At 42.7% G+C, this 57671-nt stretch carries 49 protein-coding genes, 4 tRNA genes, 3 rRNA genes and 7 pseudogenes (2 of these 63 cut by a window edge); 26 read left to right on the top strand and 37 right to left on the bottom strand.

Going from position 1 to position 57671, the window contains the following annotated elements; all coding sequences use genetic code 11:
* Both CLIN57ABFB40_RS18865 and CLIN57ABFB40_RS18860 read right to left on the bottom strand, forming a co-directional pair.
* Positions 1–898, bottom strand: partial view of a M20 family metallopeptidase gene (locus CLIN57ABFB40_RS18865; protein ID WP_175631570.1) — the 5' portion only. Its footprint begins 86 nt before the window's first position; only the first 898 of its 984 coding nucleotides appear in the window; it begins with the start codon at positions 896–898; its stop codon lies beyond the left edge, outside the window.
* A 70-nt stretch (positions 899–968) separates the two neighbouring features.
* On the bottom strand, positions 969–1877 hold the full coding sequence (locus CLIN57ABFB40_RS18860) for an LD-carboxypeptidase (RefSeq protein WP_175631465.1): 909 nt from the start codon (positions 1875–1877) through the stop codon (positions 969–971).
* 180 nt (positions 1878–2057) lie between these two features.
* On the opposite strand from CLIN57ABFB40_RS18860, the gene CLIN57ABFB40_RS18855 reads away from it, so the two are divergent.
* Complete coding sequence (locus tag CLIN57ABFB40_RS18855) at positions 2058–3014, top strand: phosphate acyltransferase (RefSeq protein ID WP_175631464.1); 957 nt, start codon at positions 2058–2060, stop codon at positions 3012–3014.
* 38 nt (positions 3015–3052) lie between these two features.
* Positions 3053–4114 (top strand): butyrate kinase, encoded by a 1062-nt coding sequence (gene buk / locus CLIN57ABFB40_RS18850; RefSeq protein WP_175631463.1) that lies wholly within the window; start codon positions 3053–3055, stop codon positions 4112–4114.
* A 175-nt stretch (positions 4115–4289) separates the two neighbouring features.
* Here buk and CLIN57ABFB40_RS18845 read toward each other — a convergent pair.
* The 4 genes and pseudogenes from CLIN57ABFB40_RS18845 to pnp all read right to left on the bottom strand — a co-directional run.
* A pseudogene (locus CLIN57ABFB40_RS18845) lies at positions 4290–4655 on the bottom strand (STN domain-containing protein); the annotation flags it as partial.
* A gap of 219 nt (positions 4656–4874) precedes the next feature.
* Complete coding sequence (locus tag CLIN57ABFB40_RS18840) at positions 4875–5180, bottom strand: hypothetical protein (RefSeq protein ID WP_175631462.1); 306 nt, start codon at positions 5178–5180, stop codon at positions 4875–4877.
* Positions 5155–5277, bottom strand: a pseudogene (locus CLIN57ABFB40_RS20620) (RNA polymerase sigma-70 factor); the annotation flags it as partial. The pseudogene CLIN57ABFB40_RS20620 and the gene CLIN57ABFB40_RS18840, both read right to left, overlap by 26 nt.
* 140 nt (positions 5278–5417) lie before the next feature.
* Positions 5418–7544, bottom strand: coding sequence for a polyribonucleotide nucleotidyltransferase (gene pnp, locus CLIN57ABFB40_RS18835; protein ID WP_175631461.1), 2127 nt, complete (start codon positions 7542–7544; stop codon positions 5418–5420).
* A gap of 195 nt (positions 7545–7739) precedes the next feature.
* Here pnp and CLIN57ABFB40_RS18830 point away from each other — a divergent pair, with 195 nt between their 5' ends.
* The 3 genes from CLIN57ABFB40_RS18830 to CLIN57ABFB40_RS18820 all read left to right on the top strand — a co-directional run bounded on the left by CLIN57ABFB40_RS18830 (position 7740) and on the right by CLIN57ABFB40_RS18820 (position 9981).
* Complete coding sequence (locus tag CLIN57ABFB40_RS18830) at positions 7740–8891, top strand: DUF4369 domain-containing protein (RefSeq protein ID WP_175631460.1); 1152 nt, start codon at positions 7740–7742, stop codon at positions 8889–8891.
* Positions 8892–9072: 181 nt separating this feature from the next.
* Complete coding sequence (gene greA, locus CLIN57ABFB40_RS18825; RefSeq protein WP_175631569.1) at positions 9073–9537, top strand: transcription elongation factor GreA; 465 nt, start codon at positions 9073–9075, stop codon at positions 9535–9537.
* Positions 9538–9588: 51 nt separating this feature from the next.
* Entirely contained in the window at positions 9589–9981 is a 393-nt protein-coding gene (locus CLIN57ABFB40_RS18820) for an HIT family protein (RefSeq protein WP_024988581.1), read from the top strand.
* 80 nt (positions 9982–10061) lie between these two features.
* Here the strand turns inward: CLIN57ABFB40_RS18820 and CLIN57ABFB40_RS18815 are convergent, their stop codons facing one another.
* A complete protein-coding gene (locus tag CLIN57ABFB40_RS18815) occupies positions 10062–10958 on the bottom strand; it encodes a DMT family transporter (RefSeq protein WP_175631459.1) in 897 nt (298 codons plus the stop codon).
* Between the two features lie 3 nt (positions 10959–10961).
* On the bottom strand, positions 10962–12191 hold the full coding sequence (locus CLIN57ABFB40_RS18810; protein ID WP_175631458.1) for an MFS transporter: 1230 nt from the start codon (positions 12189–12191) through the stop codon (positions 10962–10964).
* A gap of 236 nt (positions 12192–12427) precedes the next feature.
* Between CLIN57ABFB40_RS18810 and CLIN57ABFB40_RS18805 the strand changes: the two genes are divergently transcribed.
* Both CLIN57ABFB40_RS18805 and glsA read left to right on the top strand, forming a co-directional pair.
* Positions 12428–13870, top strand: coding sequence for a glutamate decarboxylase (locus CLIN57ABFB40_RS18805; RefSeq protein ID WP_175631457.1), 1443 nt, complete (start codon positions 12428–12430; stop codon positions 13868–13870).
* Positions 13871–13879: 9 nt separating this feature from the next.
* Positions 13880–14845, top strand: a complete 966-nt coding sequence (glsA, locus tag CLIN57ABFB40_RS18800) for a glutaminase A (protein WP_175631456.1) — start codon at positions 13880–13882, stop codon at positions 14843–14845.
* Between the two features lie 271 nt (positions 14846–15116).
* Here the strand turns inward: glsA and CLIN57ABFB40_RS18795 are convergent, their stop codons facing one another.
* Positions 15117–15899, bottom strand: coding sequence for a potassium channel family protein (locus CLIN57ABFB40_RS18795; protein WP_175631455.1), 783 nt, complete (start codon positions 15897–15899; stop codon positions 15117–15119).
* 216 nt (positions 15900–16115) lie between these two features.
* Here CLIN57ABFB40_RS18795 and gadC point away from each other — a divergent pair.
* The 3 genes and pseudogenes from gadC (at position 16116) to CLIN57ABFB40_RS18780 (ending at position 19499) form a co-directional block, all read left to right on the top strand.
* Positions 16116–17771 (top strand): annotated as a pseudogene (gene gadC, locus CLIN57ABFB40_RS18790) (putative glutamine/gamma-aminobutyrate antiporter GadC).
* A 186-nt stretch (positions 17772–17957) separates the two neighbouring features.
* Positions 17958–18030: transfer RNA gene (locus CLIN57ABFB40_RS18785), tRNA-Phe, on the top strand.
* A 251-nt stretch (positions 18031–18281) separates the two neighbouring features.
* Positions 18282–19499, top strand: a pseudogene (locus tag CLIN57ABFB40_RS18780) (site-specific integrase).
* 142 nt (positions 19500–19641) lie between these two features.
* Here the strand turns inward: CLIN57ABFB40_RS18780 and CLIN57ABFB40_RS18775 are convergent.
* Positions 19642–19923, bottom strand: coding sequence for a helix-turn-helix domain-containing protein (locus CLIN57ABFB40_RS18775; protein WP_042985785.1), 282 nt, complete (start codon positions 19921–19923; stop codon positions 19642–19644).
* 4 nt (positions 19924–19927) lie between these two features.
* Positions 19928–20215: a helix-turn-helix domain-containing protein gene (locus CLIN57ABFB40_RS18770; protein ID WP_175631454.1), complete on the bottom strand. Its 288-nt coding sequence runs from the start codon at positions 20213–20215 to the stop codon at positions 19928–19930.
* 339 nt (positions 20216–20554) lie between these two features.
* On the opposite strand from CLIN57ABFB40_RS18770, the pseudogene CLIN57ABFB40_RS18765 reads away from it, so the two are divergent.
* Positions 20555–20650, top strand: a pseudogene (locus tag CLIN57ABFB40_RS18765) (DNA-binding protein); the annotation flags it as partial.
* Positions 20651–20866: 216 nt separating this feature from the next.
* Here CLIN57ABFB40_RS18765 and CLIN57ABFB40_RS18760 read toward each other — a convergent pair.
* The 4 genes and pseudogenes from CLIN57ABFB40_RS18760 to CLIN57ABFB40_RS18745 all read right to left on the bottom strand — a co-directional run bounded on the left by CLIN57ABFB40_RS18760 (position 20867) and on the right by CLIN57ABFB40_RS18745 (position 23338).
* The gene (locus CLIN57ABFB40_RS18760; protein ID WP_175631453.1) at positions 20867–21403 is read right to left on the bottom strand and encodes a hypothetical protein; all 537 of its coding nucleotides are present in this window, start codon (positions 21401–21403) and stop codon (positions 20867–20869) included.
* Entirely contained in the window at positions 21381–22685 is a 1305-nt protein-coding gene (locus CLIN57ABFB40_RS18755; protein ID WP_007653819.1) for an AAA family ATPase, read from the bottom strand. The genes CLIN57ABFB40_RS18760 and CLIN57ABFB40_RS18755 overlap by 23 nt, the downstream gene beginning before the upstream one ends.
* Positions 22686–22872: 187 nt before the next feature.
* A pseudogene (locus CLIN57ABFB40_RS18750) lies at positions 22873–23046 on the bottom strand (DNA-binding protein); the annotation flags it as partial.
* A 4-nt stretch (positions 23047–23050) separates the two neighbouring features.
* Positions 23051–23338, bottom strand: a complete 288-nt coding sequence (locus CLIN57ABFB40_RS18745; protein ID WP_175631452.1) for a helix-turn-helix domain-containing protein — start codon at positions 23336–23338, stop codon at positions 23051–23053.
* 340 nt (positions 23339–23678) lie between these two features.
* Between CLIN57ABFB40_RS18745 and CLIN57ABFB40_RS18740 the strand changes: the two genes are divergently transcribed.
* The 6 genes and pseudogenes from CLIN57ABFB40_RS18740 to CLIN57ABFB40_RS18715 all read left to right on the top strand — a co-directional run bounded on the left by CLIN57ABFB40_RS18740 (position 23679) and on the right by CLIN57ABFB40_RS18715 (position 28676).
* Entirely contained in the window at positions 23679–23987 is a 309-nt protein-coding gene (locus CLIN57ABFB40_RS18740) for a helix-turn-helix domain-containing protein (protein ID WP_175631451.1), read from the top strand.
* Positions 23968–25200, top strand: a pseudogene (locus CLIN57ABFB40_RS18735) (VapE domain-containing protein). The gene CLIN57ABFB40_RS18740 and the pseudogene CLIN57ABFB40_RS18735 overlap by 20 nt, the downstream one beginning before the upstream one ends.
* A 336-nt stretch (positions 25201–25536) precedes the next feature.
* Positions 25537–26517: a toprim domain-containing protein gene (locus CLIN57ABFB40_RS18730; protein ID WP_175631450.1), complete on the top strand. Its 981-nt coding sequence runs from the start codon at positions 25537–25539 to the stop codon at positions 26515–26517.
* A gap of 156 nt (positions 26518–26673) precedes the next feature.
* Positions 26674–27057, top strand: coding sequence for a MobC family plasmid mobilization relaxosome protein (locus CLIN57ABFB40_RS18725; protein WP_175631449.1), 384 nt, complete (start codon positions 26674–26676; stop codon positions 27055–27057).
* Entirely contained in the window at positions 27023–27946 is a 924-nt protein-coding gene (locus CLIN57ABFB40_RS18720) for a relaxase/mobilization nuclease domain-containing protein (RefSeq protein ID WP_175631448.1), read from the top strand. Before CLIN57ABFB40_RS18725 ends, CLIN57ABFB40_RS18720 begins: the two co-directional genes overlap by 35 nt.
* 4 nt (positions 27947–27950) lie before the next feature.
* Positions 27951–28676, top strand: a complete 726-nt coding sequence (locus CLIN57ABFB40_RS18715; RefSeq protein WP_175631447.1) for a hypothetical protein — start codon at positions 27951–27953, stop codon at positions 28674–28676.
* A gap of 42 nt (positions 28677–28718) precedes the next feature.
* On the opposite strand, the gene CLIN57ABFB40_RS18710 is transcribed toward CLIN57ABFB40_RS18715, so the two are convergent.
* The 6 genes from CLIN57ABFB40_RS18710 to CLIN57ABFB40_RS18685 all read right to left on the bottom strand — a co-directional run bounded on the left by CLIN57ABFB40_RS18710 (position 28719) and on the right by CLIN57ABFB40_RS18685 (position 31939).
* Entirely contained in the window at positions 28719–29051 is a 333-nt protein-coding gene (locus CLIN57ABFB40_RS18710; protein WP_005646002.1) for a helix-turn-helix domain-containing protein, read from the bottom strand.
* Between the two features lie 130 nt (positions 29052–29181).
* Positions 29182–29601: an RteC domain-containing protein gene (locus CLIN57ABFB40_RS18705; RefSeq protein ID WP_175631446.1), complete on the bottom strand. Its 420-nt coding sequence runs from the start codon at positions 29599–29601 to the stop codon at positions 29182–29184.
* Positions 29552–29794, bottom strand: coding sequence for a hypothetical protein (locus CLIN57ABFB40_RS18700; protein ID WP_175631445.1), 243 nt, complete (start codon positions 29792–29794; stop codon positions 29552–29554). The genes CLIN57ABFB40_RS18705 and CLIN57ABFB40_RS18700 overlap by 50 nt, the downstream gene beginning before the upstream one ends.
* 69 nt (positions 29795–29863) lie before the next feature.
* The gene (locus tag CLIN57ABFB40_RS18695) at positions 29864–30331 is read right to left on the bottom strand and encodes a GyrI-like domain-containing protein (RefSeq protein WP_032531308.1); all 468 of its coding nucleotides are present in this window, start codon (positions 30329–30331) and stop codon (positions 29864–29866) included.
* Positions 30332–30337: 6 nt separating this feature from the next.
* A complete protein-coding gene (locus CLIN57ABFB40_RS18690) occupies positions 30338–31471 on the bottom strand; it encodes a GyrI-like domain-containing protein (protein ID WP_117866274.1) in 1134 nt (377 codons plus the stop codon).
* A 39-nt stretch (positions 31472–31510) separates the two neighbouring features.
* On the bottom strand, positions 31511–31939 hold the full coding sequence (locus CLIN57ABFB40_RS18685; RefSeq protein ID WP_032529662.1) for a DUF3788 domain-containing protein: 429 nt from the start codon (positions 31937–31939) through the stop codon (positions 31511–31513).
* 194 nt (positions 31940–32133) lie between these two features.
* Between CLIN57ABFB40_RS18685 and CLIN57ABFB40_RS18680 the strand changes: the two genes are divergently transcribed.
* The 9 genes from CLIN57ABFB40_RS18680 to CLIN57ABFB40_RS18645 all read left to right on the top strand — a co-directional run bounded on the left by CLIN57ABFB40_RS18680 (position 32134) and on the right by CLIN57ABFB40_RS18645 (position 43470).
* Positions 32134–33537 carry an ATP-binding protein gene (locus CLIN57ABFB40_RS18680; protein ID WP_032529661.1) on the top strand — a complete coding sequence of 468 codons (1404 nt, stop codon included), beginning with the start codon at positions 32134–32136 and terminating at the stop codon, positions 33535–33537.
* 4 nt (positions 33538–33541) lie between these two features.
* The gene (locus CLIN57ABFB40_RS18675; protein ID WP_007653852.1) at positions 33542–33895 is read left to right on the top strand and encodes a hypothetical protein; all 354 of its coding nucleotides are present in this window, start codon (positions 33542–33544) and stop codon (positions 33893–33895) included.
* Between the two features lie 3 nt (positions 33896–33898).
* Entirely contained in the window at positions 33899–34537 is a 639-nt protein-coding gene (locus tag CLIN57ABFB40_RS18670) for a hypothetical protein (protein ID WP_234168579.1), read from the top strand.
* A gap of 577 nt (positions 34538–35114) precedes the next feature.
* Positions 35115–36320, top strand: a complete 1206-nt coding sequence (locus CLIN57ABFB40_RS18665; protein ID WP_175628958.1) for an IS256 family transposase — start codon at positions 35115–35117, stop codon at positions 36318–36320.
* 913 nt (positions 36321–37233) lie between these two features.
* A complete protein-coding gene (locus CLIN57ABFB40_RS20415; RefSeq protein WP_254871833.1) occupies positions 37234–37845 on the top strand; it encodes a hypothetical protein in 612 nt (203 codons plus the stop codon).
* On the top strand, positions 37829–39955 hold the full coding sequence (locus tag CLIN57ABFB40_RS18660; protein WP_254871832.1) for a hypothetical protein: 2127 nt from the start codon (positions 37829–37831) through the stop codon (positions 39953–39955). Before CLIN57ABFB40_RS20415 ends, CLIN57ABFB40_RS18660 begins: the two co-directional genes overlap by 17 nt.
* Before the next feature lie 17 nt (positions 39956–39972).
* Positions 39973–41178, top strand: a complete 1206-nt coding sequence (locus tag CLIN57ABFB40_RS18655) for an OmpA family protein (protein WP_254871831.1) — start codon at positions 39973–39975, stop codon at positions 41176–41178.
* 474 nt (positions 41179–41652) lie between these two features.
* Positions 41653–41725: transfer RNA gene (locus CLIN57ABFB40_RS18650), tRNA-Pro, on the top strand.
* A 107-nt stretch (positions 41726–41832) separates the two neighbouring features.
* Positions 41833–43470 carry an alpha-galactosidase gene (locus tag CLIN57ABFB40_RS18645; RefSeq protein ID WP_175631444.1) on the top strand — a complete coding sequence of 546 codons (1638 nt, stop codon included), beginning with the start codon at positions 41833–41835 and terminating at the stop codon, positions 43468–43470.
* An 85-nt stretch (positions 43471–43555) separates the two neighbouring features.
* Here CLIN57ABFB40_RS18645 and CLIN57ABFB40_RS18640 read toward each other — a convergent pair whose 3' ends face one another.
* From CLIN57ABFB40_RS18640 to CLIN57ABFB40_RS18570, 16 genes are all read right to left on the bottom strand, one after another.
* A complete protein-coding gene (locus CLIN57ABFB40_RS18640; protein ID WP_175631443.1) occupies positions 43556–44359 on the bottom strand; it encodes a hypothetical protein in 804 nt (267 codons plus the stop codon).
* 13 nt (positions 44360–44372) lie between these two features.
* A complete protein-coding gene (locus CLIN57ABFB40_RS18635) occupies positions 44373–44741 on the bottom strand; it encodes a GntR family transcriptional regulator (RefSeq protein WP_167959711.1) in 369 nt (122 codons plus the stop codon).
* A 10-nt stretch (positions 44742–44751) separates the two neighbouring features.
* A complete protein-coding gene (locus CLIN57ABFB40_RS18630) occupies positions 44752–45579 on the bottom strand; it encodes a hypothetical protein (protein ID WP_175631442.1) in 828 nt (275 codons plus the stop codon).
* 6 nt (positions 45580–45585) lie between these two features.
* Positions 45586–46431 (bottom strand): ATP-binding cassette domain-containing protein, encoded by an 846-nt coding sequence (locus CLIN57ABFB40_RS18625; RefSeq protein ID WP_175631441.1) that lies wholly within the window; start codon positions 46429–46431, stop codon positions 45586–45588.
* Between the two features lie 173 nt (positions 46432–46604).
* Positions 46605–48071 carry a tetratricopeptide repeat protein gene (locus tag CLIN57ABFB40_RS18620; protein ID WP_175631440.1) on the bottom strand — a complete coding sequence of 489 codons (1467 nt, stop codon included), beginning with the start codon at positions 48069–48071 and terminating at the stop codon, positions 46605–46607.
* A gap of 21 nt (positions 48072–48092) precedes the next feature.
* Complete coding sequence (locus CLIN57ABFB40_RS18615; protein WP_175631439.1) at positions 48093–49040, bottom strand: PstS family phosphate ABC transporter substrate-binding protein; 948 nt, start codon at positions 49038–49040, stop codon at positions 48093–48095.
* Between the two features lie 4 nt (positions 49041–49044).
* Positions 49045–49860: an energy transducer TonB gene (locus CLIN57ABFB40_RS18610; RefSeq protein ID WP_175631438.1), complete on the bottom strand. Its 816-nt coding sequence runs from the start codon at positions 49858–49860 to the stop codon at positions 49045–49047.
* Positions 49861–49886: 26 nt separating this feature from the next.
* Positions 49887–50540, bottom strand: coding sequence for an ExbD/TolR family protein (locus tag CLIN57ABFB40_RS18605; RefSeq protein WP_175631437.1), 654 nt, complete (start codon positions 50538–50540; stop codon positions 49887–49889).
* A 15-nt stretch (positions 50541–50555) separates the two neighbouring features.
* A complete protein-coding gene (locus tag CLIN57ABFB40_RS18600; protein ID WP_167959720.1) occupies positions 50556–51161 on the bottom strand; it encodes an ExbD/TolR family protein in 606 nt (201 codons plus the stop codon).
* Between the two features lie 29 nt (positions 51162–51190).
* Complete coding sequence (locus CLIN57ABFB40_RS18595) at positions 51191–51994, bottom strand: MotA/TolQ/ExbB proton channel family protein (protein WP_175631436.1); 804 nt, start codon at positions 51992–51994, stop codon at positions 51191–51193.
* A 162-nt stretch (positions 51995–52156) separates the two neighbouring features.
* Positions 52157–52600 carry a hypothetical protein gene (locus CLIN57ABFB40_RS20410; RefSeq protein WP_254871830.1) on the bottom strand — a complete coding sequence of 148 codons (444 nt, stop codon included), beginning with the start codon at positions 52598–52600 and terminating at the stop codon, positions 52157–52159.
* 317 nt (positions 52601–52917) lie between these two features.
* A 5S ribosomal RNA gene (gene rrf / locus CLIN57ABFB40_RS18590) occupies positions 52918–53028 on the bottom strand.
* A 73-nt stretch (positions 53029–53101) separates the two neighbouring features.
* Positions 53102–55983 (bottom strand): 23S ribosomal RNA (locus tag CLIN57ABFB40_RS18585).
* A gap of 148 nt (positions 55984–56131) precedes the next feature.
* Positions 56132–56205: transfer RNA gene (locus tag CLIN57ABFB40_RS18580), tRNA-Ala, on the bottom strand.
* Positions 56206–56221: 16 nt separating this feature from the next.
* A tRNA-Ile gene (locus tag CLIN57ABFB40_RS18575) sits at positions 56222–56295 on the bottom strand.
* A 164-nt stretch (positions 56296–56459) separates the two neighbouring features.
* A 16S ribosomal RNA gene (locus CLIN57ABFB40_RS18570) occupies positions 56460–57671 on the bottom strand; it runs 317 nt beyond the window's last position.
* Together the 16S, 23S and 5S rRNA genes with 2 tRNA genes alongside form the textbook arrangement of a ribosomal RNA operon.

The raw sequence follows: 57671 nt of genomic DNA, 5'->3' as shown, positions 1-57671 counted from the left end.
GCGTATGCCAAGTAGGAGTAAATCCACCTTCGGGGTCAGAAGCTATGATATCAATCGTTTTGATGCGTGCCAGGCGGTTGATAAACAAGTGATCGTCCGTCACTCCGCCGCCGTCTTCATCAATAAACATCTTGCCATATCCCAGTTTCTTGGCTGCTTTCCAGACTTTCTTGTTGATGTCCGGCGCAAACTGTTCTGAATATGATTCTTTCAGAAAAACAGTATTTTTACCGCCCACCATATCGAGCAGTATGCCGAAACGGGCATTATATCCCTGCACATGAAGGTCACGCGCCCAATATTGTGCTCCCAGGCACCATGATTCTTCATTATTCTGGTCGTGCGCTCCATAATCTTCCGCATCTAGGAAAATAATGTCAATGCCCACTTCCGGTTGCTGTTGATTAACCAAACGGGCGATTTCCAACAAAGCTCCCACCCCGCTTGCTCCATCATTCGCTCCCAGAATAGGAGTCTTATGGTTCTTTTCATCAGGATCGTTGTCAGCCCAGGGACGAGTATCCCAATGCGCAAACAAAGCGATTCTTTTCTTGCTTTCCGGCTTATAAGAACCGATGATATTCCGCGCTTTCAACAAAGTTCCGTCATAAGCTATTAGGTCAGCATACTGGTCGGTCACCTGCGCACCGAAATCTTTCAACTGCTTGGCCAGATAATTTCCACAGGCTACGTGCCCCTTCGTATTAGGCACGCGAGGCCCGAAATCCACCTGATTCTTTACATACAGATAAGCACTGTCCGCATCAAACTGCGGTACGTTCACGACTACCTTCTCGCTTTGTTCATTTGTACTATTCGCCTTGTTGCCGCCTCCGCAAGAGAAAGCCGATAACAACAAAAAGGCACTTGTCAATACTATCATAGGTTTCTTTTTCATCATCCTCTTTTCTATTAAAGCCTCAAAATTAGTCATTTTCATCACAGCATTGCTCAGATGGAATAGATTATTAACAAATAAACTTTAATTCGACATCTTTCTTTCCGACCGTAAGCTCCACTTTTGCACCATTGACAAGCGGTAAATTATGAGTGACATGCCCCACCGGAAAATTAAAACAAACGGGATAATCATACTCTTTCACCAAATCAGCCAAAGCTGCGTACAACTCTTTCCCCAAGGAACAATCTTCCTCATATTCAGTAAACTGCCCGACAATAAGCCCGGACAACTTTTCAAGCACACCACCCAGTTTCAGATTGTACATCATACGTTCAATGGCATGAGGCCGTTCGCTGACGTCTTCTATAAACAGCACCGTACCTTCCGCCGGAATATCATAAGGGGTTCCCCGCAGACCGTAAGCCACTGCCAGATTCCCACCATGCAAAACGCCTTGTGCACTCCCCTGTTTATTCAATTTATGCTTCTCACAAGTATAGACAGGCAGGTTGCCGAACAGGATATCTTTTAGATACGAAGTACACGGGTCATCTTCCGGTTCAACTGTAAGATGGCGTGCCATCAATGAATGCAGGGATGCATATCCGTTCTTCTGAAACAGATTGTGCAATGCTGTAATATCACTGAACCCGAGCAACCATTTCGGGTGCTCATAAAAAGCCGTGAAATCAATCTTATCTATCAAATGTACCGCTCCATATCCCCCGCGGCTGCAAAGAATAGCTTTCACATCCGGATCATCCATCGCATCCTGCAAATCTTTAAGACGCTGCCTGATTGTTCCGGCATATCTCCCGGAAGAACCGCCGGCATGCTTTCCGATAGCAACCGTCAAGCCCCATGACTCGATCCGTTTCCTGGCGCCTTTCAAAAATTGCTTGTCTATCTTACTGGAGGGCGACACGATGACTACTTTATCCCCCTTTTGCAAAAAGGGGGGAAATTGAATATCCATATTCTATAATCTATTTTGTTGACTTATATGTGCAAAAATACACGAAAAAACGATTCCATGCGCATCTGGCGGGTAAAACAAATGAAATATAGCAAAATGTTACACAACAGATGTATTTTTTTGGGTTATAATCCTTATTTTTTCAATCATTTTTCTGATATTTGCTAAAAATCTAACGTTATGGAACCTATTCTAAATTTTGCCCAACTAACAGAGCACCTCAGGAAACTAAACCACAGAAAACGGATTGCAGTGGTTTGTGCCAATGATCCTAATACCGAGTATGCGATTACGCGTGCCTTGGAAGAGGGGATTGCGGAGTTTCTGATGATTGGAGACTCGGCTATCCTTGAGAAATACCCTACGCTCAAGCAATATCCAGAATATGTGAAAACTATCCATATAGAAGATTCGGACGAAGCGGCGCGCGAAGCCGTACGTATCGTTCGTGAGGGCGGAGCGGATATTTTAATGAAAGGAATCATCAATACGGACAATTTGCTGCATGCCATACTCGACAAAGAAAAAGGGCTGCTCCCGAAAGGGAAAATCCTCACGCATCTGGCAGTGATGGAAATTCCGACTTATCATAAGCTGCTTTTCTTCTCGGATGCTGCGGTAATCCCACGTCCTACCTTGCAGCAACGTATAGAAATGATATGGTATGCCATTTGTACCTGTCGGCACTTCGGCATTGAACAGCCGCGTGTGGCATTGATTCACTGCACGGAGAAAGTAAGCGCGAAGTTCCCTCATTCGCTGGATTATGTGAATATTGTGGAATTGGCTGAAGCCGGAGAGTTCGGAAACGTCATTATCGACGGACCGCTGGATGTGCGTACATCCTGTGAGCAGGCAAGCGGGGATATAAAAGGCATTGTATCCCCTATCAACGGACAAGCGGACGTGCTTATCTTCCCTAACATAGAATCAGGCAATGCTTTCTACAAGTCTGTTTCCTTGTTTGCAAATGCAGAAATGGCAGGATTGCTGCAAGGTCCTGTTTGTCCCGTAGTCCTTCCGTCCCGTAGCGATTCGGGATTGTCCAAATATTACAGCATAGCCATGGCATGCCTGCAAGTGGCAGGAGATTGCGAATGCAGAAAGCAAGTGCTTAATCAAGGTAACAATTCATAATTCACAGTTCATAATCCATACTTAAAACATTAAACTCTATGAAGATTCTGGTCATCAATCCCGGTTCCACCTCTACAAAAATCGCTGTATATGAAAACGAAACACCTCTGTTGGTCAGCAATATCAAGCATACGGTAGAAGAATTATCCGTTTACCCGCAGGTGATAGACCAGTTTGAGTTCCGCAAGAACCTGGTACTTCAGGAATTAGAGTCTAAGGGGATTCCTTTTGCTTTTGATGCTGTCATCGGACGTGGCGGATTAGTAAAGCCCATTTCCGGTGGTGTATATGAAGTAAATGAAGCTATGGTACGGGATACATTGCATGCCATGCGTACACATGCCTGTAACCTCGGTGGGTTGATAGCAAAAGAACTGGCCTCCTCTCTTCCCGACTGTCCTGCTTTCATTGCAGACCCGGGAGTGGTAGACGAACTGGAAGATATAGCCCGTATTACAGGCTCTCCGCTTATGCCGAAAATTACCATCTGGCATGCATTGAATCAAAAGGCAATAGCCCGGCGTTTTGCCAAAGAACAGGGAACAAGGTATGAGGAGCTTGATTTGATTATCTGTCATCTGGGCGGCGGCATTTCGATAGCTGTCCACCATCACGGACGGGCTATCGACGCGAACAATGCATTAGATGGCGAAGGCCCTTTCTCACCAGAACGTGCCGGAACGCTTCCGGCAGGTCAGCTCATTGACCTTTGTTTCAGCGGGCAGCACACGAAAGATGAATTAAAAAAACGGATTTCCGGTCGCGCCGGTCTGACGGCACATCTGGGGACTACCGATATACCTGCTATTATCAAGTCCATAGAAGAAGGGGATAAAAAAGCGGAACTGATACTAGATGCCATGATTTATAATGTAGCAAAAGCCATCGGTGGCGCTGCTACCGTCCTATGCGGGAAAATAGATGCCATCCTTCTGACCGGGGGAATCGCTTATTCTGATTATGTCATTTCACGACTTAAAAAGCGCATCTCATTTCTGGCTCCTATCCATATCTATCCCGGAGAAAACGAAATGGAATCACTGGCTTTTAATGCGATAGGGGCATTGAAAGGAGAGTTGCCTATACAGGTCTACACGTAACGTGAGCTTTTGCACAAGAATAGATTAACCGCCTACCTTGCCCCAAATGTTATTGATTATGTCAAACTTCTTCCATCCGTTCCAACTCAAAGGTTTGAAACTCTAGTTTCTTACCGATGAAACTAAAGTTTCAAATAAAGGAACTAACCTGGAGCTTGCTTTTAAAAGAGATGATCTTGGTCAGCACAATATTATTGCCTTCCATCACATAACGGATCCCCGTACCTTTGAAAGCCCGGTCGAGCATTTCGGATACCGGCTGATTGTCGGCAACTACATTAACTACCCGCTTTACATCCACTGTTTGTTTGTTGTAAACGAAGAGGTAATCGGCCTGTAACTCTATCTTGGAGAGTAACTCACTTACTTTCAGCTTCGAGCGTGGGATGCAGATTTTTGCACTCTAAAAGTATCCATTCTCACAATAAGCTTGGAATATTACGAACAGAAGAATGAATAAAGTGAGCTTCATAGTCAGTATTATTTGCTTAGATTCTAAACTTTTTGGGCAAAAAAGCCCTTTCAAAGAAATTTTTCTCATATCTTTGCAACGTGTTAAGTTAATAAATTGATTAAGGTCGATTTTTGACTGTTTCGAATCGGAAAGTATGGGGGTACTTTCCGATTCTCTTTTCAGATAGTGGGGGTTATTGACTGTTATTCATAATTCTTATATTTTTAAGGGTTAGTACTTAATCTAAGGTGTATATTCAATGTGAGCTCATTTTTTATTTTATAAAGATGCTGTCTTTTTCGGCACTCATGGAATAAGTGAACGGATGATCTTCATATAATATTTTTCCAATTTGCCGAGCAACAGATTAAAGGGAGTATCACCAAAGCAATATAGACCGTCTTTCCAACGGAGATAATCAAAATCCGTAAACCGTTCCTTTCTGAACTTTTCGTCACGGGAAATAAAAACCTCGTTCACTCCCAGACGAGTGAGCGGACGTTCGCCGCCATTGGCATAGATATTGACAATACCTTCAAGCAAAGTAGTTGTAAACTCATTGCTTCCCCAGTAAGCACCCACATTAAATATCTTCCGCTTCCTGCTTATCATGGATGTATGAATAGGCGAATGACAAGAACTTCTCCTAATTCTCATGGAAAAATTCAGAAAAAAGTTGAACAGAAGAAATATTGTTCGATATATACATCACGCATTAGGTTTAAAGATTGCTGTTTTCTTTCAGATAAAAGAACAGAAACTTTTTCAGAAAAGCAAAAATTTCAGAAAAAAAATAGTCCGAAAACTAAGTTTTCGGACTATCCTTTGTCATATAAAAGCTATCACTTTTTACTTCTTCTCCGGTCTTGGCAACAATACTTTTCTAGAAAGTTTGAATTTACCTGTTTTTGGATCAATATCAATCAATTTTACATCGATTTCGTCACCTTCTTTAATTCCAGCTTCTTCTACAGTTTCAAGACGCTTCCAGTCAATTTCGGAAATGTGCAGCAAACCGTCTTTGCCCGGCAAGAATTCGATAAACGCACCGTAAGGCATGATAGAACGAACCTTACCTTTGTACACTTCACCTACTTCAGGAACAGCAACGATTGCCTTAATCATGCGCATTGCATCATCAATACATTTCTTGTTTGTTCCGGAAACTTCGATGCGACCCATACCGTCGATTTCTTCGATAGTAATCACAGCACCAGTTTCTTCCTGCATACCTTGGATAATCTTTCCTCCAGGACCGATCACTGCTCCGATAAATTCTTTAGGAATTGTCATCATTTCGATACGAGGAGCATGTTCTTTCAAGTCAGCACGCGGTTCAGCGATTGTTTCTGTGATTTTATTGAGGATGTGCATACGTCCTTCTTTTGCCTGATTCAAAGCACGCTCCAGAATTTCGTAAGACAGACCATCCACTTTGATATCCATCTGAGTAGCGGTAATACCGTCTTTAGTTCCGGTTACTTTGAAGTCCATATCACCGAGGTGGTCTTCGTCACCGAGGATATCGGACAATACGGCATATTTCTCTTCCCCTGGATTCTTAATCAATCCCATAGCGATACCTGATACCGGTTTCTTAATCTTCACACCGGCATCCATCAATGCCAATGTTCCGGCACATACGGTAGCCATAGAAGAAGAACCGTTAGACTCAAGAATATCAGAGACTACACGCACTACATACGGATAATCAGCAGGAATCTGCCCTTTCAAAGCACGCCAAGCCAAGTGACCGTGACCGATTTCACGACGACCTACACCACGCTGTGCTTTCGCTTCACCTGTAGAGAAAGGAGGAAAGTTATAATGCAACAGGAAACGTTCTTTTCCATGTTCCAAAACATTGTCGATAATTTTTTCGTCGAGCTTGGTACCCAGCGTAACAGAAGTCAGTGACTGAGTTTCACCACGAGTAAAGATAGCGGAGCCGTGAGGACCAGGCAGAGGACCAACCTCACACCAGATAGGACGGATTTCAGTAGTCTTACGACCATCGAGGCGCTTGCCTTCATCAAGAATAGAACGGCGCATAGCTTCTTTTTCCACATCATGATAGTAACGGTCAATCAAAGCTGCTTTTTCTTCCAACTCTTCTTCAGAGAACTGAGCTTTGAACTCTTCACAGATAGCGTCGAAAGCTGCAAAGCGCTCATGCTTATTGTTGTTTCCTGAAGCGGCAACAGCATATGCTTTGTCGTAACATGCTTCACGGACTGCTTTACGCAAGTCTTCGTCATTTACTTCGTGGTCATATTCACGTTTCACGGTTTTACCGACCTCTTCTGCCAACTCCATCTGTGCCTTGCAATGAACTTTGATAGCTTCGTGAGCCACCTTCATTGCTTCCAGCAATTCAGCTTCGGATACTTCGTTCATTTCGCCTTCCACCATCATGATATTCTCATAAGTAGCGGCAACCATAAGATCCATATCAGCTTTTTCCAGTTGTTCAAAAGTAGGATTGATAACGAACTGACCGTCGATACGTGCCACACGTACTTCAGAGATAGGTCCGTTGAATGGGATATCTGAAACGGCAAGCGCTGCTGAAGCGGCAAGTCCTGCCAATGCGTCCGGCATATCTACACCATCAGCCGAGAAGAGGATGATGTTTACATATACCTCTGCGTGATAATTATCGGGGAATAAAGGACGGAGAGCACGGTCAACGAGACGGCAAGTCAGAATCTCATAATCAGAAGCTCTACCCTCTCTCTTGGTGAAACCACCAGGAAAACGGCCGAATGCCGCAAATTTTTCTTTGTACTCTACCTGTAAAGGCATAAAATCTGTTCCGGGAACTGCATCTTTAGCGGCACAAACAGTAGCTAATAACATGGTGTTTCCCATGCGTAGCATTACAGAACCGTCTGCCTGTTTTGCCAACTTTCCCGTCTCAAGCGTGATGGTTCTTCCATCAGGCAACTCGATCGTCTTAACAATTGGGTTAATCATAAAAATTGTTTTATCTATACTTTTTCTTTCAAAATTCCTGCAAAGATATACATTTATCGTTGTAATCAGGTGGGAATGAGGTAAAAAGTTAGTTGCAAACTGATTTTTTTCAAAAATAGGATGAAGAACACAGCAAAATGCTTTGACTAATCTCGAAAAGAAGTATATTTGCATCTCGTAAATAACACACACTATATGAAAAAAGTTACTTTTGCAGCGCTCGCCGCACTTACTATTACAGCTTGTAGTTCCGGTCCTAAATTCCAGGTGAACGGGGATGTATCGGGAGCCGATGGTAAAATGCTTTATCTCGAGGCTTCCGGTCTGGAAGGTATTGTTCCACTCGATTCGGTCAAACTGAAAGGGGAAGGTACATTCAGCTTCAAGCAACCCCGTCCCGAGTCACCCGAATTTTATCGCTTGCGGGTGGACGACAAAGTTATCAACTTTTCTGTAGACTCTATCGAAACGATTCAGATTAAGGCACCGTATGTAGATTTCTCTACCACTTATACAGTGGAAGGTTCGGAAAACAGCAACAAGATAAAAGAACTGACACTGAAACAAATCCGGCTTCAGAAAGAGGTAGACGACCTGTTGGCTGCATTGCGCAGCAACAAGATGGGGCACGATGTTTTTGAAGACAGCCTGGCTACACTACTCAACAATTATAAGGAAGACGTAAAAGTAAATTATATTTTCGCCGCTCCCAACACGGCGGCAGCTTACTTTGCCTTATTCCAGAAGCTCAACAACTACCTGATATTCGACCCGTTGAACAATAAAGATGACGTGAAGTGCTTCGCGGCCGTTGCCACGAGCCTCAACAATTCATTTCCGAATGCCGTACGTTCCAAAAACCTTTATAATATTGTAATCAAAGGTATGAAGAATACGCGCCAGCCGCAAGCAAAAGCATTGGAGATTCCCCAGGATAAAATTGTAGAAACCGGCATCATTGACATCGCCCTGCGCGACGTGAAAGGAAACGTACGCAAGTTGACCGACCTGAAAGGCAAAGTCGTATTGCTCGACTTCTCCGTATTCCAGTCGCCTGCCGGAGCTCCTCACAACCTGATGCTTCGCGAACTATATAATGCGTACGCTTCACAGGGACTGGAAATCTACCAGGTATCCCTCGATGCGGACGAACACTACTGGAAAACATCGGCAGACAACCTTCCATGGGTATGCGTACGCGATGGAAACGGAGTATATTCTACGAACGTAGCTGTATATAATGTACGTCAGGTTCCATCTGTCTTTTTGATTAACCGCAACAACGAATTGAAACTTCGTGGTGAAGATATCAAAGATTTGGAAGCAGCTGTCAAGTCATTACTTTAAGTTGTTATAATTTAGCATATTTCTTTTAAATATGTTACACAGCATCATTTTTCACTTGACACGTATCACTTAAAAGGCTATCTTTGCAAAGAAATAATGAAAAGAGGGTTCCAACATGGCACATGTTGGAATTCTTTTTTGTTTATATGACCATTTAAAACAATTAAAGGAGGAAAACATCATGGCTTATATGTCAGAAGAAGGTTACAAGAAACTTATGGCGGAACTAAAAGAACTGGAAACAGTGGAACGCCCGAAGATCTCTGCGGCAATAGCCGAAGCCAGAGATAAAGGAGACTTGTCGGAAAATGCAGAGTACGATGCAGCCAAAGAGGCACAAGGAATGTTGGAAATGCGTATCAATAAACTGAAAACAGTGATCGCAGATGCAAAAATCATTGATGAGTCCAAACTCAAAACTGATTCCGTACAGATTTTAAATAAAGTAGAGCTGAAGAACGTAAAGAATGGAATGAAAATGATTTACACCATCGTTTCTGAAAGCGAAGCTAACCTGAAAGAAGGAAAGATTTCCGTTAACACCCCGATTGCACAAGGTCTGCTTGGCAAGAAGGTAGGTGAAGTAGCAGAAATCACCGTTCCACAGGGTAAAATCGCATTGGAAGTAGTAAACATATCGATTTAACAGAAAGGCAGGTCTTCGTATGAGGCTTGCCTTATTTTATCAATACAAGTTATGGCAACAATATTCAGTAGAATCATCGCAGGCGAAATCCCCTGCTACAAGGTAGCGGAAAACGACAAGTTTTTTGCTTTTCTCGATATCAACCCGTTGGTAAAGGGACATACATTGGTAGTGCCCAAACAGGAAGTAGACTATATTTTCGATTTGAGCGATGAAGACCTGGCTGCAATGCATGTATTTGCAAAGAAAGTGGCCCGTGCCATCGAAAAAGCTTTTCCTTGCCGGAAGGTGGGCGAAGCAGTTATCGGACTGGAAGTTCCTCATGCACACATTCATTTGATTCCTATCCAGAAAGAATCGGATATGTTGTTCTCAAATCCGAAGCTGAAATTGTCGGATGAAGAATTCAAGTCGATAGCACAAGCAATCAACTCCTCTCTATAAAACATGATGACGAAATAAGCAAGAGCGTTCTGTGAAGGGCGCTCTTTTTTTATTCCATGCTTTGAAACGAGAAACTTTTATCACTCTTTGCTCTCGGTTACCTCAACCAAATACACCCCGATACAGATAAAAATGATAGCAAACGTCTGCGTCCAACTAAAACGATCCTGTCCCAGGATAAGAGAAGCAATAGTCGCCACAATCAGAATCAAATACCCATAAATAGCCACCACTGTTGTCTTCAGATATTTCAAACCGACGGGAAGCAGCATATAACTGATGGTCGTCGGGAAAATCAACACAAACATCAGGACAAGGAAAGGTGTCCAGTGAAATGGCATGGAGAATATCGCAACATCGAAACCGGTAATCAGCGTAACGATAATGGCGGACACCGCCGCACCGGAAAATGTATATCGCAACATAGTCATCGCCCCGATAGAAGAAAGGATACGGTGGCTTAAAATCAGATAAATGGCATAGACGACGGAACTAATCAGACAAAGCATATTTCCCATAAAAGCATCGGATGCCAAATCATCACTTTGCTGTGTCAAAATACAAACTAATGCTCCGACCAGTCCGATAGAGATACCGGTTATCTTCTTGGCCGTCGCCTTCTCTTTATAAAAGAAGATCATAATAAGAAATACCCAGATAGGCTGAAGGCTGGTGAATATGGAACTGGAGACAGGAGTCGTTTTACTCAACCCTGCCAGATAGAGAAACATAAAGCCGTAAAGTCCGAAAGCCCCTAACAAAAAGAGTAACCATTTGTCCTTGGCCGATGACTTCTCCGGTGGCATAAACCATCCGATTACCCAAAAAGCAACCGCTGCAAATGTACAACGAAGTGTTGCCCCTGTCAGCGGACTCATCCACAAAGGCAACAGGAACTTCAAGGCATTCATATTCAAACCGCTAAAAATTTTCGAGACGCCCATACTCAGATTGGCCTCTAGTTTCTTATTCTCCATTTTTTATTTTAATTGGTCATTAAACAAAAAGGCATCACGTCGTAAGTAAGCCCAGAAAAACGTCACAACAGTAATCAGCAAATTGAATATAAAAGGAAATTCCTGAGACTGAGTGTGAAATATCCACTGGAAAAAGTCGACAATAAAGGGATAAAGCAGAATGGCGAGATAATTCATCATCATTACAAATGCCAGTGCCAAAGTAGTCTTTTGCGGCAATGCAATATGAGTGGTCTTATCATAAATCATAGGCTGAATGACACCGTATCCCAAACCGACAAGAATACATCCGGGAATAATGAGCCATTCTATCGGAGCTATCCAAATCAATAATAATCCTAAAGCCATGGATAGCAAACTATACGCCTTTGTCCGTTCTTTTAGCACGCCCACAATCTTATCCAACCCAAATCCCGGAGCCATAATCGCCAAGAAAAATAGTGAAATCATCAATCCCGAATTGCCACTGGAGAAATGATGTTTTTCCATCAGAAAAGGTAAATTGAAGATGACAGCCAATACGATATAGGTTATAACTCCATAAAAAAGCATCAATTGCAACAAGTGTTTTACATGGATACCATATTTGCCTGTTCCGACATCTATAGCTGATTGTTCTGATATTGGACTGCTGCTACCGGCAGCAACAGGTTCCGCCTCCGGCTGGTTTGTCTTTAAATGTCCGACCAACATGATAGAAATCAGTGGAAGAAGATAAACTAAAAAAGGCAGATGCCAACTGACTTCCGCTAGATAGCCCGTCACGGCAGTAGCTATCACCAATGTGAAATTGGTAATAGCAGAACTTAGCCCGAACTGTTTCACACGGTAAGTTCCGACGAAATAGCGTGAAACCAATCCGGTAGATAAAGGAATAATAAGTCCCGAACCGATACCAAGCAGAGCGCTTACCACGATTAGTTGCCACATTTTATTGGAAATCAGATATAAAATGCCGCTTGAAGCAAACAGCCAGAGCCCTATTTTCAAGACACGGACATAATCGACTTTCTCCGCCAACTTACCGCCTAATAATATAAAAGGTATAATAAGCAACGATGGCAGTGAAGTCAACATCTGTATATCCAGATCCGTAGCTTTCGGAAATATCTTTGTAAGGTCACCCAATATAGGTGAGACAGCCAGTCCCGGCAGAGAAGTCAATGCCGAAATAGACCAGATGGCAATCAAGGTTATAAGAGGAATAGTCCCCCGTCCAGTCTGTATTCTCATATGCTTATTCGTTAAAAGTTTAGGTTTGAAGAAAACAATACTTTCCATATAAAGTTCAAAGCGTGCAATTTACAGCCTTGTATTTTCTCAGTCGTCCTCATGCCTATAAAAAATCCGCCCTTAATAAACGCCAAATAATGTAAAAGCCGCAAACTTTCAATACCAGCCGCTGTTGTTGTGGGAAATTCGACGGGGAAAATCCCCATCGCCCTAAACCTTTAAAAAATAAATTAAGTATGGAAGATTTAAATTTCAGAAAAGGTGATGCAAAAACTGATGTATTTGGTTCAGACAAAATGTTACAACCCGCTCCGGTAGAGAAAATACCTGATGGACCGACAACTCCTGAGGTCGCTTATCAAATGGTAAAAGACGAAACATTCGCCCAGACTCAACCCCGATTGAACCTGGCTACTTTCGTTACCACCTACATGGATGAATATGCCACCAAACTGATGAACGAAGCCATCAATATCAACTACATTGATGAAACAGAGTATCCGCGTATCGCAGTGATGAATGGTAAATGTATCAATATCGTCGCCAACTTGTGGAACTCTCCGGAAAAAGATACTTGGAAAACCGGTGCATTGGCTATCGGTTCTTCCGAAGCATGTATGTTGGGTGGTGTAGCCGCCTGGTTGCGCTGGCGTAAGAAAAGACAAGCTCAGGGCAAACCGTTCGACAAACCAAACTTTGTTATTTCTACAGGTTTCCAGGTTGTTTGGGAAAAGTTCGCACAGTTGTGGCAGATCGAAATGCGTGAAGTGCCTTTGACTCTCGACAAGACCACACTCGACCCCGAAGAAGCATTGAAGATGTGTGATGAAAACACCATCTGTATCGTACCTATCCAAGGTGTTACATGGACAGGGCTGAACGACGATGTCGAAGCATTGGACAAAGCACTCGATGCTTACAACGCCAAGACCGGTTATGACATTCCTATCCACGTAGATGCCGCAAGTGGTGGTTTCATTCTACCTTTCCTTTATCCTGAAAAGAAATGGGACTTCCGTTTGAAATGGGTACTTTCTATCAGTGTATCCGGTCATAAGTTCGGTCTGGTATATCCGGGGCTTGGTTGGGTCTGCTGGAAAGGCAAAGAATATCTGCCCGAAGAAATGTCATTCAGCGTAAATTATCTGGGTGCTAATATTACTCAGGTAGGTTTGAACTTCTCTCGTCCTGCTGCTCAGATTCTAGGACAATATTACCAATTCATCCGTTTAGGATTCCAAGGATACAAAGAAGTACAGTACAATTCTTTGATGATTGCCAAGTACATCCATGATGAAATCGCTAAGATGGTTCCGTTCGTCAACTACTCCGAAGATGTAGTGAACCCATTGTTCATCTGGTACTTGAAACCGGAATATGCAAAATCTGCCAAATGGACTTTGTACGACTTACAAGACAAGCTGTCCCAACACGGTTGGATGGTTCCCGCATACACATTGCCCTCCAAACTGGAAAGTTATGTAGTAATGCGTGTCGTTGTCCGCCAAGGATTCAGCCGCGACATGGCAGACATGTTGCTGGGAGACATCAACAACGCTATCGCGGAACTCGAAAAACTGGAATACCCGACTCCTACCCGCATGGCACAGGACAAGAATCTTCCGGTAGAAGCCAAAATGTTCAACCATGGCGGCCGCCGTCACAAAACAGTTAAATAATAAAGATCTATGGATAAAAAAGTAACACTCGCCCAATTACAGGAAGTGGTACAGGAGGCATACGATCAAGTAAAGACCAATACCGGCGGTAAAAACGCCGACTATATCCCTTACCTGGCAAATGTCAACAAGAATCTCTTTGGAATCAGTGTCTGCCTGCTCAACGGGCAGACCATCCATGTGGGAGATACCGACTACCGCTTCGGCATAGAATCCGTATCCAAAGTACATACGGCTATTCTGGCATTGCGCCAATATGGCGCCAAGGAGATGCTGGAGAAAATCGGAGCCGACGCAACAGGCCTGCCTTTCAACTCAATTATCGCCATCTTGCTGGAGAATGATCATCCGTCTACCCCGTTGGTAAACGCCGGTGCTATCTCTGCTTGCAGTATGGTGAAACCTATCGGTGACTCAGCCCAGAAATGGGACGCCATTGTAGGAAACATAACCGATTTGTGCGGCAGCGCTCCCCAATTGATTGACGAATTGTATAAATCCGAATCGGATACGAACTTCAACAATCGCTCTATCGCCTGGTTGCTGAAGAACTACAACCGTATCTATGACGACCCCGATATGTCGTTAGACCTTTATACCCGCCAGTGCTCACTGGGAGTTACTGCATTGCAACTATCTATCGCAGCCGGAACAATCGCCAACAGTGGTGTGAACCCTGTGACCAAGAAAGAAGTTTTCGATGCCAGCCTCGCTCCTAAAATCACAGCCATGATTGCCGCAGTAGGTTTCTACGAACATACCGGCGACTGGATGTACACTTCCGGTATCCCTGCTAAAACAGGTGTAGGTGGTGGCGTGATGGGTATATTGCCCGGACAATTCGGTATCGCAGCATTCGCTCCCCCCTTGGATGGGTCGGGCAACTCTGTAAAAGCACAGTTGGCTATCCAGTACATCATGAACAAACTGGGATTGAATGTATTCGGTCGCGACCATATCACTATTACCGACTAAAAAATACCCTCTATGAGAAAAATAAAGGTTACCATCCTCAGATAGTAACCTTTTTTATTCCCCATCCAGTTAAGACTTCATACCAAATGTCTTTATCAATATCGACAGTATCATAAAGTCCTTATCAATGTATCTGTTGCAAAGATAAAAAAGTAATACGCCTTTCTCGACACATGTCCCCCCTATGCTTATAAAGAAAAATCACACAGCTATTAAGAATAATAAATTACCATTGATATTCAACCCATTATATATCATGAGTAGTCTCCTATCACCCTTGCACATCTTGCACCGCAGGCTTCTCCGCTGCGGACGCTTTCTGCACACTCGTTTTTTTCTGCTGTTCTTCTGCTTCGTAATATTGCTTCTTCCGCTTGTTGGATTGCTGAATCAGGTTCGTAATATAGACTGTAAAAATCGGGAACATCATCATACCCAGAGCTGCCAACAATACGGAAAGTACTCTTCCGGTAGTCGTCATGGCGATAATATTTGACCCGACAGTAGTCACGTCCATAAAAGCCCACCACAAAGCGTCCCCATAACCATTGACCAACGGGTTCACTTTATGCTCAAGCACAAAAAACGCAAGGCTGGAAAAATAAACCGTCGCCAACAACATAGTCAGATAAGACACAAACAGGCTCGAAGCCTGGTTGTAAGTAAGCCATCCCACCACAATGGCAAGCGCATATCCGCCTCTCAACAAAGGAATGAAACGAAGCAGGTACGTGACTTCGGGCGAGAATGTCCAACCATAATAAGCAATAATGTTCTGATACGGGATAGCTACGAGCAGAAAGATGAAATGTGTCCGCAGATAGCGTCCCTTGTGTTTCGACAAAAAGAATTCCAACACAAAATCGAAAAGAAACCAAAGACAAATCCATAATTGGGTTTTCATGTACGACGATTGTGTATAAAAAGGAATTCCTTTAAAAGTATCCACAGAAATACTGATGACCAGGAAAAGGGACATTACTAATATAATAAGGTGGAGAATGCCATAAATCCCCTTTTTTCCAAAGATAAAATCTGAAAACGCTGATTTCATACCTACTTAGTTTATAATAAAATGATTCTTGTACAATTCAGATTGTGTAGAAACAACCAGGGAAAGAGATTGTTTCAGGACAAGTTGTTTTGAAGTGACAATATATCGATTCAGCGATGTTAATTAACGAACTTTGAAAGAGATTGCGGGAACATCTCACGCAAAATGTTGTTATAACACTGACTTTAAAATATTTTTCACTTAAAACCTTAACTTATGGCAAATATTAAAAATGCAGTGAAGCTGGGCGTGTTCACCCTGGCTATCATGAACGTTACGGCGGTAGTATCTTTGCGTGGACTGCCAGCCGAGGCCGTATACGGAATGAGTTCGGCCTTCTATTATCTTTTCGCAGCGATTGTCTTCCTGATTCCGACATCGCTCGTTGCTGCCGAACTGGCGGCAATGTTTCAGGACAAACAAGGTGGTGTGTTCCGATGGGTAGGCGAGGCCTACGGCAAAAAACTGGGATTTCTTGCCATCTGGGTGCAATGGATTGAAAGTACAATCTGGTATCCTACAGTATTGACATTCGGCGCAGTATCCATCGCCTTTATCGGAATGAATGACGTACATGACATGTCACTGGCAAATAATAAGTATTACACACTAGTCGTGGTACTTATCATCTACTGGCTGGCAACTTTCATTTCTCTGAAAGGTATGAGTTGGGTTGGTAAAGTAGCCAAAATCGGCGGTATGGTCGGTACGATTATCCCGGCCGCCCTGTTGATTATCCTAGGTATCATCTATCTGGCAACCGGCGGACAGTCCAACATGAACTTCGACAGCAGTTTCTTTCCTGACTTTAGCAACTTTGACAATGTCGTTCTTGCTGCCAGTATCTTCTTGTTTTATGCCGGTATGGAAATGGGCGGTATCCACGTAAAAGATGTAGAAAACCCATCAAAGAACTATCCGAAGGCAGTGTTTATCGGTGCGCTTATTACCGTTCTTATTTTCGTTCTCGGTACTTTCGCACTCGGTGTCATCATCCCTGCAAAAGACATCAACCTTACTCAAAGTTTGCTCGTCGGTTTTGACAATTACTTCAAGTATATCCATGCTTCCTGGTTGTCGCCAATCATCGCCATCGCACTTGCGTTCGGTGTATTGGCAGGCGTATTGACATGGGTTGCCGGTCCGTCAAAAGGTATTTTTGCCGTAGGTAAAGCCGGTTATATGCCTCCGTTCTTCCAGAAAACAAACAAGTTGGGCGTACAGAAGAACATCTTATTCGTACAGGGTATCGCTGTTACCGTATTAAGTCTGTTGTTTGTAGTTATGCCTTCCGTTCAGAGTTTCTATCAGATCCTGTCACAGTTGACAGTTATTCTTTACCTTATCATGTATCTGTTGATGTTCTCAGGAGCCATCGCACTGCGTTATAAGATGAAAAAGCTGAACCGCCCGTTCCGTATCGGCAAGTCCGGTAACGGTTTGATGTGGTTTGTCGGCGGACTCGGATTCTGCGGTTCATTGCTCGCCTTTATCCTCAGCTTCATCCCACCCAGCCAGATTTCCACTGGTAGCAATACCGTTTGGTTCTCCGTACTGATTATCGGCGCAATCATCGTTATCGTTGCTCCGTTCATCATCTACGCTTCCAAGAAACCGTCTTGGGTAGATCCTAACTCAAACTTCGAACCGTTCCACTGGGAAGTACAGGCTCAACCTGTTAGTGCTAATGTAGCCGCAGGCAACATTACTGCAAGCGCTTCAAGTGCAACTACCCCTAGTGCGACAACTTCCAAAACAACCGCTTCCAGCCCCACTCCGTCAGGCAGTTCCACTGCTTCGAGCTGAAGTTCCACTTCAAGCAGCACGTCCCCGAATGCCGGAGACACAAATAAGGATGCACCTAAGCGCTAAAGACTAAGCGTACATCCTACTTATGAAAAAAGTAATCCCGCTTCAGCTTTTCGAATAGCTAAAGCGGGATTATTTTCATCTCCAGAAGAAATTAATCCTCACCGTTACTATTATTTGGCGAAAATTTCTTTCAAAGTTATTGCGGTATTAAAAAATATACTTATCTTTGCACCCGCAAACGAGAAAGGTGCCATAGCTCAGTTGGTAGAGCAAAGGACTGAAAATCCTTGTGTCCCCGGTTCGATTCCTGGTGGCACCACTTTTTAAGAAGGCAAAACGATGTAAATCCCTGAATTTCAAAGAAGTTCGGGGATTTTTCTTTTCCAAGAATAGGCAAAATTAGTGGGATTGAAGCAAACCATACGTCCTTATTCAAGGGACTGTTTTCAAAAGCCCGAAATGTTCCACGACAGAAGTGTTACTTCATTCTTTTACAGCATGTTTCTCTATTTTACATAACAGGGTTATCGGTTCGATTTCCTAACTTTGTATCATTAAAAATTGAGCCGTATGGAAAGAAAAAGATTCAGCGTGTTGTTCTTCATCAAGCGTAGCAAACTATTAAAAAACGGGGAAGCACCCGTGCGTGTGCGTGTCACTTATGACCGCCTATACGTGGAACTTCAACTAAAGCGGAGCGTAAAAGCCCCACTCTGGTCGCAGGAAAAAGAGAAATCGACAGGCAAAGACCGAAACTCCGTGGAACTTAACCATTACATTGACGCCCTGCGTGTGAAATTCTATCAGATTTACCAAGACTTGGAATTGGAGGGAAAGATTATCTCCGCACGTGCCATAGTGAACCGCTATCAGGGAAAGGACGAAACTTTCAAGACTTTGTATAATGTATTCAAAGAGCATAACGACAACTGCCGGAAGCTAATCGGGACGGACTATGCCGACATCACCGTAAGACGTTACGACAATTGCCTTAAATACCTCATGGAGCTGGTTAAACGGGATTACAAGGTAGATGATATGTTACTGCGTGAGGTAAACGGGGAACTGGTACGCAAATTCGATTTATACCTAAAGACGGAGAAGCATTGCGCACAGAATACCGTTATCCGGTACATGAAATGTTTTAAGAAAGTGATAAACCTTGCCATTGCCAACGAGTGGCTGACAAAGAACCCGTTTGCCGGAATCAAGTTTCACGAGGTGGAGGTAAACAAACAGTTCCTAAGCCAAGCCGAGATAAACCGGATATGGCAGAAAGAGTTCAGCATTGAACGGCTGGAACTGGTACGGGATGTTTTTATCTTCTGCGTATATACCGGGCTGGCATTCATAGACGTGTATAACTTGCGCCCCGAACACGTTTCAGAGGACAACAACGGCAACCTGTGGATAGTAAAACCCCGTGAAAAGACAAACAATATCTGCAACATCCCACTTTTGAGCATTCCCAAATAGATACTTGAAAAGTATAAGGATAACCCCTACTGCATGGATAAAGGAACTTTGTTGCCCGTTCCCTGCAATCAGAAGATGAACAGCTACCTGAAAGAGATTGCCGACCTGTGCAGTATTAAAAAGAACCTGACCACGCACACAGCCCGGCACAGTTTCGCTTCGGTTATCGCACTGGCTAACAACGTGTCACTGCCGAACGTGGCTAAAATGCTGGGGCATTCATCCACCCGAATGACGCAGCATTATGCGAAAGTATTAGACCAAACGATACTAAGGGATATGCAAGCCGTTGAGAAACAGCTATCCGTATAACCACGAAGAAGCCAGCAACACAGTTTTCAAGAAAACGTGATTGCTGGCTTTTAATCAATCAAACAATAAATATAGAAAACAAGATTGAAATAAAACAATCTTTCAATATTTCAAGAAAGCAAGATTCCAAGAAAACAAAATTTCATTTCCGATAAAACCTTTCCAACAAATCCATGATGTCGCTTTCCCGGTAGATGATTTTTCCCGGAAGCTGCACGTACCCCAGCAGTCCCGTGTCCCTGTAATCCTGCAACGTCCGTTTGCTGATGCAAAGCCGCCTGCACACTTCATCGCCCGTCAGGTAGTGTTCACCGTTCAATACCGGGCGATAGTTCATTACCACGTACTCCACGTTTTCCAGCACCCTGTCAAGTGAAGAAAACAGCACCAGCGTAGTTTCGGAATCTTTCGTTATCAAATCCATACGCCTACTTTTTAGAATTGTCCCTTACCTGATTAAGCAGAAAGACTTCCACGTCCGAAGCCTTGTAGTAAATCTTGCCGTTAATCTGCGAATAAGGCAGTCTCCCCGTGTCACGGTAGGTCTGCATCGTCCGGGCTGAAACGTTCAGCAAACGGCAGGTTTCGCAGTTATCCAGCCATTTGTCATGCTTCCTGCACAAAGGCACGCAGAGCGTATCCACACGCCCCACAAAATTTTCAAACCTCTGTTTCCATAGTTCAAAAGTTTTCTTTTCAATCGTCACTATTTCCATAACCGATATATTTATTCTTGTCAATACTCCGTTTTTCTTCACTGGTGCAAATATATAAGGCTGAATAATAGGTTATTTTCCTCTGTCCATAAATGACCTTGCGTGTCCGAAAATGTCCACCACCAACCCAAAAACAATATGAAAGAAACGAACCGATAACAAAAATCCCGTCTTTTCCTCACTTCCTAAATAAGCAAGGTAATGAACACAAAACCGTTTTCTATTTGCCGACATTAATTTGGCGCAGAGCGAAGCAAAGCGATTCCAAACGGCTGACGCTTTGTTTTTTACCGATTTTTCTTATTTTATTTGTGGTGCTAATTCAAAAATTAAGCACTCATGAATAATCCTTTCGAAGAAATTTTCAAGCGGCTGGAGAACATCGAAAAGATGATTGCCCCGGTCACGGGCGCACAACCCGAAGAACGGCAGGACAAAGCTTTAATTCACAATAGATAATAGTACTTTATAAAAGCTTGTTTGTGCCAAACAAGCTTTTATAAAGTAGATGTAACAATAATATCTCAAATTTTGATATTTACACAAGAAATATTAGGAGTATAGAGTATAACCCCAGTATAATAGAATTACTTTTTTTACATTTAAGCCCTTATATACTAATTTTCTGATTAAATTATAAAACAGTATATATTAACAAATAGGCATAAAATATTCTTTATAAAAATCACATACCCTATAAGGTTTTATATTGACATTTTTCGCAATTAATAGCTTCCTCAATTTATTAGATTGTTCTTGATAGTGTTTATTATTTAATAGGACAACAACTGATTCCTCTGAATGAATATAGTTATCACATGAACGCAAAAGAACTTTTGAATGTTCTATTTTATCTTGTATTGTTTTTGCAATATTTGCAACATTCTCAACTTCCAATTTAGCTTCAACAAGAAGTAGCCAATCTTTTTCTAAACAGACTACAAAATCTACAGTTTTATCTCGTAGCGTCCCTTTTTTAGCCAAAATCTCAACTTTATCAAGATTTAAAGCAATTTCTTGGTCAAAAGGACACTGTTTTTCTTTGTATTTTTCATTTTTCAAAATAGTCTGAATAAAATCTAAGCAATTTATCATAATACTATTGCCTGCTACAAAATTACGAATTGCTTTTTCCCCTCTATATAGTCGTTTAACAACCTCTTTATCATTTTTTCTTTTTACTGACATAATAATCTAATCTTTCAAACGACTTATTAAAGGATTCAAAAATAGGTTCAATATCATGTCCTAATGGACGAAATACAAAAGCATTACTTTTTTGTTCTTCATTCTCTGCCACATAAAAAGACAGAGAGGATAAGCATTTTTCCTCTTCTGCAATATACCTAATAGCGCTAACCATGTCTGTACTATGACTAGCAATAAAAAACTTCACACCAACTTTTTTATGTAATAAAACTATTAAACGTGCATACTCTACAATCCATTGAGGATGTAAATGTGCCTCTGGCTCATCAATAATAAGCAATGTATTTTCATCTAAAAATAAATTTTTCAACAATAATTGTAACAACGAAAATGATTTAATACCAGTAGCACACTCTAATAAATCAAACTCTTTCCCATCTTCTCTCTTATACTTAAACCCGGCAGAGAATCCATCTTCGTCAAAAGAAACATCTCCTTTAATTATATCTTCCTTAATTATATTATTAATAGTTCTTTTATATCCTCTTCTTGGTGGTTGCTTTAACAATAAATTCAATTCTTTCCAATATATTGGTTGTTGAGAAGATGTTTCCATTCCTATAACCATAGGAGTGTCAATATAAGCAACTTTTTTTATATAATGCAATAAAGGAACATTTGAAAGATTCTCTCCTAAGATAGCATCTCCATATTCTTTCAAAACAATACTTTTTGACAAATTAACATCAAAAGCCGCATTCAAACTTTCTTTCAACAACCGATATGGACGTTCAACATTTAACTGCTCAGCTTTTGTGAGATGTTCAGAAATTCTTCCAACTAAGGCATCTAACATTTTTTTTGTATCTCTATCTTCACCGGATTTTAAAGTTGAGCGTAATATTAAACGTAAACGTTCAGTAATAATTGAATTTCCTGCTTTTTGCAAATCACTTTCCAAATTTAAAAATCTTGCGCACAAATCTTTTACTAAATCTAAAAAGGCATGAGTGTTCTCCAAGCTAGTCAATTCTATATTTCTAAAGTATAATCTTCGATAACTACTGGTATCTCTACGATATAGCAGTAAAGATTGAATCTGTTCTAAGACATTTAAATAAGGACGAATCTGACTATTTGTATAAAGCAAGACCAATTCTTCAAATGAATTTGCATTTCGAAATATATAATATAACAATTTAGACATTGTACTTTTACCGCATCCATTTATACCTGACACGACAGTAATACCATCAAGCTGCACATCAGCCCGTTTGATAGCTTTAAAATCTTTGATAGATAGTTCTACTAATGTATTCATCTTTCTATTGTTATATATAGTATTGCAAATTAACTGTATTTTTTGTATACTCCCAAATTTTGAAAGCAATTTTTCAATATAAGAACAATATATTTTGTTTTTTGTTCTTATTCCAAGCATAGATATAAATATCTGTTTTACAACACAGTATATTTATAGCGAATTCTTTAAGTCAGCCATAATTTTACAAAGTTTGTTTGCTGATGCAAAGCCGCCTGCACACTTCATCGCCCGTCAGGTAGTGTTCACCGTTCAATACCGGGCGATAGTTCATTACCACGTACTCCACGTTTTCCAGCACCCTGTCAAGTGAAGAAAACAGCACCAGCGTAGTTTCGGAATCTTTCGTTATCAAATCCATACGCCTACTTTTTAGAATTGTCCCTTACCTGATTAAGCAGAAAGACTTCCACGTCCGAAGCCTTGTAGTAAATCTTGCCGTTAATCTGCGAATAAGGCAGTCTCCCCGTGTCACGGTAGGTCTGCATCGTCCGGGCTGAAACGTTCAGCAAACGGCAGGTCTTGCAGTTATCCAGCCATTTGTCACGCTTCCTGCGTAAAGGCACGCAGAGCGCATCCACACGACCCACAAAGTTTTCAAACCTCTGTTTCCAAAGCTCAAAAGTTTTCTTTTCAATCGTCACTATTTCCATAACCGATATATTTATTCTTGTCAATACTCCGTATTTCTTCACTGGTGCAAATATATAATGCTGAATAATAGGTTGTTTCCCTCTGTCCATAAATGACCTTGCGTGTCCGAAAATGTCCACCACCAACCCAAAAACAACATGAAAGAAACGAACCGATAACAAAAAACCTGTTTTTTCTCCATTCCCTAAATAAGTAAGGTAATGAACACAAAGCCGTTTTCCATTTGCCGACATTAATTTGGCGCAGAGCGAAGCAAAGCGATTCCAAACGGCTGACGCTTTGTTTTTTACAGATTTTTCTTATTTTATTTGTGGTGCTAATTCAAAAAAACAAGCACCTATGAACAATCCTTTCGAAGAAATTTTCAAACGGCTGGAGAACATCGAGAAGATGATTGCCCCAGTCATGGGCGCACAGCCCGAAGAACGGCAGGACGGAAAAGAGCCTGTGTTAGTCAAAATATCCGTTGCCAGCGGCATAACCAGGTATTCGGTCAATTACCTGTACCACTTAGCCAGTAAGGGACTGATACCGTGTGTCAAGCGTGGGCGTACCCTGCGTTTTGACATGGAGGAACTCAAAAAGTGGATGCAGCAGCAGTATGTCCCGGCTTCTAACAGACTTCCCGATGAAAAAGAAAAGAGGTGATGATGCACGGCATATCGAGGGTTGGCAGTCAAAGAACGAGCGCATCGAAAGCCTGTTGAACGTCCTGTACGATTTCCGGTTCAATACTGTAAAGAGCCGGACGGAATACCGGGCTGCAAGTTCTTCGGGCTTGTACCAGCCCGTTACGAAATTCGTCCTGAACTCGTTCAGGCGCAGGCTGGATGCGACCGCTGGTATCGTCACCTCTGCCGAGAACATCCGTACCATACTGGAAAGCGATTTCGCAAGAAAGGTACATCCCATACGGGAATACTTCAACGCCCTGCCCTTACTGAATCCTGCCGAACACAGGCATATCGGCAGGCTTCTGAACACGGTACAGGTAGCCAACCCCGGCAAATGGGAGGAATATTTCACGAAATGACTTATCGGTGTGGTAGCCAACGCCATGAACGACACGGGATGTCAGAACCATACCTGTTTGGTGCTGACCGGGGACAGGCAGGGGCAGTTCAAATCGTGGTGGCTGGACAACCTTTGCCCGACACCGCTTAAGAACTACCTGTTCACCGGGAAGATAGACCCGCAGGGCAAAGACATCCTGACACTGATAGCCGAATACCTGTTCATCAACATTGACGACCAGCTAAAGGAACTCAACAAGCAGAACGAGAACGCATTAAAGAACCTTATCACCACCCCGGCGGTAAAGTACCGCAGACCGTATGATGTTTACATAGAGGAATACCCCCACCTCGCCAGCTTCATGGCTTCGGTGAACGGCAACGAGTTCCTGACCGATCCGACAGGTAGCAGGCGTTTCTTGCCGTTCGAGGTGCTGCGCATAGACAAGCCCACGGCAGAAAGTATCCGCATGGATAATGTCTATTCCGAAATCATGTACCTGTACCGTCAGGGCGTGCGTTACTGGTTCAATGATGCGGAGATTGGGGAACTGCACCTGACAAATGCGGAATTTGAGGTGCAGACGGTCGAGTTCGAGATGCTGGCACAATACTTTGAGAAGCCGACAGAGGGGGAAGAAGCCCTGTTTTTTATGACAACGGCACAAATACTGGCACGCTTACGGGATATATGCCCCATGCAACTATCTGAAAAACGGCTGGGGGAAGCGTTACGCAAAGCCGGGTTCAAACGGGTACAGAAACGTATCGACAAACAGACCTATTCGGTATATGGGTATAGGATAAAACCTGTTCCAACATCCTGTACAAACAGCGATTACGGTTAGCACGGTCATTTTACGATTGGTTATTACTGCAACGCAGTAACTGCCATAGTAAGATATATTTTTATTTTATAGCCTGTATATCAAACATTTAATAATAGCGCAGTAAGCAGTAAGATAAAACCGCAAACTTTTGGAAAAGTTTGGAAAAAGAAAAACCGCAGGAAATATCAGGGTTATATTTCTATCTTCTTTTGAAGAAATAACTTACTTATCTTACTGCATAAGATGTAATCCGCTGAAATAAAAAAGAATTATGCGCAGAAACATAGTGACTTTTCTTCTTACTGACTTCTTACTGTGCTACTGCAATTTATCAACATCAAAAAAATAAAGATTATGACCTATAAGGAAGCCAACAATATCAGTATCAAGGATTACCTGAACTCTTTGGGAATCCAGCCCGTCACGGAAAAGGGAAACTACGGGATGTACCGCAGCCCCTTACGGGAGGACAACACGCCGAGTTTCAAGGTGGATTATAACGCCAATCTATGGTGTGACTACGGAACCGGCGAGGGCGGGACGCTCATCGACCTTGTGATGAAGCAGAACGGGTGCAACGCCTACGGTGCTATCTGCCAACTGGAACAGGGCAGCACCGCCTCTTTTTCCTTTCATGGGAAAGACCTGCCCGAAAGGGACACGAAAAGGCAGGCAGCCAGCCCGATAGAGATACGCAGAATACAGCCGTTACAGAATCCGGCACTCATGCGCTACTTGCAGGAAAGGGGAATTTCCCCCGGAACGGCAGCCCCGTACGTGCAGGAAATGTATTACCGCATCGGTGGGAAGCCTTATTTTGCGCTGGCGTTCAGGAATGATTCAGGAGGTTACGAGCTTCGCAATCCCCGTTTCAAGGGCAGCACATCGAAAGACATCACCCATATAAGGCAGCAGGGAGAGCCGAGAGATACCTGTTTCGTGTTCGAGGGCTTTATGGACTATCTTTCATTCCTCACTATCCGGCAGCGGGAAAGCCCGGGTATGCCCTGTACCGACTGGCAGGACTACGTTATCCTGAACTCCACCGCCAACGTAGATAAAGCCTTATATCCGCTGGCTGGTTACGGTCATATACACTGTATGCTTGACAATGACGAGGCAGGCAGGAAAGCGGTTGAAACCATAAGGCAGGAATACAAATGGCGTGTACGTGACGCATCACACCTGTACAGCGGTCACAATGACCTGAACGACTATCTGCGTAGCCTTAATGTGAAGCAATCCCAAGATTTGACAGTTACCGACAAGCCCCAGCCGGAGCATGATAACAGACAAAATCCGGGTGAAAAAAGAAAGAGAGGGCTAAGGATGTGAACTGCAAGGCTGGCGGCATGAACCGATGGCAGGCTGTGTGATTAGGGAGAGCAAGGTTATGTTTCGGTAGACCGAAACACCTTGCTTTGCTTGGCAGCAAAGAAAATTTCTCCCGTTGGTCGCAATTTTTAAGATACCACCTAAAAGCAAAAACGTATGACAGGGATAAGGAACAAACCGGGAGGTCGCCCGGCAAAAAGCTGGATAGACAAGCAGAACCGGGTAGTCAGCACGAAACTGACCGAGTTACAGTTCTACGCAATCAGGAAGCGAGCCACCGAAGCCGGGCTGCACGTCAGCGAGTACGTCCGGCAGGCGGTCGTTTCGGCAGAGGTAACGCCCCGGCTGAACAGGCAGGATGCGGACACTATCCGCAAGCTGGCGGGCGAAGCCAACAACATCAACCAACTGGCGCACCGGGCGAATGCCGGAGGATTCGCACTGGTGGCGGTGGAACTGGTGAAACTCAAGAACAGGATTGTCGAAATCATAAACCAACTGTCGGATGATTGGAAAAATAAGAAAGGGAAGCGGATTTAAAGGCTGCGTGAACTATGTACTCGGCAAGGAACAGGCAACCTTGCTTCATGCGGAGGGAGTGTTAGCCGAAAGCAACCGGGACATCATACGCAGTTTCATACTGCAAGCCGGGATGAACCCCGACCTGAAAAATCCTATCGGACATATTGCGCTAAGCTATTCCCCGGTGGACGCACCCAAGCTGACAGACGGGAAAATGGTACAGTTTGCGCAGGAGTACATGCGTGAAATGAAAATCACCGATACGCAGTACATCATCGTGCGCCACCAAGACCGGGAACATCCACACGTGCATATCGTGTTCAACCGCATAGACAACAACGGCAAGACCATTTCGGACAGGAACGACATGTACCGCAACGAGCAGGTATGCAAGAAGCTGAAAGCCAAACACGGGCTTTATTTCGCTAAAGGCAAGGAGCATGTAAAGCAGCACCGTTTGAAAGAGCCGGACAAATCCAAATACGAGATTTACAATGCCGTAAAGGATGAAATCGGGAAATCAAGGAACTGGCAACAGTTACAAACCCGGCTGGCAGAAAAGGGTATCGGGATTCATTTCAAGTACAGGGGACAGACTGGCGAAGTGCAGGGCATATCCTTTTCCAAAGGCGAATATACGTTCAAGGGTTCGGAGATAGACCGCAGTTTCAGTTTCTCCAAGCTGGATAAATGCTTCGGGGATGTGGGGCTGAACACTGCCGGAAACAATCAACAGACGGTTTCCGCACCAGTTCAGGAGCCAGCGCAGACACTGGGAAAAGCCGACAGTCCGTTACTGGCAGGCTTGGGCGGTCTGTTCTCCGCCCCGTCCTCTCCGGCTGATGATACGCCCGACAATCTCGGTGAAAGAAAAAAGAAGAAAAAGAAACGACACTTAAAATTATAGGAACATGGAAAAAAATTTAATTTTGGAGGGGCTTCTCTCTATGGTCACGGAACTGAAAGAACGGCAGGAGAAGCAGGTAACGCCAGCCAGCCGGGAGGAAATGATTAACCGACTGGACGTTATCGAACAGCGCATTTCGGATATGCAGGGCAAATCCGGCATTCCTGAAAACATGGTGCAGGAGATTCTAAACCAAATCGGCAGTATCGGAAAAGGGCAGTCCGAGAACCAAAAACAAGACCTTGAAGATATAAAGGGGCTTATCGTGACCTCACACCGATATTTCAAGGAGCGGTTAAAGGTGTTGTTCCCGGCTGATGATACACCAGCCGGAGAAATAACGCCCGTTTCATGGTACGACAAACTGACATACCGGGTAACTCCCTATTTGAAGCCCAAGTTCTTTCTTCTTTCAGCAGGGATAATCATTTGTCTTGTGTCGCTTGCATTGAATGTGCAGTTTATACAAAGAATGCAGCGGTTACAGGACAACGATATAAAATACCGCTATATCCTGATGAAAGGAAAGGCAGACGGCAGCAGCCTTGATTTGCTGGAAACGAGGTTCAGCAGGGAACGGGACAACGATTTCATCCGAAGCCTGACCGATTCGGTGAAAGGCTTTGAATACCGTAGCAGGAAGCAGGCGGAAGCGTTGGAACGGGCAAGACTGTTGAACGAACAAGCCGAGCAGCTAAGGGAGCAAGCCGACAAGCTGGGCAAACCATAAACCTAAAGCGAAGCCGGAGCAGAACCGCCCCGGCTTTCTAATTCACTTCTTTTTCTTCGTGCAGTGTTCTTTCTCGAACTGGCGCAGCGTGGTGACGCTGAACCGCTCCTTGATGAACTCCCGGACATCGGAAGCCTTGTAGTACACTTTTCCGCTGATTGTGAAGTACGGTAGCGCACCGATAGCCCGGTAGCGTTGCAGGGTCTTGATGCTTACTTTGAACAGCAGGCACAAGTCTTGATTATCCAGCAGGTTGTCATCTTCGGGCAGCACCCTGTCGGCATTGCGCAGTACCCGTACATCCTTGCAGAGTTCTTCCAGTTTGGCGTACAACTTCTGCATCCATACGCTGAAATCGTCATTTTCTATATACATGATTGCTTCATTTTTCTGATTATACATTATGGTCTGTCAATCGATTGATGAAGCAAAGTTCAGAAAACAGGCGCAAAAAAATTACGGGGGAACTAATGGAATCCCCTATAAACAAATTCTAAACCTTTGGTTATCTGTACCCTTTCTTGTCATGTTCCTTTTTGATAAGTTCTACCAATCCATTAAGAAACCCGGTCAGCTTGCCCGGCTTTCGTTTTATCACGTCCTCATGTTTTTGGTAACAGTCGCCTATCCTGATATTGAAAAGCCATTCAAAGGCTTTCGCCAAGTCCACCAAGTAGGCGGGCTTGCCGTTCTGATACACGATGTCTTTGGAGAGGAACAGACCGCTTACCATTTCCATGATGTTGATAAGGGTTGTCTTGTCTGCGAGATAGAGAGGGGAAAGAGGCTGTTTGTTGATACGTTGCTGTAGCTGTTCTGGGTATTTGATGCGCCATTCGATAAGACGTATTTCGGTGTTTAAAAGTCCTATAGATTCATCGATTAAATGCAAATAGGGCATTTTTTTCTTGATCAAACCGCACACGGTACGATTTAAGACGATGTAAACCAAAAGAAAAATAGCGGAGCAAAACGCTGTAATCCTGTTCGTTGATACCAAAATTGGCTACATGCATAGCCAATTCCTCAATAGCTTCCGTAAACTCGGATGCAGAAACTTTACGCTGTGAGCATTCCGACAATAGCCGGAAAAATCTCTGTTCTAATAAATTTTTCATATCAGAATATTAAAGCCGCCTAATAAACGGCTTTAGATGAATGTTTAACAATAGATTTTTATAAGATGCCTACAAAACTGGCATTTCAACCTTAGTAACCAGTTCTTCTTCTGAAGTCCCCGGCTTACTATAATAATATTCTATCGATGCTCCTGAAGATTTATAACCTTTAGTCGCAATCCATTCCTGCATTTCACGATACAAAGAAGCTAATTCAGTATAATTCCCCTTATGTAAGCAAGATACTATTTTTCTGCCCGGAATGGTAATCGCTCTTATGTTCCCCTTTCCACACAAGACTTTAGCTGATTTAAATCCAATAACCATGTGAATATCTTCTGACATGGATTCAAAATTAAGATATTCCACAAAAGGAACATCTGCAATTACAGCATTTTGCTCTTTAAACAACGTTTCTATTTCCATAAAGCTTCTGCCTATAGTCATAGCAATTTCTTTTACTGTAGTACGTGTTTCCACTACTAATGCATACGTTTCAGATTGTTGAAACAATGCGATTTCTGAAATCTTTCCCATACTATATTATTTTATATCAGTGAATGTTTTTTTCTTTACGACAGGTATATATATGTCAGTTATCAATTCCGGTACATCTGTATCACATGGAGAATTTATATACACCTCAAAACTAAAAGTGTTTTGGGGATAGTACTGGCTATCAGGAAACCATTCTTCATAAATTATCCTATATAAATCACATAAGAAATCATAACTACCTATATGCCTAAATATAGCATATTGTCCATTAGGGATTTGTATAGTATTCAATTTGGCATCCGGTATATCATTCATAATTATACCTAAATAGAAACGACATTTATCTTCCGGTGTTATTGCCGGATTATCCAAACTTAAACTGACAAAGTTTGTGTGTTTTTTGTCTATCCTATTGAACCTTGCATAATACAACAGTTTATCCCATACCATCTTATATTGAAACTTATTTTCGTATGCTTTCCCCACTTCCAAACAAGAAACAAACATTTTATTAATCATTATTATTCTGGAAGTTAGCAATGTATGCGCATTTCGTTTTCGAGGTGTGAATCTTTCCTTGAATAAGGATGTTGAAACTCTAAAATGTTTCTTGAATGCTTTTGCAATACTGTATTTGCTTTGATAACCAGATAGTTCCGCTATCTGGGATAATGTATATTCGGTTGAGGTCAATAAGTGTGCAGCATATTCCAGTCTAAGTCGTTGTATGTAATTTCCTATATTTTCACCGACAATAAATTTGAACACCCTTCTAAAATGATATTCTGACATTCCGCACTTTTGGCACAATGTATTTATATCAAAATCCTCAAACAGATGATTGCTGATATAATTAACTATACTTTGAATAGCTTGGTTATGAACATTCTTCGTATCTTGTTTTTGTTTCCACCGATTGAGTGTCGGCAGTCTTTTCTCCAATATCAGTTTCAATTCTTCGGGAGAATAAACTGTATGGGCATACATATTGTATTTATTTATGTATCTAAGCCAAATATCAATCATTTCGTGCATCGACACGTCTACTGTATATTTCCCGTCTTTCAGACAGTAGTAACAGAACGTATCGCTCTTAGAACCATCCAAATTAGTTCCCAGCCATTCTTCCATATCAAAACGAAGTGGCATACCGCAACTTTGACAATATCTCTTGCTCATTTTAAATTCAAAAGTATGATAATAAAGGAAGATACTTCTTTAAGATAATAATTTTCTGTTTGGTAGCCTTTTGATTTCTAAAAGGCGTTCTATATCACTAAACAACTCGGCATTTCTCAACTCAAACATAATCCACTTACCGTCATGATAAACAGTTGCTTCATCATACAATGTCTGTACTTCTTTTGAGAATAGTTCTCGTTGCATTTCAAATTTATCACGTTCTCCTTTACCTAATATAACCATAAAGCCAAAGGAATTTTCTTTAGCGTATAAAGCACAGAGAGTTTTTCCACCTCTTCGATACTTATATTCATATTTCCATTTTCTCCCACCATTGTTCCAGAATCGTTCCATTTCATACTTATACTCAATTAAAAGACAGAGAGCATTCCATATTTGATAAAGCCCTTTTCCTATCAAAGACTCTATCGCTTCCGGAGTCGGTATTTGAAAGTCTTTTTCCATGATGAATTGTAATACCTTGATTGATAAGGCAAAAATAGCTTGTTTTTTATTTGTTCCGTTATCCAATATAGCTAATTTTGTAAAAGGCAAATTATAAATATAACCCAATGATGCGATTGAAGACAAATAAAATAAAACTTAATGGGGTTATACAGAACAAATAACTAACTTTGTATTCTAATTATTTTAGATTCATGCTGAATACAGAAAATATACAATCACTCATTGATAGCGGAGAGGGTTACAATGTAGAATTTAAAGTTCGTGTCCCTTCAAAAGTTCGTGAACTGACAGAGGAAATATGTGCTTTCGCCAATGCAGACGGAGGATATGTGCTTGTTGGAGTAGATGATAACGGACAAGTGGTAGATACTAACTTAGAAAACGATAAGCGTTCTGCCATTCAAGGTTCTATCAGTGAAATATCTCCTACACTCCACTGTGAATTGTATTCGGTAAATATTGGAGATAAAACTATTTGGGTGATTGATGTTCCGTCCGGCAAGGACAAACCTTATATATTTTCCGGTTCTATCTATGTGCGTGAGGGAGCGAACTCGCAGAAACTTCGCACAGCCGAAGAAATGCGCAGCTTCTTTCAGGAATGTAATAAAATCTTTTTTGACCATATACCCTGCCATTGGTTCAATATCTACACGGATGCAGACGAACAGATGATTAAGGATTTCCGAACAGAAGCAAAACTAAGTCCGTCCACACCCGACAAACAAATATTTGAAAACTTGGAACTATTTACCGAGAACGGAACGGTAAAGAATGGAGCGGCGATGTTTTTTGGAAAACAACCTGAACGAAAGTTTCCACATGCTGTTACAAGATGTGTTCTTTTCAAGGGAACGAATAAAGTCTATATTATAGATGATAAAGCTTTCGGAGGTTCATTGTACCAACAGTATTTACAGGCAATGTCTTGGCTGGAAAGCAAACTGCAAGTAGCTTATAAAATAGAGGGAGCAGGACCAAGAGAGGAAATTTGGGAAATCCCTCTAACCGTATTTAAAGAAGCTATTATAAACGCCCTGTCACATCGTGACTACTATGAACAAGGCGCAAGTATTATGATAGAAATGTTTGACGACCGGGTAGAGATTTCCAATCCCGGAGGACTTTTGCCTATTGTAGCTAAAAATTTCGGGCATAAAAGCATGACACGTAACCCACTAATATTCGGGTTATTTACCCGTATGCACTTGGTCGAAAGAGTTGCATCCGGTATTCCTCGTATGCAGGAAACTATGAGGGAAGCAAATCTGCCCGAACCAGAATTTCACACAGAGGGGATGTTTACAGCTGTATTTAAAAGAGGGATTAGTATCAAAAATGAAATAATAAATGTCCCAAGCTTGTCCCAAGAATGTCCTAAGCTGGATATACGTTATACATTTATAGCGGAACAAATAATTTCGTATTGCTCAGAACCCCATTCTATTCAAGAAATAATGAAACTTGTAGGACAAACAAACCGAAGTAGATTTAAAAAAAATATCATCAACCCACTTTTAGAAGTAGGCATTCTTTCTATGACTATACCTAACAAACCTAATAGTCCATTACAACAATATATCATAAAAAAATAAATATATGAATATAAATGATTTCAATAATAGAATTGCAAGATGTGAATCCTTTTTAATTGCTAGTGACGGGCAATTCTTAGGAAAACTTTCTCTTAATAGATACGATATAGATTCCATTTCCTATGAATATGGTTTGTATGGTAGTATCTATTCCGCTACTTCATTTAAGAATCAGTATTCAACTTATGGTAGTCCTTACTCTTCTTTAAGCCCTTATAATCCATATACATCCACTCCACCTACCATATATTTAAGAGGACAACGAGTTGGTTTTTTATCAAAGAACAAATACTTATTTGGCAGTATTGACCCTGATAGTATTAATACTTGGATGCAGAATAACGGATTATATTATTAAAATATGGAAATGATAGAATATGTAAAGTTAGTAACAGCCTTCATTGTCTCAATCGGTGGTTCAAGTGTTGTTATTATTGCACTATCTAAATGGTTTGGAAATTTCCTTTCAACTAGATTATTAGATGCTTATAATAATAAACATGAAAAAGAATTAGAAGTGATAAAAATAAAGTATGCTTCTGAATTGGAAAATACAAAAAATGAATTAGAGAAAGCAAAATCCCAGTTTCTCAGATATTCAGAGAAACAGTTTGAATTGTATAATGATTTATGGAAAGTTCTACTATATACAAAACGACAAGCTGATTTGTTATGGCAAAAAGCAGACCCTAATCAAATACCATCTTTCAGTGAACAAATCAGGCTTACTCGTAATGCTATTAGCGATAATCTTCTATTAATAGAAGAAGAACATTATGAGAAATTAATTCAACTTATAGAACAATTTGAACAATTCCAATTCGGAAAATTAAAGCTTATAGATATAAGAATACAAATTGAAGGTGGAGAACAAGTTCAACAAATAATATCTAAAGCAGATGCACAAAACACCATCAATAAAAATAGAAGGACAAAAGAAAAATATGACAAGTTAATAATGGATATAGGTAAGTCTTTTAGAGAACAAATAAAAGGATAATATTTGAAATTCTAATATTAGTTGTATCTTTGCACTCAGAAATCGTACTCAAGATATAAACTGATGTCGAACGGTGCAAAGCTGTGAAAACCTTATTCAAGGGATTAACATCGTGATAAAGATATAACTTATTGAGAAATAGTGTCATACAAACCGACTTTCGGTTGCTGGTGGCACCACTATCGATTCAGTAATTTCTCATAGCCCATTGAAATTCAGTCATTTCAATGGGTTTTCTTTTATACTCCAATACGCAAATTCCAGCCGATTCGAGTATCTGGAAAAACATAGAGGCGTGGTATTGACCGTTCCGGAAAGGTCCAAAAGGACAAAGTCATATTCAGTAACAGTAAATTCATAATTAAAGAAAAAAACTGTCCCCAATAAAGACAGAGACTCCGAACCAAGCTATTCACTGGCAGAAGAACTGGAAGACAGAACCTGTACATCAACTCCATGCTAGCACAAGTCGGTTGGGAACATTTGGGACTATCCATCTAATTGTGTAAATAGAAAACTACGGGATTTTTCTCATAGTTTTTTTATTTATGTATTAACTTTGTAAAAATCAGATTTTATGGACATTCCTAAAGAATTTTTAAGTAAAGAGTTTCTGTCCCAGTTTAAGACAGGCGAAGATGTGACTGCTTTCATGAAAGAGCTTCATACTCGTGTTTATGAACAAATGCTGGAAGCAGAGATGGATAACCATTTAGGTTATGAAAAACACTCCAATCAAGGCGATCATAGTGGCAACTCCCGCAATGGTAGTTATAGGAAGCAGATTCAAACCGAGATGGGTAAATCTGTTATTCAGGTTCCTCGTGATCGGAAAGGAGAATTTGAGCCTATTGTTGTTCCCAAGCATCAATCCCGCGGCTTATCAATCGAGCGTCTTGTCATCTCTCTTTATGCCAAAGGTATGAGCGTCGCTGATATTGAGTCGGAAATGCAGGAAATATACGGCATTAACCTTTCCACCTCCGCTATCTCCATTATCACCAATAAAGTTAGCCAGGCTGCAACAGAGTGGCAGAATCGTCCTTTGGACAGTTTATATATGATTGTCTGGATGGATGGTATCGTATTCAAAGTCAGAGAAAACGGCAAAGTGATCAACAAGACTGTTTACCTATGTGTAGGTCTGAATAAGGAAGGTTTGAAAGAAGTATTGGGTATGTGGATTGGCAAAAATGAGAGTGCCGCTTTCTGGATGGGCGTTTTAACGGATCTCAAAGCCCGTGGTGTAGAAGACATTCTGATTACAGTTACTGATAACCTGAATGGATTTACGGAAACCATCAAGAGTGTATTTCCTGCCTCTACTACTCAAATATGTGTGGTACACCAAATTAGAAACTCCTGTCGCTATGTCGTCTGGAAAGAAAAAAAGGAATTCACTGCCGATTTAAAGAACATCTATAATGCACCTACTAAAGAAGCAGCTGAGATGGAGTTGGATAACTTTGAGCAAAAATGGGGTGCTAAATATCCATATGCGATACGCTCATGGAGAAATAATTGGGAAGAACTGACCGTGTTCTTTGATTTCCCCGTCGAGATTAGAAAGATTATCTATACCACTAATCTTATTGAAAATCTAAATGGGAAAATTAGAAAGTACACCAAAAATAAGCTATCATTTCCAAATGATGATGCACTGAAAAAATCTGTCTATTTGGCCATTAACGAAATTGAAAAGAAATGGTACCAACCTATTTGGAATTGGGCATTGATATTTAACCAATTTATTACTATATTTGAAAACAGGATTCAAGTATAAAACCCGAATCCTGAAGTTTTCTATTTACACAAAATTGTGGACAGTGCCGGACATTTTATGGAAAATCAATCATATAAATAACATCAACAAGATAAAACGAAGTACAAATTTCCCAAAATACATTCATTCTTTAGAGTTAGCACACTACTATTCCTCATATTTTAACAAACATCCATTTTCTCACAAACTACTTGTTACCAATAACTATATACCATCTTACATCACACAATAACCAAACACACATTTTCCGACGATCTCAAGATATTGATATTTATTATATTAATTATATGCCTATATCTCTCCCCCATTATTCGTTTCTTTTTTCAACCCATACCCTTCAAGTTTAAAATGCCAGGAAAGGAGAAAAACACACATTACAATAATCAATACAAATATATCTTTGCCATTTCCTAACATGAATAGGAAATACATTATAAAAATGCTACAGTATATCCCATATTTAACATTAGTTATTTCTAGCAACCACCCAACAAAACCAAATGGCAAACCTTTTAAAATGTACAGTTGTTTTTTCTATGACACGTGTTAATTTTCGTTCTTATGTCAAGAAACGGTATAGACAGGTAGTCGAAGTATATGTGCTTATAAAGACTTCGAGTACGATTTTAGACAATTCCTTGTAATAATAATGAAAATGTTTTTTATTGGCCATAAAAAACATCTGTATATTTTTTTATTTATTACAGTAAATATATAGATGAATATGGCAAGGAAATGTGCATACTCCTTTTTTGGAGTGTTATCTATAACGGCTGTAGGTTGTAAGCAGCTTGTTTTAACTAATTACTTAAAATCACTATTAAATAAACTTTTAGTACATATGAACCTTAAAAAATTAAATACTTGTTTTTTACTAGTGTTATCATGGATACTGGTGATTTCATGTAGCAACATGAATTTTGAATTACCTCAAGGCCCCAAAGGAGATGACGGTAAATCTGCATACGACCTATGGAAAGAAGAAGTGGCGGCAGGTAATATCAACTGGCCTAAAGATAAAACTGAACTGGCGGATTTCCTTGTTTATATCAAGGGGGAAAAAGGAGACAAGGGTGAGGACGGACTTTCATCCTACGAACTGTGGAAAAAACTAATTGCAAACGGAGACGCAACCGATCCGCATAATCCCGGGCAAACATGGCCCGCTTCCAAAAACTCGGAGGCAGACTTCTGGGACTTCCTCACAGGCAGAGACGGACAGTCCCCACATGTGGGAGAAAACGGAAACTGGTGGATCGGCAACATGGATACTGGAGTAAAAGCTGCAGGCAAAGACGGACTTGACGGCAAAGATGGCATGTCGGCCTACGAGCTTTGGAAACAGATGGTGGAACAGGGAGAAGTGGACTGGCCGAATGACCAGATAGCACAGAACGACTTTTTCACATACCTGAAAGGGAAGGATGGCGCTAACGGAATTACTCCTCATGTAGGAACCAACGGAAACTGGTATATCGGCTCTACAGATACCGGTGTATCGGCAAAAGGTGAAAAAAGGAGATGATGGTCTGACACCTTATGTCGGAAACAACGGTAACTGGTGGCTGGGAGACACGGATACAAAAGTACCGGCAAGAGGAAAGGACGGAGAGACTCCGGTCATAAAAGACGGCAACTGGTGGATTGGAGAAACCAATACCGGTATTGCAGCAAAGGGAGAAAAAGGTGACAAAGGTGAGGACGGTGTGACTCCGGTTATCAAGGACGGTTACTGGTGGATCGGTGAAACCAATACTGGCGTAAAGGCACAAGGAGAAAAGGGCGATGACGGTGCAACAGGATTGTCACCCTATATTGGTGAGAACGGCAACTGGTGGCTGGGAGATACAGACACGATGGTTCCAGCAAAGGGAGAGAGCGGCAAGGATGGCGCAGCAGGTGCTTCAGCGTATGAGTTATGGTTGAAGGATGTAAGGGCAGGAGAAATCACAGGAAAGGATGGAAATCCATGGCCGGCAGACAAAATCACCATGTCAGACTTCTACACCTATCTGTCAGGAGACGACGGTGAAGACGGACAATCCACCTATGAACTGTGGAAAACTACAGCTGCCACAGGACAGCTGGACAATCCACACAAACCGGGAGAGAAATGGCCGGCAAATGAAATCTCTGAAATTGATTTCTATAGGTTCCTCGCAGGCAAGGACGGAGATGAAGGTACAAACGGACTGTCGGCATACCAACTCTGGAAAGAAGACCTGGCCAAACGGTGCGGTACGGACAATCCGATACTGGACAATAAGACGGGAGCAAAATGGGACTGCGAAAAGAACACACTGGATGATTTCTACGAATTCCTGCGCGGAAAAGACGGTCAAGACGGTGAGGACGGTGCTGACGGAAAACCCGGTGAACTGGGTAAGCCCGGAGCGGAAGTCACGGTCGTTTACGGTGTTCCGAATGTAATTGCGGAATATTCCCAACCGGAATATGGGGAATATGTCCGTACCACTGACGGAGGTGTACGATATACCGTGTATGACGAGAAAGGGCAGGCAGCACCGGGAGCAGTAGTAAAAGGAATGCCGGGTATTGCCCCCGAAAAAGAATACACGGCGGACGGTGAAGGGAAATTTATTGTCCCCAAAGAAGACCTGCCGGAAATCCAAGCAGTGGAAGCGCGATGGGGAAAAACGGCAAGTGTCACCATAGCGGGTGGAACTCCAAAAGAATCAGCAATGAACACGTATGTTCCCAACCGTATACACTTGAGAATCAAACTTGGATCCTATACTCCTACCCTAAATTATTACCAAAGACTTTATTTCGATGTTGAAAGAAAAATAAATCCGGATGACAAGTGGCAGAAGTTGCCGGCTTATCTGCCCAACTACAACAGGTCACTGGAGGCCTACCAGGTAAGCGACAAGGAAGATCCGACAAGTATTATGACTGACAATAAAATATACGGAAATTCCAATACTTCTACCAATGGTGGCGTACTATACTATGTCGCTATGGACACCAACCGCCCTGTAATGCAGAACACCGGTGACTACAAGAACAACTGGAAAGATTTCTGGGACGGAAATGATGTTTATTATACGGTAAGAAGCACTACTCCCTACTATGGGGAACTAATTCTGTGGAATGGTACCGCCTTCCTACCACCTTATCAGATGGGACCTACTCTCAAAACAATTAAAATGAAAACATTCATCGGTGGGGATGAGCCTTCCTTCTCCTGTGCGGAAGGTGAACTGGATTATTCGAATGTGGACATGACCAAAATATATAAGGCAGACGGGTTTAAAATAGTAAAGGAGACGGATAAACCGGAATATGTTGAAACAGTGGTATATGAGGAAGATGAAATCAAACAACTTAAGGCAGCCTATGTAAAGTTCAGATACTCCTCATCACAGGGAACACAAGAAGCTACCAGTTCAAACAAGTCATCATCCTTTAATGAACCGACATACAAGGTACTAGGACCGTTCCTGAATGCGGTAATTAAAATAGAAACCAGTTATTCCAACTCACACATTTTCTACAATGACTTGTATATCGGAACTTTAAAAAAGAAAGCCGGAGAACAGAATGCCTTCTATATCGAAAGGTACAAAGCCACTACGACTTTTGCGATTCCCGATGTTACTTATGAACCTTAACTATAAAAAAAGAAGCAATGAAAACAAAAACTGTTTATATATCTATCATGATGTTTTTAGGGCTTATGGTATGTACACAACCGTATATCCAGGCCCAGGAAACGGTCCGGAAATCTGAAACCGGAAGTGATTATAGTGAAACGAGTGAAAACAAGGCATGGGAAGTAGGAATCGGGGCAGCCGGATTGCAAATGACCCGTTTTGGCGTAGTGGGATTTTACAAGAACGCCGAAGGAGGGTATAATGTGGAAACAAGCAAGAAGGACGCACTTTTCGGAGGACAGCTTTATGCCGCACGTGAATTGAATGGACATTTCTATCTGGATATACAGGGAGAAGTACAATATGCAAGAGACCCCGTATATGGGGGCAAAGAGTCCCGTTGGGTAGGAATGGCAGGACTGGGGCTGCAATGGAGGCTCGGTGAATATTTCCATTCACCTTATATCGATCCTTTCCTAAGGGTCGGTGTCAATTACATGTACAAGAATTTCTCGATAGCTTACAACGGAATTGAAAAATTCGATGGTGAGGATATGAACTGGAATTTCACCAACGACTACAACAAGGACGGTGCCGACAGGAAACACCTGATACCGGTCTCTCTGGGAGCCGGCGTGAATATGTGGCTCAATGACCGCCTTGGCCTCGGACTACAAGCTGAATATCTGCTCATGCCTTATAAGCAAGTGGCCAATGCCTGGCAAGGTAGCGTACGACTGATGTGGCGCATCGGAGGAAAGTCGAAAAAACCGAAGCCGGAGATTCAGTACATGGAAAGGACCGTGGAAAAAATCGTAGAAAAACCGGTTGTGATAGAAAAGGTGATAGAAAAGACTACCCCAGGCAGAGATTTGCGGAAATTGTTTGACGACATCTCATTCGACTTTGGCAAGTGGACAATCACAGCGGAATCCATGGCAGTGATCGATGAGATAGCAACGCTCATGAAAGACAATGCTTCACGCAAGTTCCTGATAACCGGTTGTACTGACGCGAAAGGATCACCTGAGTTCAACCACAAACTGTCTGAAAAGCGAGCAACAGCCGTGGTTGACGCACTGGTGAAGAAAGGAGTTCCGGCAACCACTTTAAAATCCAGAGGCGTAGGCAAGAAGATTTCTTACGCGTCGGAGACAGCCTCCAACCAAATAAGAAGAGGTGACCGGAAAGTTATAGTCGAGGTAATCACCAATATGGACTACTGGAATTATATACCATAAGCAATGTAGAAAAAAATTTCAGCTTATCTGCTCCGAATTAAATTAAGAGCAGATAAGCTATTAATTTAATTCGGAACAAAGAGCACCAAACCTTTTAACCGTATCGTGCTGTGTTCGAGTATCTTTATTCATGTTGGATTTCGTAATTTTCACAGTGAACAAATTACATATTTAAATTCATCTTGCAACGAGATAAGTTCATTATATTTGAATGGTGTACATCAATAACATATTGGGGGCAAACTGAATTTTTACATGTACATCGCTGAAAGTCTAAAAAATAATAGTTCACAAGTATTGCGTATTTAAAATAATAATAATACCTTTGCACCGTTGAAATAAAAAGAGCTCCTATAACAGAGTGTAGAGTGATACATTTAAAGTTATTAGGTTTAAAAATCTTACTGATTTTCAACTAACTTAAGATACTAAGCAAGTGGTTTTTCATTGCTCCACTTATTAATCTTAAGCAATCGGAATGTAGCGCAGTTGGTAGCGCACTACGTTCGGGACGTAGGGGTCGGGCGTTCGAGTCGCCTCATTCCGACAAGATAAAGGGTAGCTTTCTGGAATACAGCAAGTTACCCTTTATTTTTTTAAGTTACCGGGACGAAATCGGGACAGCCGGAGTAAACTCCATCAACCTATTATATCATGAAGAACAGATTCTACATTTTGACAGTGACAGCACTCTCTCTGCTGTACTTCAGTTGTACAAAGACTCAAGTGGCTCATTCTGAGAATGAGAAGACACTCACTCCGCCTATCATGGGATGGAGTTCCTGGAATGCTTTCCGAGTAGATATCAGCGAAGACATTATTAAACATCAGGCAGACCTTATGGCAGAAAAAGGCTTGAAGGACGCAGGCTACCACTACATCAATGTAGACGACGGCTTCTTCGGCAAACGGGATGACAACGGCATGATGCAGACAAATGAGAAACGTTTCCCGAATGGTATGAAACCGATAGCCGACCACATACACGGACTGGGAATGAAAGCCGGTATCTATACCGATGCAGGCAATAACACCTGCGGTTCTATTTGGGACAATGACGCAGCAGGAGTAGGCGCAGGCATCTACGGACACGAACCGCAAGACGCTCAGTTATACTTCGGTGACTGGGGATTCGACTTTATCAAAATAGACTATTGCGGCGGAGATGTACTGGGGCTGGAAGAGAAAGAACGCTATACCTCTATCCGCAACAGCATAGACAAGGTAAACAAAGACGTTTCCGTGAATATCTGCCGATGGGCTTTTCCCGGCACTTGGGCGAAAGATGTAGCTACTTCCTGGCGTATCAGCGGAGACATCAATGCACATTGGGGCTCATTGAAATATGTAGTCAAAAAGAATCTCTACCTATCCGCCTATGCCGGAAACGGACATTACAATGATATGGATATGATGGTAATCGGATTCCGTGACGACAGCAAAGTAGGCGGAAAAGGACTTACCCCGACGGAAGAAGAAGCGCATTTCGGTTTGTGGTGTATCATGAGCTCCCCTTTGCTTATCGGTTGCAATCTGGAGAGCCTGCCAGAATCTTCACTTGAATTGCTGACAAACAAAGAATTAATCGCACTCAATCAAGACCCGCTGGGATTGCAGGCTTATGTAGCGCAACATGAAAACGACGGCTATGTATTGGTGAAAGATATCGAACAGAAACGTGGCAATGTACGTGCAGTGGCATTATACAATCCTTCTGATACGGTATGCACTTTTTCCGTTCCATTCTCTTCTTTGGAATTTGACGGAAATGTGAAAGTACGTGACTTGGTAAAGCATGATGATCTCGGTAGCTTCTCCAGCAACTTTGAACAAACTCTGCCTGCCCGCAGCGCCATGTTCCTCCGCATGGAAGGTGAAACACGCCTGGAACCGACTCTGTATGAAGCTGAATGGGCATACTTACCTCTCTTCAATGACTTGGGTAAGAATCCTAAAGGTATTATTTATGCTAACGACAAGGAAGCATCCGGCAAAATGAAAGTGGGATTTCTCGGCGGACAACCGGAAAACTATGCTGAATGGAGCGAAGTGTACAGTGGAGACGGCGGACGCTACAACATGACTGTTTACTATTCATTCGGTAAAGGACGTCAGTTGGAAGTAGACGTCAACGGCATTATCACAAAAATCGATTCATTGGGAGAAGATGAAACACACAATCAAATCTCCATTCCCGTAGAATTGAAAGCAGGATATAATACAATCCGCATGGGAAACAGCTATAACTGGGCACCGGATATTGACTGCTTCACGCTGACCAAAGCTTTATAACCCTACAAAGAGAATATATAATAAAAAGGAGCAAAATGAGATAGATTCATTATTGCTCCTTTTCTTGTTTAGCTACGTCTAGTTTCTATTCCGGATTTACTATAATTTCCGCTTTCTCCTGAAGGTACAACTGCAACCGGGCATCTTTCCCCACCGGAGTCCACACAACACGTTTACATTCTCCTGCCCGTAAAGTATTATGATGCGTCCTGCTACCTCTAAGATACTCCGTATCTATGTCACATTTTTCAATTTCCCAGTTCCATGCACTATTCAAGTTCAGATAGAAATCTTCTATTTTACTATCCTTTGCCTTAAACCTCAAATCTTCTCCATCTATACTAAAAGAACGGAATTGGCAAGAATCAAGCAATACTTTCTGATAAATGGCATGTACAAACAACGAATCCATTTTCACCTCTTTCAAATTCAGTTTTAAACCTTGCGTATTGATAAAAATGCTATTTAACGAATCTACAGACATCTGGACATCTATTCCGGTCGCGTACATATAATCCTTCTTACGGAATTTCTTCGGAATATTACGGTCATTAAAATCAAATTCCATCAATAACGTGTCATTCATCCGGTTAACTTTCAGATATTCATTCTTCGGATAGACAACCTTTCTTTCCCCTGCCGTAGAAGGACTTGATATCTTCACATCTCCATTCATGTAAATCCTTCCTTCTTTACTATCTTCAGACTGACTGACAAACATCTTCACCACACGTATGCCATCCAGATTCATTTCTACCAGCTCTCCTCCTACGAAAAGACCGTTCTCTGGATATGGTTTTCTGGATGTAGAGATGAAAATAATAGTAGCAATAATGACAATCAATCCGGAGACGATAAGACCTATTAATATATAAGTAGTACGTTTCATAATAATTCGTTTTTTATTTCTGCTTTTTTATAAACTCACGATACATTGCCTCTATCTCCTTCATCGGAATATCAAGCGTATAAAGCTGGCGAAAGAAATACTCCAACTCTTCTTTCAAAAAGATTTCTTTGCGAAGAGAATGAATCATTTCCTTAGCCCCCAATGCTACAAAATATCCTATACCGCGTTTATTATAAATAATATTCTGTACCTGGAGATAATCAAAAGAACGCATCACCGTATTGGCATTCACCTCTACAATAGCAGCATATTCTCTGACCGAAGGGACACGTTCTTCTTCCGGATACTGCCCCAGCAATATCTCATCACAGATTCTATCTGCAATTTGTAAATAAATGGCTTTACTTTCTTTAAAATTCATAAGCTAAGGATTACATTCGGTTAATAATTTCTGATTCCTTGAAACGGAAATAGGCAAGAGTCCAATTAAACAGCGTAAAGAATATACAGATAGCAATAAGTAATCCCCACATAGTCTCATCAGACATCGCAACATCATCCACAAAAGAATAATACACACCCCTCTTCAACAACATCTTACCCATAAAAACACCGACTCCAAAATATCCCAGTACAATAACCGTTACCGATGCAAATGTTTTCAGAAACGAGTTTTTAGACCATATAGTACTACCCAGAATAAATAGAGATTGAACGAAGAAATATGCGGCTATCAATGCTCCGAACTCCCATCCTGTCCTGCACAATGTATAATAATATTTTCCCTTACCGACCAGATGAGACAAATCAACAGGAGCTATAAAGTCCTTTTCCGGATAAGCCAACGAATAAACCATCACCCGCGTATAGTCCGCCAATTTATAGGTAATCAGAAAAACCACCAAGAATACAACCGTACATATCAGCCACCTGAAGAAGAACTTCTCAAAAGAAGTTACCGGAGTCATCAAAGTTGAAATACGACCTGTTTTTGTTTTCATTTTCTCCATAGTAAACGAAGCACTCAAACACCCGAATCCCCACAAAACCCAAACAAAAGTTGCTAACAGAAATGGCCATGTAGGGTCCATAGAAGATTTTTGCCCATGATATTCAAAATATCCGTTACAAACCATCGCCACCGCCATCACTCCATAAAGCAACACGATACGAAGTACATTCGATTTCCAACTCTCCACCATCTCCTTGCGGCAAAGATTCATAAAACGAGGCAAACTGAAAAAAGTATCTTTTATCATCGTCTTTTATTTTTGAGTGTGAAACAATCGGGCTATCTCTTCAGGAGCAGCCAATGTAGCATTAAAGAGAAGTTCCAGGTTAATCTCCGATTCTTCTTTCTCCACATTGGGAAGTATCAGATGGTTACCTTGAATTGTAGGAATCGCAAAGAGAGCACTCTTCGCCAACTCTCGGTTGTCACTCTCCACAAAGTAAAGTTTGTCGCAGATTTCACTTGTCGATTCATCCAGCAACACACGGCTTTCATCCATAATCAACACATGGTCGAGCACCTTATCTATATCACGTACCTGATGCGTGGAAATCACAATCGTTTTTTCATCCGACATGCCCGACGCGATAAACTTACGGAACTGGCTTTTTCCGGGAATGTCCAACCCATTGGTCGGTTCGTCCATCAGCAAAAGCGACGTATTCGTAGCAAGCGCGAAACTCATGAACACCTTCTTTTTCTGTCCCATAGACAGCGATCCGAGATCAATATCAATATCCATCTCAAAACAATGAAGATACTTAATCATCTCCTCCTTGTTAAAACGAGGATAGAAAGGACTGTTCAGCTCCACATAACTGACCAAAGACACCGAAGGCAATTCAAATTCCTCGGGAACCAAGAACATATCCTGCAAAGTTACCGGCAACCGGCGACGAACGTCCGTATCATGAAACATCACCCTGCCGCTTTTAGGCGTCAATAACCCGGACATCAAATAAAGAAGAGTGGACTTTCCGGCACCATTCTTTCCCAACAGTCCATACACCCTGCCGGATTTGAATGAAAGAGAAAAGTCTCGAAGTACCTCACGCTTTGATTTGCGATAAGTAAATGAAAGATTTTCTACTGCAATCATAGTACTTTTGTTTAATGAATTAGTTAAATCTAGTGTATTAGTATAATAGTACACTGCAAAAGTAGACAATCTTTTGAATAAAGCAATAGAAAAGCAGAAAAAAATGCAAAAAAAAGGAGAAGCTAAGATCACTCTCCACTTCTCCTGTCACGACAAACAACTAAAATTATTCACTATTTGATGCCGTCCAATGCCCTTTTAGCAGTAGCATTAGCGGGGTCTATAGCCAGAATTTTGCTCCAGTATTCCCGTGATGTATCCCTGTTCGCCTTCGCTTCGGCTTTCAATGCCGGGTTTTCGATAGCCAACAGATAATAATATCCGAGATAACTGTAACATTCCACCAGGGCAGCATTGTAATGAGGATCGTTTTTACTTTCCAATAAAGTAGCCACTTCCTCATAAAAAGGCTTCGCCAATCCCTGAGTTGTTTCGGGGTCGAGTGCCGAATTGGCACGTGCCCGCCAGAAATTACCCAGATAGCTGTCCGGTGCCTCCACTGCGATAACCTGAAAAACAGAATCGGCAGATGCCAAAGCCTGTTTACGCTCATCGACAGTGATAGTTAACGAATCAGGTTGCGTACCCGCTCCATAATAAAGTCTGCCAAACTGGAATTGTAAATCCGGAGTCTGTTTTTCTTTATCAAGAGATGAATAATATTTCTGGTAAGCACTGATCGCTTTCTTATAATCATTCTTCTGCTCGTAAGCAGCAGAGATATTCTTGTATAAATCCGTCTTTGCCGGTTCCATTTCAACTGCCTTTTCGTATTGCACCACCGCATCGTCATACTTCTTCAAATCTTCCAGCAGATGCCCGTAATACATATAATCCAGATAAGAATAATCGGCCTTGTCGCACTCATTAAAGAAAATGTCCGCAGCCTTTATCGCTTCGTCAAAACGTTTCAAGTCCGTATAGTTATACATTGCCAACCGGTTGAACGCAGCGTGGCGGGGATTCTTCTGCAAGCCCATATTCGCCACTTCGAGCGACTTTGCAAAATCATGGTTCAGGAACAAGGCAAACGCATACTTCACCAAATCCTCTTCGGTTGCCGTCGCCCCCATGGCAAAACGCGAATAAACGTCCGCCGCTTTACTAAAATCATTCTTCAAATAATAAATCTCTGCCAGTTTCTTGTCTACTGCTGTGTTGGACGGTTCCAGTGCTTTCAATTGATTCAGCTTTTCAATAGCAAGGTCCGCACTCGCCGACTTATAAATATCCGCATACTTCAGATAAGCATCCGCACATTTCGGGTCGAAGTAAATAGCCTCTTCATACTTCTGAGAAGCAAGACCCGCATTTTTCTGTTTCACGGCAATATCCCCTTCCAATACGGAAGCCATGGGCGACTTGTCATCCGCTTTCCTCGCAAGAGCAGCATACTCCTGCGCTTCGGTGAGTTTGCCGGCATCCAGATAGGCTTCTCCGACAGCCACCAGAAGTTCCACATTCTTCTTATTCTTTCCTTTTATCAGATGTTCAGCCTCTTCAGCAGCCTGTGCCGGATTCGTCTGAATAGTTTCCTTCAATTTTGCAACGCCTGCCTGCCATTCGGCATCGGGTGATTGCGCGTAGAGCGACCCAACTGCTATAAACGCTCCAGCTAAAAACATTTGTACTCGTTTCATGATAGTCTCTAATTTTAGTTATTATTCGTCTTTCACATGGACAATACGCACCGGCTGTGTAGCCGGAACAAGTCCGGATTTCAATATGATCCGCTGCCCCTTGTCGGATGTCATAAAAGAAGTGAATCCCCAGGGCAACCCGTTGCGGGGATCATTCAGGATTGCGTAAATCGGACGTGCCAACGGATAGTTGCCGTAATACAGATAAGCCTGATAAGGTTTATAACTGTTTTCGGGAGTCGCCACATCCTCGGCACTCACCGCCATCACTCTGATTTCTTCCTTGAAAGAAAGGTTGGTGGTATCACTGCGGTTGCCCAGCCAGTTCACCCCGATTACACCTATCGCTTCGGGATTCTCCGCTACAAAATCTATCACCTGCTGATTCGTATTCAAAGCACTCACATTCTCCGTTGCCAACGGTTTTCCGCCACAAACGGAATCCATCGCAAAGCGTACGGTACTCGAATTCTTATTGTCGAACACTACCTGAATCTCCTTCAAGCCGGAACGTGGATTCACTTGTTTCCAACTTTTCGCTTCTCCCGTCAGGATGCGGCGGAAATCACGTACACTCAACAAAGAATCCGGATTCGCACGATTCACAATCAATGCCAATGCATCGGTAGCCAACTTAATCTCGCGGGGGTAGAACTTACGGCTGTGAAACGAATTCATCTCTTCCTCAGTCAGTGTCCGGGTTGCGATTGCCAACCGGACACTGTCTTTCAGAAGTAAATTGATCGCTTCCACTTCCGTTGTGTAGCGAGGGACAATCCCGGCCAAAGGATACAGGCTCTCGAACACATCGATTTCTTCCTGTACAATGGGCTCGAAACTTTCATCCGCCGCAATAGCTATCACACCGGACGAATACGTATCCGTCGGTCCCTCCTTCGATTTCGAGCGGCAAGCACTTAATGCCGCCAGCAAAACGATTCCTATCAGCCAAAATTGTCTTTTCATCATCTTTCTATTGTAACCTGAACATTACCGGGACAGTGAACTTCACACGTACCGCTTTACCATTCTGCTTACCCGGAATCCACTTCGGCATGCTCTTTACCACGCGTACAGCTTCCTTATCCAGATAAGGGTCTATACCACGAGCCACATGCACATCCGAGATAGAACCATCACGTTCCACCACAAACTGAATGATGACACGTCCCTGCGTCCCATTCTCCTGAGCAATCGTCGGATATTTGATATTCTTACCCAGATAAGACATCAACTCCTGTTGTCCGCCCGGGAAAGCAGGCATCTGCTCTACCATATCAAAGACCTTTTCCGGCTCCGGCGCAGCCTGTGTCACCACCTGCTTCAAGTCCGCGATATCCTTACCGTTGGCTTCGTCATTACCTTTCACGTCGGCAATGGAGATGGCCACTTTCGTAGAAGTCAGCTCTTCCTGACTCTTAATCTCATTATCCTCGTGCACCTCTTCATCCTTCTTGATGACAGGAGCCGTAAACTTGATAGAACTCTTCAATGCAGGCGGGGGAGGCGCTACCGGTTCCACCCGTTTCATCTCTTCCTGTTTGATTTCCGGTTCTGCCAGTTTCGACAGAGTAGTGACCTCCGTCATTACTTCTTTCTGTTTCGGAGTTGCCAACTTCACCAGCGTAGGAATCGTAAACCCGATCAATGCGATGACCAATACGGCCAGCATCGCCAGATTATGCCGTTTCGTTGAATTGGCGCGCATCTTATAAGCGCCATACGCTTGATTCTTGCCTTCAAAAATCAGTTGACACCATTCCGAAGAAGTTAAATCTATTTTTGCCATTTTACTTTTCTTTTTTAGGTGTTACATCATTTATCGGCAAGGTTCTGCGACAACGCCCCCTTAGCATTAAAATTCTTAATCAAGAACTCGTCCGCCTCGGCAATGTCCGTAATCACATACTTACCTATATTACATATCTGCATTTCGTCCAGCGCGTCAATCAGATTCATATAAGAAGCATCATCCGTCGCCTTGATAATCACGGTCGGCGTATCTTTTCCGCTCTTAATTTCGGAAACCTGTTTGCGGTATTCCTCCTCTGAAATCTTTAGGTCCAGCTTCTGCTGCTTCAAAGCTCTCACTTTGTTCACGGCAGCCGCATTCTTCTGAAGAAGTACGGCACGTATTCCGTCGGGTGTGTAACTAGTCTCTTTCAACGAAGTATAATCCTTGTAGTTCGGTTCCCCTTCGTAGTAATAGAGCTTGTTATCCGCTCCCAGCAATAATGTAATTGCCTGCGAAGCCTTCACCATACTCTTCTGTTGTTCAGTAATATTCTTGTCGTTGCTCGGCATGCTAATCTCCATCGTCTGAGGTTTGCTCAGGGTGGTACAAAGCATGAAGAAAGTAATCAGCAACATATTCATATCCACCATCGGGGTAAAGTCCACCCTTACGGCAAATTTCTTCTGTTTGCACTTTCCATTTTTTCCGCCGCTCTCTTGTACTTCAGCACTCATTCTGTTTCCTCCTTTTTATTCTTCAGATTCCGCTTTGAGAGAAGTAATCAGATTATACCGATTCTCCCGCAAATCCTGAAGTGAGTTCATAACGTTCTTTATCACTGAGTATGGAGTCGAAGCATCTGCCTTGATAGCGATACGCAAGTCAGCGTTGGCAAGACGTGCATTGCGCACCCATGACTTAAACTGATTGTCGGTACTATCGCAGGGAATCCCTTCATTTTTGAGAATCTTGTCCCGTTGTTCTTCGGGCAGATCCAGGTATTTCTGCATACTTCTGATAGGTACTCCGAAAGTTGAAGCCAATGTAAACCGCTTCTCCTGTTCGGGAGTAAACTTGATGCCATACTCTTCACCCATGCTCTCCAAAACAGCCTGCATATCCTGCTGTTTGTCGAGGCTCATAAATATTTTTCCGCTTGGATCCACCAGAATCTGGAGCACGTTTGTCTCCGGGATTTTGATTTCCGATACGGAAGCCGGAGTGTTCACCTGCACCGGTTCTTTCTTCACAAATGTTGAAGTCAACATAAAGAAAGTCAGAAGCAGTACGGTAACGTCACTCATAGCGGTCATATCTATGAACGTACTTTTCTTTTTAATTTGCGCTCTACCCATGACTAATAGATTTTAAAGGGTTCGCAGAATTAGTGAGTAGCAGCAAAAGTCTGCACGATAGAGAATCCGACCTCGTCCAGCCCGTAAGTCAGTTTGTCAATTTTGTTAGTGAAGTAGTTGTAAGAGATTACAGCCAGAGCACCGGTCAAGATACCGAAAGCAGTGTTAATCAAAGCCTCGGAAATACCTTGCGACAATGCCATGGAGTCGGCACCACCACCGGCGGACAGAGCGGCAAACGAACGGATCATACCGATTACAGTACCGAGCAATCCCATCAATGTACCCAATGTGGTAATGGTAGCGATAATCGGAAGATTCTGTTGCATCATAGGCATCTCCAGCGCGGTAGCTTCTTCCAGTTCTTTTTGGATGGCCAGCAGTTTTTGTTCCTTAGGCAAAGTTGTGTTCCTTTCCATTTCTTCATACTTGCGTAAAGTAGAAGTAACGACATTAGCAACAGAGCCCTGTTGCTTGTCACAGATTTCCTGTGCTTTCTTAATATCTCCGGCAGCCAGGGCAGCTTTGATATTAGTAACGAATTTAGCCAAAGAACCTTTTCCGAAAGCAGAACGAAGAGCAAAATAGCGTTCGATACTCAATGCGAGCACGGTCAACAACAATGTCTGAATGACAGGCACAATAATACCACCTTTGTAGATAGTACCCAGAAAGTTTCCGGGCAACGGATGGTTGTTCGGATCATTGTTCATAAAGTTGGACGGATTTCCCAACAGGAAATGGTAAATACACACTGCCAGAATAAAACAGCAGATAATTACGATACCGGCATTTTTTATACCTACAACTTGAGTTTTTTTAGTAGTTTCCATAATAAGTTTTTTGTTAAGATATTAATTTTAGTTATTTAGAAAAATTCAAATGATTAGACACACTGCGCTACAGACCCTGCGACTTTTTGAACATAAAAAAGGAGCACAGTTCATACAGAGGTACGAAAAGTAAATGAATACGAGTAAAAACGGGTGAGAATACTAAATAAGGATACGTCTTAGAGCGAACACATAGTAGTCGCTACAGATAATGGAGTAATGTGGATCCTTATCCGAATAATAAGATTTACTTTGATCTAATACAAGTGAATTTTCTCTTAACAAAGAGAACTTATGCATAGCGTCTTTTAAAGAGTCATTTATTTCGATGATTCTACGCAGACGATAGTGATTAGCATTTGTTTCAGTAACCGGCTTAAAGCCCAATTCAACGTCCGAAATAGACAAAGACTGAGAGTTGTCATACCCCACAGAGTGGCTATTGACAGAAGAGCATTGATGAGTAGAGGAAGTTGATTCAGAGAATTGACAAGAGGAAGAAACACATGCTGAAATACAAGAAGATGAATTCCCAGCATTTCCACTTATGCTAAAGGATAGCATCAGCAGAAGAAAAGCTAATATGAGTTTCGGGGAAGCTTTCATTGTATTTTAGTTGTTTATTATTGTCCTTCTGACATCGCGACAAATGTAGCAATTAAATGCATATGTTTGTCGTTGTTCACATCATTTATACTATTAAGTTTAACTCTACTATTAAAACAAGCCTAAGAGGATTTTGTTCTTTAAGAAAGTAATTTTATGTCTTAAAAAAGATTTAATACTTGAACAGAAAGGAAATACGAATTGCATACATAGTAATTATACGCACGAGATGTATAAATAGGAAGAGCAAACTAGGAAAGTGTATAAACACAGAAATCCCCTTGACTCATTACTGAATCAAGGGGACTCTTCTTCAAAAACGGCGGCTACCTACTCTCCCACTGTTACGCAGTACCATCGGCGTGACGAGGCTTAACTTCTCTGTTCGGAATGGGAAGAGGTGGAACCCTCGTGCTATAACCACCTGAATAAGGTTATGACATGATGAAAAAGTAAAATCAGCAACAGCTAAACGTATATATCGCGACACGTACAAGCTTGATAAGAAAGTGGACGGGCAATTAGTAATGCTCGGCTATGATGTTACCACCTTTACACCTGCATCCTATCAACGTCATCGTCTTTGACGACCCTAAGAAATCTAATCTTGTGGCTGGCTTCGTACTTAGATGCTTTCAGCACTTATCCAATCCCGACTTAGATACCCAGCGATGCACCTGGCGGCACAACTGGTAAACCAGCGGTCAGTCCAACACGGTCCTCTCGTACTAGTGTCAGAGCCACGCAAATTTCATACGCCCACGATAGATAGAGACCGAACTGTCTCACGACGTTCTGAACCCAGCTCGCGTGCCACTTTAATGGGCGAACAGCCCAACCCTTGGGACCTTCTCCAGCCCCAGGATGTGACGAGCCGACATCGAGGTGCCAAACCCCTCCGTCGATATGAGCTCTTGGGAGGGATCAGCCTGTTATCCCCGGAGTACCTTTTATCCTTTGAGCGATGTCCCTTCCATGCGGAAACACCGGATCACTATGCTCTAGTTTCCTACCTGATCGACGTGTCTGTCTCCCAGTCAAGCGCCCTTATGCCATTACACTCTACTGACGGTTACCAATCGTCATGAGGGCACCTTTAGAAGCCTCCGTTACACTTTTGGAGGCGACCACCCCAGTCAAACTACCCACCAAACAGTGTCCCCGCATCCACGGGTTAGAACTCAAATAATCAAAGGGCCGTATTTCAACAGCGACTCCACACAAACTGGCGTCTGCGCTTCAAAGTCTCCGGCCTATCCTACACATCAATTACCCAAATTCAATGTTAAGCTATAGTAAAGGTTCACGGGGTCTTTTCGTCCCATCGCGGGTAATCGGCATCTTCACCGATACTACAATTTCACTGAGCTCACGGTTGAGACAGTGTCCAGATCATTACACCATTCGTGCAGGTCGGAACTTACCCGACAAGGAATTTCGCTACCTTAGGACCGTTATAGTTACGGCCGCCGTTTACTGGGGCTTCAATTCAATGCTTCTCTTGCGATGACATCTCCTCTTAACCTTCCAGCACCGGGCAGGTGTCAGGCTGTATACGTGATCTTTCAATTTGGCACAGCCCTGTGTTTTTGTTAAACAGTTGCCTGGACCTATTCTCTGCGCCCTACGTCGCCGTAGGGACCCTTTATCCCGAAGTTACAGGGTCAATTTGCCTAGTTCCTTAACCGTGAATCACTCAAGCGCCTTAGTATATTCAACCCGACTACGTGTGTCCGTTTGCGGTACGGGTACCTCAAAGATTAAGTTTAGCGGATTTTCTTGGGAGTATGTTTACACGCACTATTACCGCATTCCGAAGAATTTAGTATACTATCAGGTTCGACTCTTATCCTGGATTTGCCTGGGATAATCAACGTCTACACCCTTCAACGGACTATTCCGTCAGTCCGCGACGCTGTCACTGCTCCGTCTCCACGTCACTCCTTGAGGTAGTACAGGAATATTAACCTGTTCTGCCATCGGCCTCACCGTTCGGCTGAGCCTTAGGACCCGACTAACCCTGATCCGATTAGCGTTGATCAGGAAACCTTAGTCTTTCGGCGAGGGGGTTTCTCACCCCCTTTATCGTTACTTATACCTACATTTGCTTTTCCACACGCTCCAGCAAAGCTCACGCTTCACCTTCAACGCAGAGTGGAATGCTCCCCTACCGATGTTTGCACATCCCATAGCTTCGGTAAATTGCTTGATGCCCGATTATTATCCACGCCAAACTCCTCGACTAGTGAGCTGTTACGCACTCTTTAAATGAATGGCTGCTTCCAAGCCAACATCCTAGCTGTCTTAGCAATCTGACTTCGTTAGTTCAACTTAGCAATTATTTGGGGACCTTAGCTGATGGTCCGGATTCTTCTCCTTTAGGACATGGACCTTAGCACCCATGCCCTCACTCCTGTGATAGGACTAATGCGCATTCGGAGTTTATCAAGACTTGATAGGCGGTGAAGCCCTCGCATCTTATCAGTCGCTCTACCTCACATTAGTAACTCACAAGGCTGCACCTAAATGCATTTCGGGGAGTACGAGCTATCTCCAAGTTTGATTAGCCTTTCACCCCCACCCTCAGGTCATCCGGAAGCTTTTCAACGCTTATCGGTTCGGTCCTCCAGTTAGTGTTACCTAACCTTCAACCTGCCCAAGGGTAGATCACTTGGTTTCGCGTCTACTCCTTCCGACTTATCGCCCTGTTCAGACTCGCTTTCGCTTCGGCTACAAATCTCTAGATTCTTAACCTTGCCGGAAAAAGTAACTCGTAGGTTCATTATGCAAAAGGCACGCCGTCACTGCTTAAGCAGCTCCGACCGCTTGTAGGCGCATGGTTTCAGGGACTATTTCACTCTTCTGTTCGAAGTGCTTTTCACCTTTCCTTCACAGTACTGGTTCGCTATCGGTCTCTCGGGAGTATTTAGCCTTACCGGATGGTCCCGGCAGATTCACGCAAGATTTCTCGTGTCCCGCGCTACTCAGGATACCACTACGCTTCGTTTGGCTTCGAATACCGGACTATCACCGTCTATGGTTTCATTTTCCAAAGAATTCTTCTCACCAAATTTCGTGCGACATCGTGGTCCTACAACCCCAATGTTGCCGTAACAACATTGGTTTGGGCTAATCCCCGTTCGCTCGCCACTACTTGGGGAATCATTATTATTTTCTTTTCCTACAGGTACTAAGATGTTTCAGTTCCCTGCGTTAGCCTCCATCTAGGATGGATGACATTCCTTCAGAATGTCGGGTTGTCCCATTCGGAAATCTTCGGATCAAAGGTTATTTGCACCTGCCCGAAGCTTATCGCAGCTTATCACGTCCTTCATCGCCTCCGAGAGCCAAGGCATCCGCCATGCGCCCTTGCTTACTTTCTTTCAAACTGACTTCTTAGCGTATGGAGGAATGCTTGCGCAATCTTGATACGTTAAGAACGTACGGTTCGATATATACTTTTAGCTCTTTACTAAAATTTTACTTTTTTGTTATCATCATGTCAAAGATCGTTTCTCTTTTCAGAGACTGTGGAGAATAACGGATTCGAACCGTTGACCCTCTGCGTGCAAGGCAGATGCTCTAGCCAGCTGAGCTAATCCCCCGTAAGAGTTTTCGGAGTAGTCCCAGGCAGAGTTGAACTGCCGACCTCTACATTATCAGTGTAGCGCTCTAACCAACTGAGCTATAGGACTAGTTCAACCTTGTCTACCTGTTGCGTTAGACTCGGCTTCTTTTTTCTCTTGTTTATCTCTATCTATAATTGCTATAGACGCTCGATCTATATATTATAAATAAACAAGTACCAGTAGTACAAAAACAGAACCTTGAAAAGTCATTTCGAACGACATCGCTCCAGAAAGGAGGTGTTCCAGCCGCACCTTCCGGTACGGCTACCTTGTTACGACTTAGCCCCAATTACCAGTTTTACCCTAGGACGCTCCTCGCGGTTACGTACTTCAGGTACCCCCGGCTTTCATGGCTTGACGGGCGGTGTGTACAAGGCCCGGGAACGTATTCACCGCGCCATGGCTGATGCGCGATTACTAGCGAATCCAGCTTCACGAAGTCGGGTTGCAGACTTCGATCCGAACTGAGAGAGGTTTTTGGGATTAGCATCCTGTCACCAGGTAGCTGCCTTCTGTACCCCCCATTGTAACACGTGTGTAGCCCCGGACGTAAGGGCCGTGCTGATTTGACGTCATCCCCACCTTCCTCACATCTTACGACGGCAGTCTCTCCAGAGTCCTCAGCATGACCTGTTAGTAACTAAAGATAAGGGTTGCGCTCGTTATGGCACTTAAGCCGACACCTCACGGCACGAGCTGACGACAACCATGCAGCACCTTCACACCTGCCTTGCGGCTAACATGTTTCCACGTTATTCAGGTGCAATTTAAGCCCGGGTAAGGTTCCTCGCGTATCATCGAATTAAACCACATGTTCCTCCGCTTGTGCGGGCCCCCGTCAATTCCTTTGAGTTTCACCGTTGCCGGCGTACTCCCCAGGTGGAATACTTAATGCTTTCGCTTGGCCGCTTGCTGTATATCGCAAACAGCGAGTATTCATCGTTTACTGTGTGGACTACCAGGGTATCTAATCCTGTTTGATACCCACACTTTCGAGCCTCAGTGTCAGTTGCAGTCCAGTGAGCTGCCTTCGCAATCGGAGTTCTTCGTGATATCTAAGCATTTCACCGCTACACCACGAATTCCGCCCACCTCTACTGTACTCAAGACTGCCAGTTTCAACTGCAATTTTACGGTTGAGCCGCAAACTTTCACAACTGACTTAACAATCCACCTACGCTCCCTTTAAACCCAATAAATCCGGATAACGCTCGGATCCTCCGTATTACCGCGGCTGCTGGCACGGAGTTAGCCGATCCTTATTCATATGGTACATACAAAATTCCACACGTGGAAAACTTTATTCCCATATAAAAGAAGTTTACAACCCATAGGGCAGTCATCCTTCACGCTACTTGGCTGGTTCAGACTCTCGTCCATTGACCAATATTCCTCACTGCTGCCTCCCGTAGGAGTTTGGACCGTGTCTCAGTTCCAATGTG

The sequence above is a fragment of the Bacteroides acidifaciens genome (assembly GCF_903181435.1).
Lineage (GTDB): Bacteria > Bacteroidota > Bacteroidia > Bacteroidales > Bacteroidaceae > Bacteroides.
Note: the sequence above shows the minus strand (reverse complement) of the source record. Positions and strands in the feature narration are given on the sequence as shown.

Coding starts and splice junctions, on each gene's coding strand:
- CLIN57ABFB40_RS18860 (WP_175631465.1), bottom strand. CDS start 1,877: ATGGATATTCAATTTCCCCCCTTTTTGCAAAAGGGGGATAAAGTAGTC.
- CLIN57ABFB40_RS18855 (WP_175631464.1), top strand. CDS start 2,058: ATGGAACCTATTCTAAATTTTGCCCAACTAACAGAGCACCTCAGGAAA.
- buk (WP_175631463.1), top strand. CDS start 3,053: ATGAAGATTCTGGTCATCAATCCCGGTTCCACCTCTACAAAAATCGCT.
- CLIN57ABFB40_RS18840 (WP_175631462.1), bottom strand. CDS start 5,180: ATGATAAGCAGGAAGCGGAAGATATTTAATGTGGGTGCTTACTGGGGA.
- pnp (WP_175631461.1), bottom strand. CDS start 7,544: ATGATTAACCCAATTGTTAAGACGATCGAGTTGCCTGATGGAAGAACC.
- CLIN57ABFB40_RS18830 (WP_175631460.1), top strand. CDS start 7,740: ATGAAAAAAGTTACTTTTGCAGCGCTCGCCGCACTTACTATTACAGCT.
- greA (WP_175631569.1), top strand. CDS start 9,073: ATGGCTTATATGTCAGAAGAAGGTTACAAGAAACTTATGGCGGAACTA.
- CLIN57ABFB40_RS18820 (WP_024988581.1), top strand. CDS start 9,589: ATGGCAACAATATTCAGTAGAATCATCGCAGGCGAAATCCCCTGCTAC.
- CLIN57ABFB40_RS18815 (WP_175631459.1), bottom strand. CDS start 10,958: ATGGAGAATAAGAAACTAGAGGCCAATCTGAGTATGGGCGTCTCGAAA.
- CLIN57ABFB40_RS18810 (WP_175631458.1), bottom strand. CDS start 12,191: ATGAGAATACAGACTGGACGGGGGACTATTCCTCTTATAACCTTGATT.
- CLIN57ABFB40_RS18805 (WP_175631457.1), top strand. CDS start 12,428: ATGGAAGATTTAAATTTCAGAAAAGGTGATGCAAAAACTGATGTATTT.
- glsA (WP_175631456.1), top strand. CDS start 13,880: ATGGATAAAAAAGTAACACTCGCCCAATTACAGGAAGTGGTACAGGAG.
- CLIN57ABFB40_RS18795 (WP_175631455.1), bottom strand. CDS start 15,899: ATGAAATCAGCGTTTTCAGATTTTATCTTTGGAAAAAAGGGGATTTAT.
- CLIN57ABFB40_RS18775 (WP_042985785.1), bottom strand. CDS start 19,923: ATGGATTTGATAACGAAAGATTCCGAAACTACGCTGGTGCTGTTTTCT.
- CLIN57ABFB40_RS18770 (WP_175631454.1), bottom strand. CDS start 20,215: ATGGAAATAGTGACGATTGAAAAGAAAACTTTTGAACTATGGAAACAG.
- CLIN57ABFB40_RS18760 (WP_175631453.1), bottom strand. CDS start 21,403: ATGTCAGTAAAAAGAAAAAATGATAAAGAGGTTGTTAAACGACTATAT.
- CLIN57ABFB40_RS18755 (WP_007653819.1), bottom strand. CDS start 22,685: ATGAATACATTAGTAGAACTATCTATCAAAGATTTTAAAGCTATCAAA.
- CLIN57ABFB40_RS18745 (WP_175631452.1), bottom strand. CDS start 23,338: ATGGAAATAGTGACGATTGAAAAGAAAACTTTTGAGCTTTGGAAACAG.
- CLIN57ABFB40_RS18740 (WP_175631451.1), top strand. CDS start 23,679: ATGAACAATCCTTTCGAAGAAATTTTCAAACGGCTGGAGAACATCGAG.
- CLIN57ABFB40_RS18730 (WP_175631450.1), top strand. CDS start 25,537: ATGACCTATAAGGAAGCCAACAATATCAGTATCAAGGATTACCTGAAC.
- CLIN57ABFB40_RS18725 (WP_175631449.1), top strand. CDS start 26,674: ATGACAGGGATAAGGAACAAACCGGGAGGTCGCCCGGCAAAAAGCTGG.
- CLIN57ABFB40_RS18720 (WP_175631448.1), top strand. CDS start 27,023: ATGATTGGAAAAATAAGAAAGGGAAGCGGATTTAAAGGCTGCGTGAAC.
- CLIN57ABFB40_RS18715 (WP_175631447.1), top strand. CDS start 27,951: ATGGAAAAAAATTTAATTTTGGAGGGGCTTCTCTCTATGGTCACGGAA.
- CLIN57ABFB40_RS18710 (WP_005646002.1), bottom strand. CDS start 29,051: ATGTATATAGAAAATGACGATTTCAGCGTATGGATGCAGAAGTTGTAC.
- CLIN57ABFB40_RS18700 (WP_175631445.1), bottom strand. CDS start 29,794: ATGAAAAATTTATTAGAACAGAGATTTTTCCGGCTATTGTCGGAATGC.
- CLIN57ABFB40_RS18695 (WP_032531308.1), bottom strand. CDS start 30,331: ATGGGAAAGATTTCAGAAATCGCATTGTTTCAACAATCTGAAACGTAT.
- CLIN57ABFB40_RS18690 (WP_117866274.1), bottom strand. CDS start 31,471: ATGAGCAAGAGATATTGTCAAAGTTGCGGTATGCCACTTCGTTTTGAT.
- CLIN57ABFB40_RS18685 (WP_032529662.1), bottom strand. CDS start 31,939: ATGGAAAAAGACTTTCAAATACCGACTCCGGAAGCGATAGAGTCTTTG.
- CLIN57ABFB40_RS18680 (WP_032529661.1), top strand. CDS start 32,134: ATGCTGAATACAGAAAATATACAATCACTCATTGATAGCGGAGAGGGT.
- CLIN57ABFB40_RS18675 (WP_007653852.1), top strand. CDS start 33,542: ATGAATATAAATGATTTCAATAATAGAATTGCAAGATGTGAATCCTTT.
- CLIN57ABFB40_RS18670 (WP_234168579.1), top strand. CDS start 33,899: ATGGAAATGATAGAATATGTAAAGTTAGTAACAGCCTTCATTGTCTCA.
- CLIN57ABFB40_RS18665 (WP_175628958.1), top strand. CDS start 35,115: ATGGACATTCCTAAAGAATTTTTAAGTAAAGAGTTTCTGTCCCAGTTT.
- CLIN57ABFB40_RS20415 (WP_254871833.1), top strand. CDS start 37,234: ATGAATTTTGAATTACCTCAAGGCCCCAAAGGAGATGACGGTAAATCT.
- CLIN57ABFB40_RS18655 (WP_254871831.1), top strand. CDS start 39,973: ATGAAAACAAAAACTGTTTATATATCTATCATGATGTTTTTAGGGCTT.
- CLIN57ABFB40_RS18645 (WP_175631444.1), top strand. CDS start 41,833: ATGAAGAACAGATTCTACATTTTGACAGTGACAGCACTCTCTCTGCTG.
- CLIN57ABFB40_RS18640 (WP_175631443.1), bottom strand. CDS start 44,359: ATGAAACGTACTACTTATATATTAATAGGTCTTATCGTCTCCGGATTG.
- CLIN57ABFB40_RS18635 (WP_167959711.1), bottom strand. CDS start 44,741: ATGAATTTTAAAGAAAGTAAAGCCATTTATTTACAAATTGCAGATAGA.
- CLIN57ABFB40_RS18630 (WP_175631442.1), bottom strand. CDS start 45,579: ATGATAAAAGATACTTTTTTCAGTTTGCCTCGTTTTATGAATCTTTGC.
- CLIN57ABFB40_RS18625 (WP_175631441.1), bottom strand. CDS start 46,431: ATGATTGCAGTAGAAAATCTTTCATTTACTTATCGCAAATCAAAGCGT.
- CLIN57ABFB40_RS18620 (WP_175631440.1), bottom strand. CDS start 48,071: ATGAAACGAGTACAAATGTTTTTAGCTGGAGCGTTTATAGCAGTTGGG.
- CLIN57ABFB40_RS18615 (WP_175631439.1), bottom strand. CDS start 49,040: ATGATGAAAAGACAATTTTGGCTGATAGGAATCGTTTTGCTGGCGGCA.
- CLIN57ABFB40_RS18610 (WP_175631438.1), bottom strand. CDS start 49,860: ATGGCAAAAATAGATTTAACTTCTTCGGAATGGTGTCAACTGATTTTT.
- CLIN57ABFB40_RS18605 (WP_175631437.1), bottom strand. CDS start 50,540: ATGAGTGCTGAAGTACAAGAGAGCGGCGGAAAAAATGGAAAGTGCAAA.
- CLIN57ABFB40_RS18600 (WP_167959720.1), bottom strand. CDS start 51,161: ATGGGTAGAGCGCAAATTAAAAAGAAAAGTACGTTCATAGATATGACC.
- CLIN57ABFB40_RS18595 (WP_175631436.1), bottom strand. CDS start 51,994: ATGGAAACTACTAAAAAAACTCAAGTTGTAGGTATAAAAAATGCCGGT.
- CLIN57ABFB40_RS20410 (WP_254871830.1), bottom strand. CDS start 52,600: ATGAAAGCTTCCCCGAAACTCATATTAGCTTTTCTTCTGCTGATGCTA.